The 57,671-nt window shown below is 41.8% G+C and carries 56 protein-coding genes and 2 tRNA genes (2 of these 58 only partly in view); 34 read left to right on the top strand and 24 right to left on the bottom strand.

Translation table 11 applies throughout. The annotated features are described in order from the left end of the window. From accC to BacF7301_RS25990, 4 genes are all read left to right on the top strand, one after another. Positions 1-910, top strand: the 3' portion of a protein-coding gene (gene accC / locus BacF7301_RS22090) for an acetyl-CoA carboxylase biotin carboxylase subunit (protein ID WP_167966199.1). 602 nt of this gene lie to the left of the window's left edge; 910 of the gene's 1,512 nt are visible here — the last part of the coding sequence; the start codon falls outside the window, past its left edge; the stop codon is at positions 908-910. A 61-nt stretch (positions 911-971) separates the two neighbouring features. Next, positions 972-1,496: a biotin/lipoyl-containing protein gene (locus tag BacF7301_RS22085; RefSeq protein WP_167966198.1), complete on the top strand. Its 525-nt coding sequence runs from the start codon at positions 972-974 to the stop codon at positions 1,494-1,496. A gap of 87 nt (positions 1,497-1,583) precedes the next feature. Beyond that, entirely contained in the window at positions 1,584-3,944 is a 2,361-nt protein-coding gene (locus BacF7301_RS22080; protein ID WP_167967282.1) for a PAS domain-containing protein, read from the top strand. A 229-nt stretch (positions 3,945-4,173) separates the two neighbouring features. Then, a complete protein-coding gene (locus BacF7301_RS25990) occupies positions 4,174-4,392 on the top strand; it encodes a hypothetical protein (RefSeq protein WP_245208281.1) in 219 nt (72 codons plus the stop codon). Between the two features lie 14 nt (positions 4,393-4,406). Here the strand turns inward: BacF7301_RS25990 and bioD are convergent, their stop codons facing one another. The 6 genes from bioD to BacF7301_RS22045 form a co-directional block, all read right to left on the bottom strand. Next, the gene (bioD, locus tag BacF7301_RS22070) at positions 4,407-5,054 is read right to left on the bottom strand and encodes a dethiobiotin synthase (RefSeq protein WP_167966194.1); all 648 of its coding nucleotides are present in this window, start codon (positions 5,052-5,054) and stop codon (positions 4,407-4,409) included. Then, positions 5,051-5,818 carry a malonyl-ACP O-methyltransferase BioC gene (bioC, locus tag BacF7301_RS22065; protein ID WP_167966192.1) on the bottom strand — a complete coding sequence of 256 codons (768 nt, stop codon included), beginning with the start codon at positions 5,816-5,818 and terminating at the stop codon, positions 5,051-5,053. Before bioC ends, bioD begins: the two co-directional genes overlap by 4 nt. A 10-nt stretch (positions 5,819-5,828) precedes the next feature. Further along, positions 5,829-6,488 carry a DUF452 family protein gene (locus tag BacF7301_RS22060; protein WP_167966190.1) on the bottom strand — a complete coding sequence of 220 codons (660 nt, stop codon included), beginning with the start codon at positions 6,486-6,488 and terminating at the stop codon, positions 5,829-5,831. After that, on the bottom strand, positions 6,485-7,639 hold the full coding sequence (locus BacF7301_RS22055; protein WP_167966188.1) for an 8-amino-7-oxononanoate synthase: 1,155 nt from the start codon (positions 7,637-7,639) through the stop codon (positions 6,485-6,487). Before BacF7301_RS22055 ends, BacF7301_RS22060 begins: the two co-directional genes overlap by 4 nt. A 222-nt stretch (positions 7,640-7,861) precedes the next feature. Next, on the bottom strand, positions 7,862-10,276 hold the full coding sequence (gene bioA, locus BacF7301_RS22050; protein WP_167966186.1) for an adenosylmethionine--8-amino-7-oxononanoate transaminase: 2,415 nt from the start codon (positions 10,274-10,276) through the stop codon (positions 7,862-7,864). 84 nt (positions 10,277-10,360) lie between these two features. Then, a complete protein-coding gene (locus BacF7301_RS22045; RefSeq protein WP_167967281.1) occupies positions 10,361-11,476 on the bottom strand; it encodes a DUF4421 domain-containing protein in 1,116 nt (371 codons plus the stop codon). Positions 11,477-11,635: 159 nt separating this feature from the next. Here BacF7301_RS22045 and BacF7301_RS22040 point away from each other — a divergent pair, with 159 nt between their 5' ends. From BacF7301_RS22040 to BacF7301_RS22025, 4 genes are all read left to right on the top strand, one after another. Further along, positions 11,636-14,764 (top strand): SusC/RagA family TonB-linked outer membrane protein, encoded by a 3,129-nt coding sequence (locus BacF7301_RS22040; protein ID WP_167966184.1) that lies wholly within the window; start codon positions 11,636-11,638, stop codon positions 14,762-14,764. Between the two features lie 14 nt (positions 14,765-14,778). Further along, complete coding sequence (locus BacF7301_RS22035; RefSeq protein WP_167966182.1) at positions 14,779-16,260, top strand: RagB/SusD family nutrient uptake outer membrane protein; 1,482 nt, start codon at positions 14,779-14,781, stop codon at positions 16,258-16,260. Between the two features lie 183 nt (positions 16,261-16,443). Continuing rightward, on the top strand, positions 16,444-16,701 hold the full coding sequence (locus tag BacF7301_RS22030) for a hypothetical protein (RefSeq protein ID WP_167966180.1): 258 nt from the start codon (positions 16,444-16,446) through the stop codon (positions 16,699-16,701). After that, positions 16,692-17,018 (top strand): type II toxin-antitoxin system RelE/ParE family toxin, encoded by a 327-nt coding sequence (locus BacF7301_RS22025; RefSeq protein WP_167966178.1) that lies wholly within the window; start codon positions 16,692-16,694, stop codon positions 17,016-17,018. The genes BacF7301_RS22030 and BacF7301_RS22025 overlap by 10 nt, the downstream gene beginning before the upstream one ends. A gap of 63 nt (positions 17,019-17,081) precedes the next feature. Here the strand turns inward: BacF7301_RS22025 and BacF7301_RS22020 are convergent, their stop codons facing one another. Beyond that, on the bottom strand, positions 17,082-18,287 hold the full coding sequence (locus tag BacF7301_RS22020) for an MFS transporter (protein WP_167966176.1): 1,206 nt from the start codon (positions 18,285-18,287) through the stop codon (positions 17,082-17,084). A 161-nt stretch (positions 18,288-18,448) separates the two neighbouring features. Here BacF7301_RS22020 and BacF7301_RS22015 point away from each other — a divergent pair, with 161 nt between their 5' ends. From BacF7301_RS22015 to uxuA, 5 genes are all read left to right on the top strand, one after another. Then, positions 18,449-18,694 carry a GlsB/YeaQ/YmgE family stress response membrane protein gene (locus BacF7301_RS22015; protein WP_167966174.1) on the top strand — a complete coding sequence of 82 codons (246 nt, stop codon included), beginning with the start codon at positions 18,449-18,451 and terminating at the stop codon, positions 18,692-18,694. 46 nt (positions 18,695-18,740) lie between these two features. Continuing rightward, complete coding sequence (locus tag BacF7301_RS22010; RefSeq protein WP_167966172.1) at positions 18,741-19,028, top strand: YtxH domain-containing protein; 288 nt, start codon at positions 18,741-18,743, stop codon at positions 19,026-19,028. Positions 19,029-19,406: 378 nt separating this feature from the next. After that, positions 19,407-20,477, top strand: coding sequence for a LacI family DNA-binding transcriptional regulator (locus BacF7301_RS22005; RefSeq protein WP_167966170.1), 1,071 nt, complete (start codon positions 19,407-19,409; stop codon positions 20,475-20,477). Between the two features lie 21 nt (positions 20,478-20,498). Continuing rightward, the gene (locus BacF7301_RS22000; protein ID WP_167966168.1) at positions 20,499-21,311 is read left to right on the top strand and encodes an SDR family oxidoreductase; all 813 of its coding nucleotides are present in this window, start codon (positions 20,499-20,501) and stop codon (positions 21,309-21,311) included. Between the two features lie 126 nt (positions 21,312-21,437). Beyond that, positions 21,438-22,607, top strand: a complete 1,170-nt coding sequence (gene uxuA / locus BacF7301_RS21995; RefSeq protein WP_167966166.1) for a mannonate dehydratase — start codon at positions 21,438-21,440, stop codon at positions 22,605-22,607. A gap of 118 nt (positions 22,608-22,725) precedes the next feature. Here the strand turns inward: uxuA and BacF7301_RS21990 are convergent, their stop codons facing one another. After that, complete coding sequence (locus BacF7301_RS21990; protein ID WP_167966164.1) at positions 22,726-23,289, bottom strand: 3'-5' exonuclease; 564 nt, start codon at positions 23,287-23,289, stop codon at positions 22,726-22,728. Positions 23,290-23,476: 187 nt separating this feature from the next. Between BacF7301_RS21990 and BacF7301_RS21985 the strand changes: the two genes are divergently transcribed. From BacF7301_RS21985 to BacF7301_RS21975, 3 genes are read left to right on the top strand one after another with little or no spacing between them, the layout of a single operon-like run. Next, on the top strand, positions 23,477-25,837 hold the full coding sequence (locus tag BacF7301_RS21985; RefSeq protein ID WP_167966162.1) for a sensor histidine kinase: 2,361 nt from the start codon (positions 23,477-23,479) through the stop codon (positions 25,835-25,837). Between the two features lie 34 nt (positions 25,838-25,871). After that, on the top strand, positions 25,872-27,338 hold the full coding sequence (nrfA, locus tag BacF7301_RS21980; protein ID WP_167966160.1) for an ammonia-forming cytochrome c nitrite reductase: 1,467 nt from the start codon (positions 25,872-25,874) through the stop codon (positions 27,336-27,338). 46 nt (positions 27,339-27,384) lie between these two features. After that, positions 27,385-27,801 (top strand): pyridoxamine 5'-phosphate oxidase family protein, encoded by a 417-nt coding sequence (locus tag BacF7301_RS21975; protein WP_167966158.1) that lies wholly within the window; start codon positions 27,385-27,387, stop codon positions 27,799-27,801. A 133-nt stretch (positions 27,802-27,934) separates the two neighbouring features. On the opposite strand, the gene BacF7301_RS21970 is transcribed toward BacF7301_RS21975, so the two are convergent. Then, positions 27,935-28,210 carry a putative quinol monooxygenase gene (locus tag BacF7301_RS21970; protein ID WP_167966156.1) on the bottom strand — a complete coding sequence of 92 codons (276 nt, stop codon included), beginning with the start codon at positions 28,208-28,210 and terminating at the stop codon, positions 27,935-27,937. Between the two features lie 330 nt (positions 28,211-28,540). Between BacF7301_RS21970 and BacF7301_RS21965 the strand changes: the two genes are divergently transcribed. From BacF7301_RS21965 to rsgA, 4 genes are all read left to right on the top strand, one after another. Further along, complete coding sequence (locus BacF7301_RS21965) at positions 28,541-29,380, top strand: RteC domain-containing protein (protein WP_167966154.1); 840 nt, start codon at positions 28,541-28,543, stop codon at positions 29,378-29,380. A 108-nt stretch (positions 29,381-29,488) separates the two neighbouring features. Then, positions 29,489-30,091, top strand: a complete 603-nt coding sequence (locus BacF7301_RS21960; RefSeq protein ID WP_167966152.1) for a DUF1062 domain-containing protein — start codon at positions 29,489-29,491, stop codon at positions 30,089-30,091. A 79-nt stretch (positions 30,092-30,170) separates the two neighbouring features. Further along, complete coding sequence (locus BacF7301_RS21955) at positions 30,171-30,872, top strand: SIMPL domain-containing protein (protein ID WP_167966150.1); 702 nt, start codon at positions 30,171-30,173, stop codon at positions 30,870-30,872. Positions 30,873-31,089: 217 nt separating this feature from the next. Continuing rightward, complete coding sequence (gene rsgA, locus BacF7301_RS21950; protein ID WP_167966148.1) at positions 31,090-32,181, top strand: ribosome small subunit-dependent GTPase A; 1,092 nt, start codon at positions 31,090-31,092, stop codon at positions 32,179-32,181. Between the two features lie 148 nt (positions 32,182-32,329). On the opposite strand, the gene BacF7301_RS21945 is transcribed toward rsgA, so the two are convergent. From BacF7301_RS21945 to BacF7301_RS21910, 8 genes are all read right to left on the bottom strand, one after another. After that, positions 32,330-33,460 (bottom strand): PDDEXK nuclease domain-containing protein, encoded by a 1,131-nt coding sequence (locus tag BacF7301_RS21945; protein ID WP_167966146.1) that lies wholly within the window; start codon positions 33,458-33,460, stop codon positions 32,330-32,332. Between the two features lie 319 nt (positions 33,461-33,779). Then, positions 33,780-34,352 carry a GrpB family protein gene (locus BacF7301_RS21940; protein WP_167966144.1) on the bottom strand — a complete coding sequence of 191 codons (573 nt, stop codon included), beginning with the start codon at positions 34,350-34,352 and terminating at the stop codon, positions 33,780-33,782. Between the two features lie 185 nt (positions 34,353-34,537). Next, the gene (locus BacF7301_RS21935) at positions 34,538-34,939 is read right to left on the bottom strand and encodes a DUF5071 domain-containing protein (protein ID WP_167966143.1); all 402 of its coding nucleotides are present in this window, start codon (positions 34,937-34,939) and stop codon (positions 34,538-34,540) included. Between the two features lie 61 nt (positions 34,940-35,000). Next, on the bottom strand, positions 35,001-35,492 hold the full coding sequence (locus BacF7301_RS21930; protein ID WP_245208280.1) for a YfbM family protein: 492 nt from the start codon (positions 35,490-35,492) through the stop codon (positions 35,001-35,003). 78 nt (positions 35,493-35,570) lie between these two features. Then, positions 35,571-36,182, bottom strand: a complete 612-nt coding sequence (locus BacF7301_RS21925; RefSeq protein ID WP_167966142.1) for a hypothetical protein — start codon at positions 36,180-36,182, stop codon at positions 35,571-35,573. A gap of 69 nt (positions 36,183-36,251) precedes the next feature. Beyond that, the gene (locus BacF7301_RS21920) at positions 36,252-37,205 is read right to left on the bottom strand and encodes a hypothetical protein (RefSeq protein WP_167966141.1); all 954 of its coding nucleotides are present in this window, start codon (positions 37,203-37,205) and stop codon (positions 36,252-36,254) included. 290 nt (positions 37,206-37,495) lie between these two features. After that, a complete protein-coding gene (locus tag BacF7301_RS21915) occupies positions 37,496-38,716 on the bottom strand; it encodes an IS91 family transposase (protein WP_167966140.1) in 1,221 nt (406 codons plus the stop codon). A 157-nt stretch (positions 38,717-38,873) separates the two neighbouring features. After that, positions 38,874-39,593 (bottom strand): WGR domain-containing protein, encoded by a 720-nt coding sequence (locus tag BacF7301_RS21910; RefSeq protein ID WP_167966139.1) that lies wholly within the window; start codon positions 39,591-39,593, stop codon positions 38,874-38,876. Between the two features lie 307 nt (positions 39,594-39,900). Between BacF7301_RS21910 and BacF7301_RS21905 the strand changes: the two genes are divergently transcribed. The 3 genes from BacF7301_RS21905 to BacF7301_RS21895 all read left to right on the top strand — a co-directional run bounded on the left by BacF7301_RS21905 (position 39,901) and on the right by BacF7301_RS21895 (position 41,420). Then, a tRNA-OTHER gene (locus BacF7301_RS21905) sits at positions 39,901-40,019 on the top strand. 462 nt (positions 40,020-40,481) lie between these two features. Next, entirely contained in the window at positions 40,482-40,868 is a 387-nt protein-coding gene (locus tag BacF7301_RS21900) for a hypothetical protein (RefSeq protein WP_167966138.1), read from the top strand. A gap of 6 nt (positions 40,869-40,874) precedes the next feature. Then, positions 40,875-41,420, top strand: a complete 546-nt coding sequence (locus BacF7301_RS21895; protein ID WP_167966137.1) for a hypothetical protein — start codon at positions 40,875-40,877, stop codon at positions 41,418-41,420. 288 nt (positions 41,421-41,708) lie between these two features. Here the strand turns inward: BacF7301_RS21895 and BacF7301_RS21890 are convergent, their stop codons facing one another. From BacF7301_RS21890 to BacF7301_RS21865, 6 genes are all read right to left on the bottom strand, one after another. After that, positions 41,709-42,113: a hypothetical protein gene (locus BacF7301_RS21890; RefSeq protein WP_167966136.1), complete on the bottom strand. Its 405-nt coding sequence runs from the start codon at positions 42,111-42,113 to the stop codon at positions 41,709-41,711. Between the two features lie 82 nt (positions 42,114-42,195). After that, a complete protein-coding gene (locus BacF7301_RS21885; protein WP_167966135.1) occupies positions 42,196-42,531 on the bottom strand; it encodes a hypothetical protein in 336 nt (111 codons plus the stop codon). A 70-nt stretch (positions 42,532-42,601) separates the two neighbouring features. Continuing rightward, a complete protein-coding gene (locus BacF7301_RS21880) occupies positions 42,602-42,904 on the bottom strand; it encodes a DUF7957 family protein (protein WP_167966134.1) in 303 nt (100 codons plus the stop codon). A gap of 67 nt (positions 42,905-42,971) precedes the next feature. Further along, positions 42,972-43,919, bottom strand: a complete 948-nt coding sequence (locus BacF7301_RS21875) for a leucine-rich repeat domain-containing protein (protein WP_167966133.1) — start codon at positions 43,917-43,919, stop codon at positions 42,972-42,974. Positions 43,920-43,990: 71 nt separating this feature from the next. After that, positions 43,991-44,263, bottom strand: coding sequence for a hypothetical protein (locus BacF7301_RS21870; RefSeq protein WP_167966131.1), 273 nt, complete (start codon positions 44,261-44,263; stop codon positions 43,991-43,993). A gap of 109 nt (positions 44,264-44,372) precedes the next feature. Then, complete coding sequence (locus BacF7301_RS21865; RefSeq protein WP_167966129.1) at positions 44,373-45,092, bottom strand: WGR domain-containing protein; 720 nt, start codon at positions 45,090-45,092, stop codon at positions 44,373-44,375. Positions 45,093-45,411: 319 nt separating this feature from the next. On the opposite strand from BacF7301_RS21865, the gene BacF7301_RS21860 reads away from it, so the two are divergent. The 3 genes from BacF7301_RS21860 to BacF7301_RS21850 all read left to right on the top strand — a co-directional run bounded on the left by BacF7301_RS21860 (position 45,412) and on the right by BacF7301_RS21850 (position 48,813). Continuing rightward, a tRNA-OTHER gene (locus BacF7301_RS21860) sits at positions 45,412-45,466 on the top strand. A 213-nt stretch (positions 45,467-45,679) separates the two neighbouring features. Then, a complete protein-coding gene (locus tag BacF7301_RS21855; protein WP_167966127.1) occupies positions 45,680-47,926 on the top strand; it encodes a hypothetical protein in 2,247 nt (748 codons plus the stop codon). A gap of 269 nt (positions 47,927-48,195) precedes the next feature. After that, positions 48,196-48,813 (top strand): HU family DNA-binding protein, encoded by a 618-nt coding sequence (locus tag BacF7301_RS21850; protein ID WP_167966125.1) that lies wholly within the window; start codon positions 48,196-48,198, stop codon positions 48,811-48,813. Positions 48,814-48,986: 173 nt separating this feature from the next. Here BacF7301_RS21850 and BacF7301_RS21845 read toward each other — a convergent pair whose 3' ends face one another. After that, positions 48,987-49,259: a DsrE family protein gene (locus BacF7301_RS21845; RefSeq protein WP_245208279.1), complete on the bottom strand. Its 273-nt coding sequence runs from the start codon at positions 49,257-49,259 to the stop codon at positions 48,987-48,989. Positions 49,260-49,499: 240 nt separating this feature from the next. On the opposite strand from BacF7301_RS21845, the gene BacF7301_RS21840 reads away from it, so the two are divergent. The 8 genes from BacF7301_RS21840 to BacF7301_RS21805 all read left to right on the top strand — a co-directional run. After that, positions 49,500-49,814, top strand: coding sequence for a hypothetical protein (locus BacF7301_RS21840; RefSeq protein ID WP_167966123.1), 315 nt, complete (start codon positions 49,500-49,502; stop codon positions 49,812-49,814). Between the two features lie 85 nt (positions 49,815-49,899). Beyond that, on the top strand, positions 49,900-52,059 hold the full coding sequence (locus tag BacF7301_RS21835; protein ID WP_167966121.1) for a TonB-dependent receptor: 2,160 nt from the start codon (positions 49,900-49,902) through the stop codon (positions 52,057-52,059). Next, a complete protein-coding gene (locus BacF7301_RS21830; RefSeq protein ID WP_167966119.1) occupies positions 52,056-52,547 on the top strand; it encodes a DUF4625 domain-containing protein in 492 nt (163 codons plus the stop codon). The genes BacF7301_RS21835 and BacF7301_RS21830 overlap by 4 nt, the downstream gene beginning before the upstream one ends. A gap of 161 nt (positions 52,548-52,708) precedes the next feature. After that, positions 52,709-53,305, top strand: a complete 597-nt coding sequence (nrfH, locus tag BacF7301_RS21825; protein ID WP_167966117.1) for a cytochrome c nitrite reductase small subunit — start codon at positions 52,709-52,711, stop codon at positions 53,303-53,305. A gap of 42 nt (positions 53,306-53,347) precedes the next feature. After that, a complete protein-coding gene (nrfA, locus tag BacF7301_RS21820) occupies positions 53,348-54,829 on the top strand; it encodes an ammonia-forming cytochrome c nitrite reductase (protein ID WP_167966116.1) in 1,482 nt (493 codons plus the stop codon). A gap of 22 nt (positions 54,830-54,851) precedes the next feature. Beyond that, positions 54,852-56,096, top strand: a complete 1,245-nt coding sequence (locus BacF7301_RS21815) for a cytochrome c biogenesis ResB family protein (protein WP_167966115.1) — start codon at positions 54,852-54,854, stop codon at positions 56,094-56,096. Then, positions 56,093-56,884: a cytochrome c biogenesis protein gene (locus tag BacF7301_RS21810; protein WP_167966114.1), complete on the top strand. Its 792-nt coding sequence runs from the start codon at positions 56,093-56,095 to the stop codon at positions 56,882-56,884. Before BacF7301_RS21815 ends, BacF7301_RS21810 begins: the two co-directional genes overlap by 4 nt. A gap of 29 nt (positions 56,885-56,913) precedes the next feature. Further along, positions 56,914-57,671, top strand: partial view of an alginate export family protein gene (locus BacF7301_RS21805; protein ID WP_167966112.1) — the 5' portion only. Its footprint extends 520 nt past the window's final position; the window shows 758 of its 1,278 coding nt (coding positions 1-758); the start codon lies at positions 56,914-56,916; its stop codon lies off the right edge, out of view.

The following is a 57,671-nucleotide window of genomic DNA, read 5'->3' as shown; positions in this document are numbered from 1 at the left end:
CATAGAGAATCCGCATCATATCGAGGTGCAGATAATGGGAGATAAGTATGGGAATGTAGTCCATTTGTACGAACGCGAATGTTCTATCCAGCGTCGTAATCAGAAGGTGATAGAGGAAAGTCCTTCGCCTTTTGTGAAAGAAGAGACTCGGAAGAAGATGCTGAAAGTGGCGGTGGAAGCCTGCAAGAGAATCGGTTATTATAGTGCCGGGACGCTGGAGTTTATGATGGACAAAGACCAGAACTTCTACTTCCTTGAGATGAATACCCGTTTGCAGGTGGAGCATCCGGTGACGGAAGAGTGTACGGGAGTTGACTTGGTGCGCGATATGATAACCGTTGCCGCCGGAAATCCGTTGCCTTACAAGCAGGATGATATCCAGTTCAGCGGAGCGGCTATCGAATGCCGTATCTATGCGGAAGACCCGGAGAATAACTTTATGCCTTCTCCCGGTGTGATTACGGTTCGCGAAGCTCCCGAAGGGCGTAACCTTCGCCTTGACAGTGCCGCTTATGCCGGATTCGAGGTTTCTTTGCATTATGACCCGATGATTGCCAAACTTTGTTGCTGGGGACGTACCCGTGCTTCGGCCATCTCTAATATGGCTCGTGCATTGCGTGAATATAAGATACTGGGAATCAAAACGACGATTCCTTTCCATCAGCGTGTGTTGAAGAATGTCGCTTTCCTGAAAGGCGAATATGATACTACGTTCATTGATACGCGCTTTGACAAGGAAGACTTGAAACGCCGTCAGAATACAGACCCGACAGTGGCTGTCATCGCTGCCGCGGTGCGGCATTACGAACGGGAGAAGGAAGCGGCATCACGTGCCACGACTTTGCCGGTGGTAGGAGAATCGCTCTGGAAATACTACGGTAAGTTGCAGATGACTGCCAACAATTATTAAATTGAGAATCTTATTAAATTGAGTATTGAGAATTAAAAATTAAAAAATAATAGTGCAGGTTATGGGTACAACGTTAGCTACATATTATGCCAGACTTCAGGATATGCCGGATAGTGAATATAAGGTGGAAATTCTGGAAGACGGGCCAATCAAGAAGATTGCGGTCAATGGCAAAGTATATGAGGTCGATTATAATATGGGGGGTGACTCCATTCATTCGATTATTATCGACCATCATTCGCATGGAGTGCAGATTTCTCCTTCTTCTAATAATTCTTATACAATAATGAATAAGGGGGAATTGTATCAGATTGAGTTGCAGGGAGAGATGGAGAAGATACACAATGCACGTTCTGCTGCCGAGTCGGTGGGACGGCAGGTGGTGCAGGCGCCGATGCCGGGTGTCATACTGAAAACGTATGTGAAGAAGGGGGACAGCGTGAAGCGCGGTGACCCGCTTTGTGTATTGGTGGCTATGAAGATGGAAAACGAGATACGTTCGGTGGCGGACGGTGTCGTGAAAGACGTTTTTGTGGAAGATGGAATGAAAGTCGGATTGAATGACCGAATCATGGTGATTGAATGATTCTTTGAAAATAAATGGATAAATACGTACTTATCTGCAAGAAAATATTTACTTTTGGCAGATAAGTACGTATTTATCCGTTATATCATGGACAACAGTAAACAAACAGAAGCGGCATTAGTAGAACAGTTGGAGAGGCTTAGAAAAGAAAATGAGCAGCTCAGGAAAGAACTTTTATCCCTCAGGCAGGAGAAAGGGAATGACAATTCCGTTAGTTTTAAGGAGAGGTATGCTGTAAAGATACTGGATTCCCTGCCGGATATGCTGACGGTCTTCAACCACAAGGAAGTGGGGATTGAAGTCGTATCCAATGAAGAAACCAATCATGTAGGAGTGACAAACAAAGATTTCGTGGGGATGCATATGTGTGATATGGTTCCGCCGGAAGCTTATCAGAACATACACTCCAATATGCGTCATGCAATCACTACCAGAACTGTTTCGGCTGCGCACCACGAGCTTGATTTCAATGGTAAACATCATTATTACGAAAACCGTATTTTTCCGTTGGACGAAGAGTACGTGTTGATTATGTGCCGTGACATAACGGAAGGGGGGGCTACGCAAAGGCAACTGGAAGTTTTCAAGAGTGTGCTTGACAAGGTGAGTGACAGTATCCTCGCCGTGGCGGAAGACGGAACATTAGTTTATGCTAACAAACAATTTATTGAGGAATATGGAGTTACCCAGGAATTGGGTACGCAGAAAATATATGATTTGCCTGTCTCTATGAAAACAAAAGAGGCATGGGAGAAACGGCTTCAAGAAGTACGTGACAACGATGGCAGTTTTGCTTACCGTGCCGCGTATGTGCGTAAGGGGGAAAATAAGAAGAGGATTCATCAGGTTTCTACTTTCCTGATTCGTGAGAATGACCAGGAATTGACTTGGTTCTTTACGCAGGATATTACCGATGTGATAAAGAAACGGGATGAACTTCGCGAATTGAACTTGTTGCTGGATGGTATCTTGAATAATATTCCGGTTTATCTGTTCGTGAAAGACCCGGAAGATGAATTCAGATATTTGTATTGGAACAAGGCGTTTGCCGACCATTCGGGTATTCCTGCTTCTAAAGCGATAGGGCATACGGATTTTGAAATATTTCCGTCACATGAGGATGCGGAGAAGTTCCACAAGGATGATTTGGAGTTGCTCCGGACTCATAAGCGTATTGATATGCAGGAAACTTATCTGACGGTTTCCGGAGAGGCGCGTATCGTACAGACGTTGAAAGCGCTTGTCCCGATGGAAGGGCGTGAGCCGCTACTGATAGGAATAGCTTGGGATGTCACTAATCTTCAGAGTATTGAGCAGGAACTTATTAAGGCAAGGCTTAAAGCGGAGCAGTCCGACCGGTTGAAGAGTGCTTTTCTGGCAAATATGAGCCATGAAATTCGTACGCCGCTCAATGCGATTGTCGGATTCTCACAATTACTGCCTGCTGCCGAGACTGCCGAAGAGAAGAAACTTTATTCGGATATTATCAACCAGAATTCGGATATATTGTTGCAGCTCATTAATGATATATTGGATTTGTCGAAGATAGAGGCGGGTACATTGGAATATGTAAAACGTCCGATGAATCTCGGTGAAGCTTGCCGGACTATTTATGCCATCCATAAGGACCGGGTGAAAGAGGATGTGACTCTTATTCTTGATAACGGAGAGGAAGATTTGCTGATAGAGGGTGACCCGAACCGTATTATGCAGGTGATAACGAATTTTATCACCAATGCAGGTAAGTTTACTTACACAGGCGAGATTCGTTTTGGCTTTGAGAGGTTGGAAAAGAAAATTCGTGTGTATGTGAAAGATACGGGGATAGGGATAGAACCGGAAAAGGTAGACCATATCTTTGACCGTTTTGTCAAGTTGAACAGCTTCGCACAAGGCACAGGCTTGGGGCTTTCTATCTGCCGGATGATTGTTGAGAAAATCGGCGGGGAAATTGGTGTGACTTCCGAACTGGGGAAAGGCTCGACTTTCTATTTTACGATTCCTTGCGAAAAGATTGGAGAATCGGGCAAGCTTTTTAAAGTCATCAATACGGAGTCCAAAAGCAATCCGACGAGTCGTTCGCAGCAGGTGAAAAGGATTTTGGTTGCCGAAGATGTAGAAAGTAATTTCATCCTGCTAAAGAATTTAATAGGAAAGGACTATACCTTGCTTTGGGCTAAAGATGGATTTGAAGCTGTAGAAATGTATAAGCAGTATCATCCGGATTTAATTTTGATGGATATTAAAATGCCTCGCATGGACGGTTTGGAAGCAACTCATATTATCCGTTCTTATTCTAAAGAAATACCTATTATCGCTTTGACGGCATATGCTTTCGATGCGGATAAGGAACTGGCTTTGGAAGCCGGCTGCAATGATTTTGTGACGAAACCGATTTCGGACAAGGCATTGAGAAGAGCGTTGGATAAACATTCGGCTGCTGATTGATGGGTTTATGCGACAGAAGAGGAAGCGAAAGATAATAAAAAAGCCCCCGAAGAAGAAATATATTCAGAAACCTGAACGTAAGGAGTCTTTTTGGTCTGGATATTCTATTGGCATAATTGTTTTCTCTGTTGTGTTGTTGATGTTTGTCTTGTTAAATAATTCTTCGTCTCCGCAAAACTATGATAAGGAGACTGTGGGAAATATCGTAAGTCATGAGTCTAAATATAATATGACACAAGGAAGAACAGGTGGTAGTGTTTCCTATTACCTTGTTATTCATTTTCAGTATATGGTTGAAGACAAACACTATTCTAATAAGGTTTCTTTAGGCTATACAAGAGAGAATATCCCTTTTATACAAAAGATAAAGGATTATGGCTCTATGTATCCCGTAAAGGTTACATATGACAGCCATAATCCACAAATAAGTACGATTGTTGTTGAGTGAAATAACTTATGCGGCTACTCTTTTATTTCCGGAACCAATATAAACTTCGTATCCGGGAAATGCTTTTTCAACCAGTTTTGAATAAAATTCATCGTATCATTCTGAATCGTTTTATCCTTTACGGTAGGATACATATTATAAAGTACCGTATCCAGTACAATACCGCGCTTTTGTATGGCTTCGAGACTAAGCAGGGTATGATTGATGCTTCCCAATTTGCCGGAAGTAACAAAGATAAGCGGATAATTTTCTTGGGCAATATAGTCTATTGTCAGAAGTTCCGTAGTTAATGGAACCATTAAACCGCCTGCGCCTTCGAGCAGGACACAGTCGTAGCGTTTACTCAATTCTTCCGTAGCACGTTTGATTTTGTCGAAGTCAATGGGACGGTTATCCAGTTGGGAAGCGAGATGCGGAGAGGCAGGATAAGAGAAAATTTCCGGCATAGTCAGTCCTTCCTTGTCTTCTTCTGTAAAAGGGATTCCCATAATACGACGATGCAGGTCTATATCTTCGGAATGACCGACGTTTCCTGTTTGGATGAATTTTTGAGTAATGGTACGTTGTCCGTTCTTGTTCCATTCACGGGCTAAAAAACCGGTGGCATAGCTTTTCCCGGCATCTGTGTCGATACCGCTTACAAAATATACATTCTGTTTCATATTTCTTTCTTTTTTGCGATGATATAAATAGGGTGATAAGTCAGGGACACTGAAGTGCCCTGGGTAAATTCTTGTGTGTAACGTTCACTGAATAACTGCAAGTCACGACGTGTCCGCAGTTGTTGGGAAGATGAGCTGGATATTCCGGTTACTCCTGTCTGCTTCAAATGATAAAGTACTTTTAGTGGGTTATCAAATGAAAGAGGAATCAGTTCTTCTTCCGAATGGAGTATGTCGAAGTGAGTCGACAAGGCTGCTACAAGCTCTTCCCGTGAACGATAAGTGAGTCCGCTTCCTGTTAGCTCTCGTATTTCTTTCATATTCTCTTTCCCGAAAGTGCTGAAAGCGAAATAGCCTTGGTTGTTGAGCAAAGCATTGCATCTTTTGAAGAAGTTCTCGGGAGATTCAAACCATTGCAGAGCCGAGCAGGAAGTTATCAATGTGCTTTCAGCAGGGAAAGGAACGGTTTCTGCATCACCCGGAAGAAAGGAAACCTGTTCCTTTCTTAATATATCCTCACAGCAGTACTTCATTTCCGGGCAAAGGTCGTTTAGTAATAGTTCTTCCGGTCGTAGAGCCTGAAGCAGCATACGGGAATAAATGCCCGTACCGCATCCGAATTCAATTACTTTAGAACAGGGAAAGGATATGTGTTCTGTAAGCAGGTGAATCATTTTATCTGCAATCTGCTGCTGTACGTTTGCTTCCTGCGGATAGGTGGGAATGGCTTTAGAGAAACGTTCGGCAATTAGTTGTTTATCCATAAATCAATAATTAGTTGATTTGCATGATTACGTTATCAAAAAGTTCCACTTGATAGTGGGCGGCTTCTGCATATTCAAGGGAATCCACTTTGTTTCTCCATGCCAGCCATTGGTTATCCGGCAGGAAGATACGATCGTTCTTTCCTATGATGGCTTTTTGCCATGTAAAGTCCGAAGGTGGTAATGATAAGTATTGCTTTTGTATGGCGGCAAGTTCTTCTTTGAGTTCCTCGACGGGACGTTGGGGAACTACTGTCTGAAAAGCTTTGTAATCGGCTATTGAACCACACATTCGTCTTTGAAACTTTTGCAGGGATTGGTCGTTCAATCCTTGCAGGGTTCCTTCGAAAATGGCAGGGGTAATTCCTTTCGTTTCGTGTATAGGATAAAGAGTGCCGTTGATAGCGATACTTTGAGAGAGGGGCAGGGCAGGATATTGTTTCATTATCTGAGAAGCTGCCCACACTCCCATTGACCAGGCGATGAGGGTGATTTCGGAATACTCTTGCAAGATGCCGGCATCGAACTCTAATGAACGATAGTCATAGCAAATCATCCAATCCTTATCGGTCAGTCGGATTTGCAGGAATGGAGTTTCATCCATTCCCCAGCCTGCGAAGAAAAGCAATAGATGCTTTTGATTATTCTTTATGATAAAATGCTGTTTCATCCGTTTATCAGATTTATGAGTTGGTCGATTTCATGTTCGGTGATGTCTGCTGTCAATGAGAAGCGGATACGTGATGTCCCTTCGGGAACCGTAGGCGGACGTACAGGCAATGCGTAGAATCCTTTGCGTTGGATTTCTTCTGCTTTACGTATGGTATCTTCGCTTGCTCCGACAATCATGGGGACAATATGGCTTACCGAAGGGCAGTTATATCCTTTGTCGGAAAGCGCAGTCTTTAGTTTTTTACTGATTCGCAGTAAATGAGTTCTCTTCTGTTGGAGAGAGGGCAGGTGCTTTAATATCCACGAAGTCCATTGAATATTAATGGGCGGAAGGGCTGTTGTGAATATAAACGTGCGCATCTTGTTGATTAGATATTCCCGGATAACTTGTCGGCAGACAATGTATGCGCCTGTTGAGGCTATCGCTTTCCCGAATGTACCTACCAGAAAGTCTATATCATTGATGCAGCCCTGTTCTTCAGCGCATCCTAATCCATTCTCTCCCCGTACACCGAAAGCATGGGCTTCGTCCACATAAAGAAGAATATTGGAATAATTCTTTTTTAATTGGACAAGAGCACGAAGGTCGGCTTCATCGCCGTCCATGCTGAAGATGCTTTCGGTAACAATAATGATTTGCTCATACGCATTGTGATTCTCAGAAATCAATCGTTGTAACTGGGATAAATCATTGTGACGATACCGGATACATTTCGCAGATGACAATCTGATTCCGTCTATCAGGCTGGCATGTACCAGTTTATCCGCAAAAATCAATGTTTGCGCATTACTGACGGCAGGAAGAATCCCTGTATTGGCATGATAACCGCTATTGAATATAAGTGCGCTCTCTGCTCCGAATATAGCTGACAGTTGTTGTTCCAACGCTTGATAATCGGAAAAATTACCTGTCAGCAGCCGGGAAGAAGAGGAAGTAGGCAGAAAGTTTTCGGGAGTCATTGTCTTTAAGAACTCCTCTCTTAATGATACATCATTAGCCAGTCCGAGATAATCGTTGGAAGACAGGTTCAACATCCGTTGTCCGTCCAGAATAACATCCCGTCCATCGTGGATAAGTGGTGGGAGAGAGCGATAGTTCTTCTTTTCTTTTAGAATAAGAAGCTCCTGATTTATAAAGTCTAATGTCATTATTTATGATTTTTGATAACAGGTATTGATTATAGGATGAATAGAAATCATAATTTATTGTTTATGAGATACTTATTGTATATACGGAATATCCTGTAAGTTCCTCACCGATGAAGGCAGTCTTCCTCACCGGGGAACCACCCTTTCCTCACCGAGGAACAGCCCGTTGCTCACCGAGGAACGAACTGTAGGGAGAAGATGAGGAAAACTTGCTTTTGTATGTCATCTTTTTTGAATAACTTTGAGTAATCCGGAAGTCAATTTACTTAGTTGTTCGGGAGTAATAATGAAAGGCGGCATCAGATAAACCAGTTTGCCGAATGGACGTACCCAAATACCTTCTTCCACAAACCGACGTTGCATAAATGCCATATTTACCGGACGCTTCATCTCGATTACTCCGATTGCCCCTAGTATCCTTACATCAGCTACTTGCGGCAACTCCCGTGCAGGTGCCAATTCTTCTTTTAATTGGGCTTCGATTCGTTTTACATTCTCCTGCCAACCGGATTCAATCAGCAAGCGAACGGATGCGCGAGCCACCGCACAAGCGAGTGGATTTCCCATGAAAGTCGGCCCGTGCATGAAAGCTCCCGGTGCATGATTGGAGATAGTATCTGCCACATGATTACTAGCCAATACGGCAGAAAGCGTCATATATCCACCGGTCAATGCTTTTCCGATGCACATAATATCCGGTTCTACTTCGGCATGTTCCCAGGCAAACAATTTGCCTGTCCGTCCGAATCCCGTTGCTATTTCATCGAAGATGAGAAGAAGTCCATGCTTCTTGCAGAGTTTTTCCGCTTCGCGAAGATATTGCGGATGATAAAACCACATACCACCTGCTCCCTGCACAATCGGTTCAAGAATCAGTGCCGCCAGTTCTCCCGAATGTTTTTCTATTGTTTCCCGTAGCGGTTCGATGTCCTGAGGATTCCATTCACCGTCGAAGCGGGACGAAGGAGCCGGAACAAAATGGCGGACAGGAAGTGCCGAACCGAAGAGACTATGCATTCCCGTTACGGGGTCGCATACGGACATGGCATTCCAGGTATCACCATGATAACCGGAGCGGATAGTTACAAAATTATTCTTATCCGGCTTTCCGGCGGCATACCAATATTGTACAGCCATCTTCAAAGCTACTTCCACAGCTACCGAACCGGAATCCGCATAGAATATTTTCTGCATGGACGGTGGAACCAACGGCAATAATAATTTTCCCAGTTCAATGGCAGGGTCGTGTGTCAGCCCGCCGAACATGACATGAGACATTTTATCCAGTTGGTCTTTTGCCGCCTGGTTCAATGCCGGATGATTGTATCCATGCACGGCACACCACCAGGATGACATTCCTTCAATAAGTGTCCGCCCGTCTTCAAGGGTAATGGTAGCACCATCCGCCCGTTTCACTTTATAAACAGGAAGCGGGTCAGTAGTAGAAGTATAAGGATGCCACAAATGTTCCCGGTCGAACTGGGAACCTGCGAAATGATACCCCTCTTCTTGAATCATTTGCTTGTCTTCTGAAACTTTAGAACCGAGCGTTGTCAGTAAATCGCCTACAATGGCGGAATTGATACCTATATACAATGCCTTGCGCATAGCTTCGGAAGAGAGTTGTGAGCGTCCGCCGGCAAAACGCAGAAAAGCTGTCGGATTGATGAAACGGAACAAGGCAATCGTCCTGAGAATCTCTTCTTCACTCAGGGGCTTTTCGTTTTCCAACGGCGTTCCGGGTATCGGGCTTAATAGGTTGATAGGAATAGACTGGACATTCAGTTCTTCCAGAGTGAAAGCGAATTCAATCCGTTGTTCCATTGTTTCTCCCATACCGATGATGCCACCGCAGCAAATATCCATCCCTACACGGCGCGCAGCGTCGAGAGTGGCAAGTTTCTGCTCCTGTGTATGAGTAGAGCAGAGTGTTGAAAAGTAGGAAGGAGCAGTTTCCAGATTGCAGTGATAGCGGGTTACGCCAGCTTCATGCAGAGAACGCAGTTCTTCTTCGTCGAGCAAACCCAGCGAAGCGCAAAGTTGAATCGACGAATGCCGCCGCATATGGCGGACAGTATCACAAAGTTGGGTAATCTGTTTGGGAGAAGGTTTCCGGCCGCTGGTGACGAGGGAGAAACGGTTGACGTCTTGGGCTTCATTGTATTTTGCCTGTCGGAGACATTCTTCAGCGGGTAGGAGATTGTAGACTTCGGCTTGCGTCTTGTAGTGAGAGGATTGTGCGCACCATTTACAGTTCTCCGGGCATCTGCCGGACTTGGCGTTGATGATGGAACACATGTCGAATTCGTGCGAAGCACGTGCGACGGTAATCTCATGCGCGGCGGCATAAAGCGCCTCGCTGTCGGCCATGTTGGCCAGCCATGCGGCCTGGTCGGGCGATATATCCACGCCTGCCAACACTTGGTCTTTAATTTCTTGAAGTGTCATAAATGTATGATAAGGGATAGTTTGTGCAGCATTCTGCTTGCGAAGGGCAACGTCCACTACATTGATATGCAGATGACCGATTTGGAATTCACGTCCCATACTCGCAAAGGCGGCGTAATTCTTCCTGCCCCAATAGCGGAAGCGGGAAAGAAGGGAGCGTGTGGTCTGTATGTGGCGTTGTTGCTTCATCTCATTCTTGTTTTTAAGAAAAGAACGCGGCAAATGTACAAAGATTCTTTGGATAAGCAAACAGTTTGGCGGTTTCTGATATTTCTACTTCGATTTCTTTTTCCTGTATTCCTTGCGCAGATTGAAGTTGAATCCGGCATATACCTGGAGAGTTCCGAAGCCATTATCCAAAGAGAAATTATTGCGGTGATAATTGTAGTTTTTCCCAACGAAAGAAGAACCTACGAAATACTTTCCGTTATTATAGACCACGCCTGCACGAAGCAGGAAATCGAGATTCAGCTTGCCGTACCATGTTTTTCCTTCATGAGTTTCCGCGTCTACATCGGAAGCTTTATAGGCAATAGCGGGAGTCAGAGACAGGCAAGCCAGGCAGTTGCGTGCAAATACCCAGTTGTACGCATAGCCGAAGCTGATATTGGCATTGGTATATTTTATCTTATTGACTTTCATTCCGGGATTCATATTCGCTTGTATATGTTCCGGTAATTGCAGATAGTCAAAATCGAGATTGTGTTTTGATATGGAAAAACCTGCAATAAATGTCCCCGCATTGCGCCGTTGATTGGTGGACTGACTGAAAGCAGCCGGATAAGAGAATTTCCGGTTATTGAAGATGTAGTATAAATTCAATCCTTTTATATCTACTTTCAGGCCATTGAAGTTCTCTGAATAATTGGACGGAATCTCATCCGAGAATCCCCTGATTTTATGAATCTTATAATTATTACCCGTGCGGCGGTAGAAGATGTCCACCCCTAACTTGGAGCTATAAAGGCTTAAATCAAATTCTGTCCCTCTGTTCTTCCGGTTTGTCTTCCGATAAATATCATCGACATCGACAGACCATCCCAGGAAAATCCATCTCCAACCGAAGTACAATCCAATCTTGTTGTGCGGATTAGGCGAGAAGCTAAGTTTCTGAGGTTGGGGAAGTTCGCTGGTGACCGAGTAATATTCAAAGTTGCTGAAATGGGTGACCATCAGCGCATAATTATATCGGTTGGGACTGATGTAAAGCGTATCGAAATCACTGAAATTCATGAATTTCTTGATGGCTCTCTTGAAAGCACCGGGTTTGGCGATATTTGCCGAATCTCCCTGCACACTGTCGGCTACGGAAATATTCTCCTTTCCAGGTTGTGCCTGTAAGGAGAGCGACAATAACAGGGAAATATATAAAACAATCTGTCTTACCATGCGATTCTTCGTAGCCGTTATGAATGTCTTTGGTTTCACGAATGTACTACCTTTCGTTGATTTATACTAGCAATCTTCTAAAAAATGTTTCGTTTCCTAAACAAAAAACTTCTATATACTGTTAGTACAGCTAGCAAATAAATATTAAGCCACAAAATTATGAGAATCTATTTACGTTTATTAGCAGCGTCTCTTTTGCTTCTTGCAGGGAATATATTGTATGCGGAAGCACAGCAGGAGAAACGCGTGACGGGTACGGTGACCTCTGAAGGAGAGCCCTTGCCTGGTGTATCTGTACAATTGAAAGGAGCATCTTCAGGCACAATCACCGATATTGATGGAAATTACTCTGTCGAAGCTCCGGCTACCGGCACTTTGGTATTCCGTTTTGTAGGGATGCGCACAGTAGAACAACCGGTAAACAACCGAAATGTGATAAATGTTGCCTTGGAATCAGAAAGTAAAGAACTGGACGAGGTGATGGTAGTAGCATATGCCACTGCCAAGAAATATAGTTTTACCGGAGCTGCTTCGACTATGAAGGCAGGGGAAATTGAAAAGTTGCAGACTTCCAGCGTATCGCGTGTATTGGAAGGTACCGTGTCCGGTGTGCAGGCAAGTGCGGCAAGCGGCCAGCCGGGTACGGATGCTGAAATCCGTATTCGTGGTATCGGTTCTATCAACGCTTCCAGTGCTCCGCTTTATGTGGTGGACGGTGTCCCGTTTGATGGGAGTGTGAACTCCATCAATCCCGATGATATATCTTCGATGACTGTTCTGAAAGATGCCGCGTCTGCCGCCCTATACGGTTCCCGTGGCGCGAATGGTGTGATTATTATCACTACCAAGCAAGGCGAACAGAACTCGAAAGCAACGGTAAAAGTGAAAGCGTCTTTAGGAGGTTCCAACCGCGCAGTCCGCGACTACGACCGTGTCAGCACGAACCAATATTTTGAATTATATTGGGAAGCGCTTCGCAATCAGTATGCCAAAAGCTCTGACTACACACCGGCAACTGCCGCGGCACAGGCTTCCAAAGATTTGGTTACGAAATTAATGGGTGGAGGGCCTAATCCTTACGGCCCGCAATATGCACAACCGGTCGGCACGGACGGTAAACTGATAGAAGGTGCCTACCCATTATGGGATTCTAATTGGAGCGACGCTATGGAGCAACAGGCACTTCGCACAGAACTGAACCTGAGTGTTTCCGGTGGTGGAAAGGCCAATCAGTATTTCTTCTCCGCCGGATATCTGAATGACAAAGGTATCGCCCTCGAATCCGGTTATCAACGTTTCAACCTGCGTTCCAACATCACCAGTGAAATAACTTCCTGGTTGAAAGGCGGTGTCAACTTGAGTTTTGCCCATTCCATGCAGAATTATCCGGTTTCTTCCGACTCCAAAACGAGTAACGTGATTACAGCCGGACGTACCATGCCGGGTTTTTATCCGATTTATGAAATGAATACCGACGGTAGTTACAAACTGGATGAAAGCGGAGACCGTATTTATGATTTCGGTTCGTATCGTCCTTCCGGTTCTATGGCTAACTGGAACTTGCCCGCTACTTTGCCTCTGGATAAGTCGGAACGTATGAAAGATGAAGTTTCCGGCCGTACTTTCCTGGAAGCTACGATTATCGAAGGATTGAAATTCAAGACAAGTTTCAACTTCGATTTGATTAACTATAATACATTGGACTATACAAATCCCAAACTGGGCCCGGCTAAGGAAAACGGTGGCGGCGTCAGCCGGATGAATACCCGTACTTTCTCCTGGACATGGAATAATATTGCCACTTATGACAAGACGATTGGTGAACATCATTTCAATGTCCTTGCCGGTATGGAAGCGTATTCTTATCGTTATGATGAACTGACTGCGTCACGTTCTAAAATGGCGCAGCCCGATATGCCGGAACTGGTAGTCGGCTCACAGTTGACCGGTGGTTCGGGGTATCGCATAGACTATGCGCTGGTCGGCTATCTTACCCAACTGCTCTACGACTATCAGAATAAATATTTCTTCTCAGCGTCTTACCGTCGCGACGGTTCTTCACGCTTTGCGCCGGAGACTCGTTGGGGTAATTTCTGGTCATTGGGTACTTCCTGGCGTATCGACCGTGAAGAGTTTATGGCAAGCACTTCCGACTGGCTGTCTGCCTTGACTCTGAAAATGAGCTACGGTGCACAGGGAAATGATAACCTCGGTACTTACTATGCAAGTAAGGGACTTTATAGTATCGTCTCCAATTTGGGCGAGAATGCATTAGTCTCCGACCGTATGGCAACTCCGAACCTGAAATGGGAAACGAACCTGAACTTTAACGTCGGTATTGACTTCTCTCTGTTTAACAATCGCTTCTCCGGTTCGTTCGACTTCTTTACACGTCGTTCGAAAGACTTGCTTTATTCCCGTCCGATAGCTCCCTCTTTGGGATATGGTTCTATTGACGAGAATGTAGGAGCTTTGAAGAATACGGGTATAGAACTGGTACTTAACGGAACGATTATCAATCAGAACGGTTGGGTATGGAAACTGGGTATGAACCTCACTCACTATAAGAATAAGGTGACAGACCTTCCATTGAAAGATATGCCGCAAAGCGGTGTGAACAAGCTCCAGGTAGGTCGCTCTGTTTATGATTTCTATATGAAAGAATGGGCAGGCGTAGACCCTGAGAATGGAGACCCATTGTGGTATATGGACGAGGAAGATGCCAACCACAACCCGACAGGAAAACGTATCACCACGAATGATTACGCTTCGGCTGATTATTATTATGTCAACAAATCGTCTCTTCCGAAAGTATATGGCGGATTCAATACGTCACTTTCCTGGAAAGGATTCGACCTCTCTGCTATCTTTGCTTACAGCATTGGCGGATATATCTACAACCGTGATATTACAATGATTCTGCACAACGGTAGTTTGGAAGGACGTGATTGGTCGACAGAAATTCTGCGACGTTGGACACCGGAAAACCGGGATACCGATGTTCCTGCTTTGAGTACAACCTCTAACAATTGGAACTCGGCATCCACCCGCTTCTTACAAAACAACTCCTATATGCGATTGAAGAACCTGACGCTCTCTTACAACTTACCCAAGCAATGGATTAGTAAATTGTCATTGAGCAGTGTGCAAGTATATGTGCAGGGAGATAACTTATTTACTATCCACCGGAATCAGGGATTAGACCCTGAGCAGGGAATTACAGGTATTACTTATTATCGCTATCCGGCTATGCGAACCATCTCCGGAGGTATTAACGTTGCTTTCTAAATTCAGACTAAATTATGAGAAAAATAAAAATACAATCTATTCTGGCAGCCGTTGCCACTCTCTTTTTGGCAACGAGCTGTAATAGCAGCTTTTTGGATACAGACCCGACAGATGCAGTAAGTTCCGAAAAAGTGCCTGTGCCCGAAAATGCGGAAGCACTTGTGAACGGTGCCTGGTATAATCTGTTCGATTATTCAAGTACTTATGCCAATATCGGTTATCGTGCACTTCAGTGCCAGGATGATATGATGGCAAGTGATGTTGTTTCCCGTCCGAAATATGGGTTCAATTCTTCCTATCAGTTCAACGATGTAGCTATTTCTTCAAACAATAGAACGGAGTTTGCCTGGTATCTGATATATAAAACGATAGATAACTGTAATACTGCTATTTCCATCAAGGGGGATTCGGAAAAACTCCGTCAGGCGCAGGGACAGGCATTAGCTTTACGTGCTTTCTGCTACCTGCACCTGGTACAGCATTATCAGTTTACTTATTTGAAGGATAAAGATGCGCCTTGTGTTCCTATTTATACTGAACCGAGTAATAGCTCAACGGTGCCGAAAGGAAAATCAACAGTGGCGCAGGTTTACCAGCTTATTTTCGATGATTTGACTTTGGCACAGGATTATTTGAAAAACTATGTCCGTAGCGGTGATAATCAGAAGTTCAAACCGAATGTAGCAGTAGTCAACGGACTTTTGGCTCGTGCTTACTTGCTGACCGGACAATGGGAAGAAGCGGCAAAAGCAGCAGAAGCCGCCCGTGAAGGATATTCTCTGATGACAACCACTGCCGAATACGAAGGATTCAATAATGTCTCCAATAAGGAATGGATATGGGGATTCCCTCAAATACCTTCCCAATCGGATGCAAGTTATAATTTCTACTATTTGGATGCCACATACGTTGGAGCTTACAGTAGTTTCATGGCCGACCCTCATTTGAAAGATACTTTTACCGAAGGCGATATTCGTATCCCTCTGTTTCAGTGGATGCGCGAAGGATATTTAGGATACAAAAAGTTTCATATGCGTGCGGACGATACGGCTGATTTGGTCTTGATGCGTTCTGCTGAAATGTATCTGATTGAAGCTGAAGCGAAAGCCCGTGATGGCGTAGCATTGAATCAGGCTGTAGCGCCTTTGAATACATTGCGCAATGCCCGTGGAGTAGGGGATTATGATGTGACGGGAAAATCACAGGATGATGTAGTCAACGAAATTCTGATGGAACGCCGCCGTGAACTTTGGGGAGAAGGATTCGGTATTACCGATGTACTCCGTACCCAAAGAGCCGTAGAACGTACTGCTTTGTCGGATGAAATACAGAAAACGGAAGTGGATTGCTGGCAAGAAGACGGTAGCTTTGCCAAACGGAATCCATTAGGACATTGGTTCCTTCGTTTCCCGGATGGCAAACCGTTTACAGTGAACAGCACTTATTATCTGTATGCTATCCCACAAAAAGAAATTAACGCTAACCCTAACCTATAAATAGATAACTCTCTTAATTTTTTGACTTTGACCTTAACTTGTAGACCGGTATACGTCGTGACGACGCATACCGGTCGTTTTTTATCTCCAATTAAATATGTTAATATAATGAGCTTTGTAGGTTATGTAACTGTTTTATTGTAACTTTGTATCACGAAGAAAGGAGATAATAATATGTCTACAATGGAACTTAGAACTTCACTTCTCAAAGAAGTGGCTGCTATTATTGCTGATGACGATTTGACCGCCGAGGCTTTAAAAGCTTTGAAAGCTTTGCGTCGTAAATCGCGTATTATGCGTAAAGAGCAGGAAGTGAAATCTCCCTGTAATTATGAGACAGAGACTATGACAAAACGTGCAGAAAGTGCTTTGGTCCGTTATAAACAAGGAGAATATGCTTCACAGGATGATATGCTGAAGCGTACAGAACGATGGGAATAATATGGGATTATGAAGCATTGGATGATTTAGAAGATATTCTTTGCTATATTGAAGTCCAGTTTTCAATGAAAGAAGCCCGCCTTTTCAGACAACAAATTGTACATGTTACCCGGAATCTATGTGAGTTTCCATTTCTTGGAAAAGTAGAGCCTTTGCTGGAAGATTTTAAAGAGATGGAATTGCGCTCTATTCCTGTTGATAGACTATGCAAACTTATATATGCAGTAATGAATGATAATGTATTCATCATAGCCCTTTGGGATACCCGCCGTAATCCCAAGACTTTGGAACAGGAATCTAAAGGAAGGCTTCGCTAATATTAGAATAAATAAATCGCCCTGCTATTATCATTCATATAGCGGGGCGATTTATATAGATTTCTATCCAATCTTTTTCTTCTTCAAATTCGGTAAAAAGAATGTGACCAATCCCAGCAGTGGCATATACGCACAGATATTATATACATATTCAATACTCGTTTTATCCGCTAAATTACCGAGTACGGCAGATGCTACACCAGCCACCCCGAATGCAAATCCAAAGAATAACCCTGATATCAATCCGAGCTTGGTAGGAAGCAATTCCTGTGCATAAAGCAATATGGCGGGAAAAGCGGAAGAAAGCATCAATCCCACACAGAAGCTAAGGATAATAGTCCACATCAAATTAGCATGTGGCATTAGTAAACTGAACGGGGCAGCTCCCAAAATTGAAGCCCAAATGACATACTTCCGACCAATACGGTCACCTACCGGACCACCAATCAGTGTTCCGATAGCAGTAGCAACTAAGAAAATAAATAAATATAGCTGCGAATCCTGTACCGTAACATTGAATTTATGAATCAGATAGAATGTATAATAACTGGTCAGACTCGCCATATAGATATATTTCGAGAAAATCAATATTAATAATATACCGATAGTAATAGCCGTCTTATCCATAGGCAGGGGAAGATGAACCGGAGTTTTTACACTGACGGTTTGAGCCTTCATCCGGTTCAGATAAGATTTATACCATTTGCAAATCGGATACATGACTCCGATAGCTGCAACCGCTACAAATGCAAATATGAAAAGATGCTGTCTTCCATAAGGGGCAACCAACAAAGCCACCAATAAAGGTCCTAACGAACCACCGAAATTGCCGCCTACCTGAAAAAGTGATTGTGCCAATCCCCGCTTGCCACCTGAAGCAAGGAACGTGATGCGGGAAGCTTCCGGGTGAAGCACCGAAGAACCGATTCCGATTAAGAACACAGATAGCAATATCCAATACAGATTATCGGAAAATGCCAAACTCACCAAACCTACCATTGTAAAGCTCATTCCGATAGGCAACGACCATGCGACGGGATATTTATCAAAGATAATTCCGGTAATCGGTTGAAAGACCGAAGCCGATAGCTGATAAACCAGTGTGATAAGACCGATTTGCGCGAAACTCAATCCTAAATCATCTTTGAATAGCGGATAAGCTGCTGAAACAACGGACTGTAAAAGGTCATTGAGGCAGTGTGAAAGACTTAATGCGATTAAGATGGAAAATGTAATTTTTCCTACGGGTTGTTCCTGATTTTGTACCATGATACCTATTTCTTTAGAAGTGTTCCTGAAAAATTGGCTGCAAAGGTACGCAAACTTTCCTGTTTCTCTAAAACTAAGGATTGTAAATTGTCGTTAATTCAGTTTTGGGTTACTGAACTATTCTCCATACCTGCTGTTGTTAAATTAAAAAGGAGGATAATATGAGCTTTATTTGGTATATCATTATTGGTATTGTGGCTGGATTCCTCGCAGGTAAAATAATGCGCGGCGGAGGTTTTGGCCTTATAATTAATTTATTACTTGGTATTCTTGGAGGTGTACTGGGCGGTTGGGTGTTTGCCCTTTTCGGACTCGCAGCTTCAGGATTGATAGGAAGTTTGATTACTTCCACGGTGGGAGCTATCCTGGTTTTATGGATTGCTTCTTTGTTCTCAAAATCTAAATAGGTATTTTTATATAATTTATTTTTAATCTAAAAAACGGAATTTAATTATGGAATGTAGACATGGTAATTTTTGGATTGGACTCGGAATCGGGTCAATTTTGGGTGCGGTAGCTTACCGCCTTTCACGCACTGCGAAAGCTAAACAGTTGGAAAGCGAAATTTATGATGCTATCCACCGCATTGGTCGTGACGCAGAGGCCGCAGCAGCTTGCGCCGAAAAAAAAGCGATGAACCTCGGGCTTAAAGCAGTAGAAACCGGAGCCGAAATTGCTGATAAAGTAGCAGCCGAAGCAGATAAAGTGGCTGGCAAAGCAAAAGATAAATGGGATAAATAAAAATCCCAGAATTGGTAGTCAGCTTGGATATAGTTGATTACCAATTTCTATTTAGTAACTATCTGTCATTTATATCACTTAAAACCTCTATGTGTGCTCGTACACACTTTACGCGTTTTACCATTCTTTTTCATTCTTTTCCGAAATAAAGGTACTCCGTTTCTTATCTTTTTCTGTTCTATAAATGTACTTTTTATGATTCTTTCTGCCGTTTTTCTTATGTTTAACAACATGGATGCAATATCCTGTTTATTGATAAGCTTCTGATTATTAATAGTATATCTTCTCTTGTGTGTGAATGTGTGTGCGCACACACTATTGCTTAATTCAATAATTCATTTTACTTTTGTCAGCGAGAAACAAGATACTTATTAAAATATGGATAAAGAATTCTCAAATATTCGTATTGTAGACATCGCTAAAATGGCGGGTGTCTCTGTTGGTACGGTGGATAGGGTTATTCATAACCGTGGACGGGTATCTGAGGAAAACAGGAAAAAGGTGCAGACTATTTTGGAGATGGTGCATTACCAACCGAATCTTATGGCGCGGTCTTTAGCTTCCAAGAAACAGTATCACTTTGTCGCAATCACCCCGTCTTTTGCTCAGGGAGAGTATTGGGAAGCTATTTCAGAAGGCATTGATAAAGCAGCTTCCGAAATGGAGTCTTATAATATAACTATCACGAAACTCTTCTTCGACCAGTATAATAACAAAACTTTTGATGATATAGTCCGTAATCTGTTGGACGAAAAGGTAGACGGAGTGTTAATTGCTACATTGTTTACCGATTCCGTTATCCGGCTTTCGCGGGAACTCGACCGGTTCGAGATTCCTTATATTTATGTCGATTCCAACATTGAGGGACAGCATCAGCTAGCCTATTTCGGTACGGAATCTTATGATGCCGGAGTTATTGCTGCCAGATTGCTGACAGACAGGATTTCTCCTGCTTCCGATATTCTCACGGCACGGATTATCCATAGCGGAAAGAATGACTCTAACCAAGGAAGAAACCGCAGAGAAGGTTTTTGCCGTTATCTGAAAGAAATGGGATTCACCGGAAATCTGCATGAAGTGGAGTTGAAAATCAATGACTCGGTGTACAATTTCACTAAACTGGATGAAATATTCGAATCAAATCCGAATATCGAAGGAGCTGTTATTTTCAATTCTACCTGCTATATTTTGGGAAACTATCTGAAAGCAAGAGCCATGCAATCGGTGAAACTGGTGGGCTATGACCTTATCGAGAGGAATACGCAGTTACTTTCGGAAGGCGTGATTACCGCATTGGTTGCGCAGCGTCCCGAAAGACAGGGCTATGAAGGCATCAAATCCTTATGCAGCCATCTGCTGTTCAAACAAAACTCTGAAAAGGTGAACCTGATGCCGATAGATATTCTGCTGAAAGAAAACTTGAAATATTATCTGAACAATAAACTATAAACATATAAATTTTTAGAAACCATGAATGAATTATTTAACGTAAAAGACAAAGTTGTTGTAATCACCGGTGGAGCCGGAATTTTAGGTAAAGGAATTGCTGCATACCTCGCTAAAGAAGGTGCAAAAGTAGTTGTACTCGATAGAAGCGAAGAAGCAGGAAAAGCATTGGTAGACAGCATCAAAGCTGAAGGAAACGAAGCTATGTTCCTTTATACCGATGTAATGGACAAAGAAGTATTGGAAGGCAATAAAGCAGAAATCATGAAAGCTTATGGTCGCATTGACGTATTGCTGAACGCTGCCGGAGGTAATATGGCAGGTGCTACAATCGCACCGGACAAAACTTTCTTCGACTTGCAGATTGACGCATTCAAGAAAGTGGTAGACCTGAACCTGTTTGGTACAGTATTGCCTACAATGGTATTTGCTGAAATTATGGTTGAACAGAAGAAAGGCTCTATCGTAAACTTCTGCTCTGAATCAGCTCTCCGTCCGTTGACTCGCGTAGTAGGTTATGGTGCGGCAAAAGCAGCTATCGCTAACTTTACTAAATACATGGCTGGTGAACTGGCTCTGAAATTCGGTAACGGTCTGCGTGTAAACGCTATCGCCCCGGGATTCTTCCTGACAGACCAGAATCGTGCATTATTGACTAATCCGGACGGCTCTCTGACAGACCGTTCAAAAACGATTCTCGCTCATACCCCGTTCAACCGTTTCGGCGAACCGGAAGACCTTTACGGAACGATCCACTATCTGATTAGTGATGCTTCTAACTTCGTAACGGGTACAGTAGCTGTTATCGACGGTGGCTTCGACGCATTCTCTATTTAATAAATGGAGAATTGAAAATTAAAAATAGAGAATTGGCTGCGCAGCATCCGCATGTCGGCTCTCAACTTTTAATTTTCAACTTTTATTTCTTAATTCTCAATTTTCAATTCTTAATTTAACAATAGTATGTATTTATGCGAACAAACTTGGCGCTGGTACGGTCCTAACGACCCAGTAAGCTTGTGGGATATTAAACAAGCGGGCGCTACCGGTATAGTAAATGCTCTTCATCACATTCCGAATGGCGAAGTATGGACAGTAGAAGAAATTATGAAGCGCAAGCAAATGATTGAAGAAGTAGGTCTGACATGGTCTGTTGTAGAAAGTGTACCCGTACACGAGCATATCAAGACACAGACGGGGGACTATCTGAAATATATCGAAAACTATAAAGAAAGCATCCGTAACTTGGCAAAATGCGGCGTAATGGTAGTTACCTACAACTTCATGCCTGTATTGGACTGGACACGTACCGACCTTGCCTATACAATGCCCGACGGCTCTAAAGCTCTCCGTTTTGAGAAAGCGGCTTTCGTTGCTTTCGACCTTTTCATCCTGAAACGTCCGAACGCAGAAAAAGATTATACTCCTGAAGAAATAGCCAAAGCTAAAGCTCGTTTCGCACAAATGAGCGAGGATGACAAGAAACTGTTAGTTCGTAATATGATTGCCGGACTTCCAGGTTCTGAAGAAAGCTTCACCGTAGAACAGTTCCAAGAAGCCTTAGACCGTTATGACGATATTGATGCTGAAAAACTTCGTTCCAACTTGATTTTCTTCTTGAAAGAAATTGCTCCTGTTGCCGATGAGGTAGGAGTAAAGTTGGTGATTCATCCGGACGACCCCCCTTATAAAATCTTGGGTCTGCCGCGTATCTTGAGTACGGAAGAAGACTTCAAGAAACTGATTGAAGCCGTACCTAACGAATCCAACGGGCTTTGCCTGTGCACAGGTTCTTTCGGTGTACGTGCAGATAATGACCTTGCCGGCATGATGGAACGTTTTGGCGACCGTGTGAACTTTGTGCATTTGCGCAGTACACAGCGTGACGAAGAGGGTAACTTCTACGAAGCTAACCATTTGGAAGGAAACGTAGATATGTATAATGTAATGAAGGCTCTTATCCTTCTGCAACAACGTCGTAAATGTTCTATTGCTATGCGTCCCGACCACGGACATCAGATGATTGATGACTTGAAGAAGAAAACAAACCCCGGATATTCTTGTTTAGGCCGCCTTCGCGGATTAGCGGAACTTCGCGGTTTGGAAATGGGTATCGCTAAGTCTATCCTCTAATCAGAGTACATAATTAGCATTATTATAATAAGAAACACTATGGCTATTATTGATTGATAATAGTTGTAGTGTTTTTTATTTGGTCTTTTTCGTCGCCGCTGGTTGAGGAATAATTGAATCAATCGAATAAATCTCCGACGTGCGTATCTTTATCAGCTTTTTTTGCCGGTTTCGTTTTCTTCGGTTCGGGGATAATTTGCATTGCAATTTGGGCACAGGCTTCGGCATCAGCAAGTGCGTGGTGGTGATTTTCCAAGTTATATCCGCATTGTTCTGCTACCGTATGTAGTTGATGATTGGGTAGCTCCTTTCCGAAAACTTTCCTCGAAGTACGGCAAGTACAATAAAACTTATAATTGGGATAAGTCATATCATACAATTCGTGAACCGCACGGAGACAACCTTCATCAAAAGGACTGTTGTGGGCGACAAGCGGCAATCCATCTATCAACGGCTTGATTTCCGCCCATACATCGGGGAAATCTTCGGCTTCTATCGTATCGTCATAAGTTAATCCGTGAATAGCTGTCGTCCATTGTGTGTAGTAATTGGGGGCGGGACGAATCAGGCGATAGATTTTATTCACAATCTTACCGCCCCTAACAATGACAACACCGATACTGCATACACTGGTACGCTTGCCATTGGCTGTCTCAAAGTCGATTGCTGCAAAGTTCTTCATCGCTTCCGTTGCTTTTTGTCTGCAAAGATAGATAAAAAATGAGGTTGGGAAAAATATAATCACAGGATTGATAAACAGAAACTTCCTGCCGATAATTGAATTACTATATACCTCAGGACTTTTTTTGAAGAAAACCTCTCTTGATTAAGGAATTTATATTATTTTTGCTCAACATAAACAAAAAGGCATGGACAAAACATACTTTAAGTCTAAATACGTTTTAATTTTTATTCTTTCGTTGTTTATTTTTATAAGCGGATTGAATTACAAACATTGGTGTGTCACTAATAATTTGACTCCCAAGCGTATTTCCCTTATCTATTCCGTATCTGCAAACGATATTGGCAATAAAAACTTAGAGAAACTGCTGTCTCGGGAGTTCCGGCAACAGGGTATAGAGCCTATATTTGACAGGTTCTATCTTGATTGCAATAAATTAAATGAAAAAGAAGAAATAGAGCATGTAAGAAAATATCTGGAACTGCTTGAAAATAAATCCACAGACCTTATTCTGACTATCGGTGACCAGTCGGTTTATGCTCTTTTATCCACTCACCACCGACTGTTGTCTTCGGTTCCTGTGGTAGCTTGCAATGTACGTTTCCCTAATGAAAAACTGATAGAAGAATATGATTCGCGTAAAGTGTATGTATTGCGTGACAGCCCTGACTTGAAACGCAACATTGACTTTATAAAGACATTGTACCCCCACAACGATATGGAAATCATTTATAACATAGACCTCACCTTTCTTGGACATAAATCTTTCGATAAACTTTCCCGGGTGGTTGACAGAAAAAGTGTAAGAGTTCTAGGTTATCAGAAGGCATTTGTACAGGAGTGTGATTATAAACATTTGACGGAAATGATTGAATATTTCAATTTGACTCCCGGCTTGGTAAATGATAGTCTTAAAAAGAGCGGTTTGACTGTAAGCCTTTGTCCTTTTCGCTATATAAGAGGAGCCGCTTTGCTGGTTATGCTGGAACAATCGAAGAGAGCTCGTAAAAACCAGGCGTTCTTGCTGGACAAATTAGATATGATGGCTATTCCGATAGTAACAGCTTTGAATATTCCTTCTTTTAGTTGTGTTCGCGAGGGTTTTGGTGAAAACGCCAAAGTGGTAGGGGGCTATATGGCTACCGAAGATATTTCGGCAAAGGCGGCTGCTAGTCTTGCTGTACGCCTTTTGAAGAAAGAGAAGATAGGAATGCCTAAAATAAGGGATTTGGAGAAAGAATATGTACTGGACTGGACGTATTTTACCGAATATGCAGGTGATATCAGCAATGTTCCGAAAGATGTACGTATTATCAACTATCCGTTTTATGACCGTTATCGGAAAGAACTTTATATATTGGGTGGATTATTCGTTCTCTCATTTATTCTGGTTACCATCAGTCTGTTGCGCACGCACCGCCGTTCGTTGATAGAACGCAGAAATCTTCAAATACTGGAAGAAGTCCACAAACGATTGACCCTTTCAATGGATGGGGGTAAAATCTCACTATGGAATATTCAGGACGGTGTTCTTGAATTCGATGACAATTTTGCGCAGTTGGTCGGCCTTGAACAGCGTAGGTTCACGAGAGAGGATATTATGAAATATACTCATTCTGAAGATAAGCAGTTGCTGAATTCATTCTATGAAACGCCTCATCAAGCTATCGGTATGCAGATACAGCGGATACGTTTCTGTTTTGAAAAAGAAGGAGCCGATTACGAATGGTATGAAATCCGGTGCAGCAGCTTGAAAGATGCTAAAGGGGAGATAATGCTGGCAGGTATCATGCAGAATATCCAGAAAGTGGTAGAGCATGAACAACAACTGATTCTGGCGAAACAGATAGCCGAAAATGCTGAATTGAAGCAATCATTCCTGAACAACATGAGCCATGAAATCCGTACACCGCTCAATGCCATTGTAGGTTTCACCAACCTGTTGGTGGGCGAAGGAGCCGACGAAATAGAACCGGAAGAAAAGGCCGCCATGCTTGAGATTGTCAATAACAATAATGAATTGCTTTTAAAACTGGTGAATGACGTTTTGGAAATCTCCCGTTTGGATTCGGGGAACTTGTCCTTTGATATAAAGGAGCATAACATCACGAGAATAGTGAGGGAGATTTATATGACTTACCAATCAATGATTCAGCCTTCATTGCAATTTGTTCTCGAACTGGACGAAGCAATCGACTTGCCGGTTCATATCGACTGTTACCGTTTTACGCAGGTCATCTCCAACTTCCTGAACAATGCGAACAAGTTTACCAGGGCGGGAACGATTACTTTGGGATGTGAAATATACAAGGAACACAAAGAAGTCCGCATCTATGTGAAGGATACCGGCAAAGGCATTGATGATAAAGAACTTATGCTGATTTTTGACCGTTTTTACAAGACGGACGAATTTGAACAGGGTAGTGGCTTGGGACTCTCCATTTGTAAAGTGATTATCGAACGGCTGGCAGGTCGTATAGAGGTACATTCGGAAGTAGGTAAAGGCAGTTGCTTTTCTGTTATTTTATCTTTGGCAGATACAATTTGAAACAATAAACGACATCTAAAAGGAACAACGAATAATGAAAGATAAACTAAAATCCTGGCAGGGATGGTTACTGTTCACTCTCGCAATGGCTGTTATATTTGCATTAGGGGTAATCATCTCATATCTGATGGAACGCAGGACGGAAGTTGTGAATGTAGTTTACAACAAAAAAACTGAGATAACCGGAATAGAAGCGCGTAGCTCTGTTTTTGCCGAAAACTATCTGCGTGAATATAAGACGTGGGTTGATACGGTATCCACTGGTTTAAATGGAAGAATCTCTGTCGACATGTTGGCTCAACGTCCGGAGATGGTCGTTTTATGGGCCGGATATGCTTTTTCCAAGGATTATTCTACGCCGCGAGGACATATGTACGCTTTGCAGGATATAACCCGCTCGCTTCGTTCCGGTGCGCCCATGAGTGCTGATGACGGTTTTCAGCCTGCCAGTTGCTGGATGTGTAAAAGCTCCGATGTTCCTCGCATGGTGGCGACTATCGGGGTGGATTCTTTCTATAATAATAAATGGGCTGCATGGGGATCTGAAATAGTGAATCCCATAGGATGTGCCGATTGCCATGAGCCCAAGAATATGGAATTGCATATCAGCCGCCCGTCTCTTGTAGAAGCTTTCCAACGCCAGGGCAGGGACATTACCCAAGCTACTCCGCAAGAGATGCGTTCATTGGTGTGCGCACAGTGTCATTCGGAATATTATTTCAAAGGCGATATAAAATATCCGACTTTTCCCTGGGATAAAGGCTTCACGGTTGAGGATATGGAGAAATATTATGATGAAACGGGATTTACGGACTATATTCATAAACTGAGTCGTGCCCCTATATTGAAGGCTCAGCATCCCGATTACGAAATTTTTCAGATGGGCATACACGGTCAACGTGGTGTGTCATGCGCTGATTGCCATATGCCTTACGATGATGAAGGCGGGGTGAAGTATAGCGACCATCATATTCAGAATCCGTTGGCTGTGACTGAACGTACTTGTCAGGCTTGCCACCGTGACAGCAAGGAAACACTCTGCAAGAATGTGTATGACCGTCAGCAAAAGGCGAACGAACTGCGCTCCCTTTTGGAAAAGGAATTGGCGAAAGCGCACATTGAAGCCAAATTTGCCTGGGATACAGGGGCTACAGAGAACGAAATGCAGGAAGTACTGCTTTTGATTCGCCAGGCACAATGGAGATGGGATTTCGGTGTAGCCTCGCATGGCGGTTCCTTTCATGCTCCGCAGGAAACAATGCGTATTTTGGGACACGGGTTGAACAAAGCATTCCAAGCCCGAATGGCAATCAATAAAATCCTTGTATCACACGGATATACGGATGAAGTTCCATTCCCGGATATTTCAACAAAAGAAAAGGCGCAACAATATATCGGTTTGGATATGCCTGCTGAAAGGGCAGCAAAAGATAAGTTTTTGAAAGAAGTGGTTCCTAAGTGGCTTCAAAAGGCAAAGGCAAACGGGCGTATTGTGAATTAGAATTTATTTTCACTATATTTGTCTGCAATATAAATCCAATAAGATTATGTCAACAAAAACAATGAAAGAGAAAGCAACCGAGTTGTTGCAGAGATGTGAAGTTGTAGTGCTTGCTTCTGTAAATGAAGAGGGGTATCCCCGTCCTGTGCCGATGAGCAAGATTGCAACAGAGGGAATTTCTACTATTTGGATGTCTACCGGAGCGGACTCATTAAAGACCATCGACTTTCGTAAGAACCCGAAAGCCGGATTATGCTTTCAGGATAAGGGAGACAGCGTAGCCTTAACGGGAACTGTGGAAGTGGTGACGGACGAGAAAATGAAAAAGGAACTTTGGCAGGACTGGTTTATCGAGCATTTCCCCGGTGGCCCTACCGACCCCGGTTATGTACTGCTGAAATTTGAATCGAATCACGCGACTTATTGGATTGAAGGGACATTTATTCATAAGAAACTGGACTAGTCCTTCATACATTCCTATTCCTGTGGGATAGGGAAATATAAAAAGAGAGAAACATTCTTTCCTTCCGAAGAAGAATGTCTCTCTCTTTCTGATGATAGTTGGATAGATGGTATATCTATTCTCCGTGTTTCATTTAGAATTCGAACTTCTCCAGTTTCATTTCAGCTAATTCCTGAATGATACCTACATATTTGCCGAAGTGTGGAGACTTCTCGTGAGCTGCCAATACTTCAGCATTCTGCCATGTTTCACAAATCATGAAAACGTCGTGACGGGTACTGCTTTCGAAAGTATCATAAGCAATGCATCCTTCTTCCTTCAAAGAACAAGCAGTCAGTTCCTTAGCTGCTTCAATCGCTTTCTCGCGGTTTGTCTCGCTTACGCGGACAAAAACATTTAATCTTATCATAGTCTTTTTATTAAATGATTAAAAATGGTTTTATCACATCTTCGTGATTAAATCGCAGGCAAAGATACTATTTTTGTGCTTTCCCGGATAGCTTGTTCTTTAAATTTCACCAAAACGTCATATAATCATAAAAAACGATTATATTTGCCCTTGAAATCAAAAAGCAACTATTTTGGGAGCAACTCTTAAATTTATTCTGGCTTAATATTAGCCTCACGAACCACAGGCTAATTTCTTTCGTTTGAGTAATTCCACTCGAACCGGTTTTTCATTTTGTTATTTTTATTATTTACTGCATGGTTTTTCGAAACATATGCGATATGAAAACGAATGGAAAATTTCGTAAGAAATAGTAAGCTGAACATAGAAAAAGAGATTGAAAGAATTGAGCGACAGTCGGTTGCCCCACTTGATAAGATAAAGCAGATTATTGATGTCATACAGACGTCTCTTATCCTGTTGAAGTCCGCCGTTGCCGAATACCAATTCACGAATCCGGAAGAAGAAATCTTGTTCTTCAAGACCTGGAAACCTCAAATTTCCGGGCTGTTGATGTTTTATGTCCGCTTGTATCAGATTGAAAAGAAACGTATCGGCGAATCTCCGTCTACCCAATGCAAATATCTGAAGTCGGAATTGGAGAACTTGAAAAAGTATTTCTTGAATAATCCCTTTTATGATTATTACCGTACTGGCAGGACGGAACTCGACGAACAATATTTTGTCAGAAGAAACTATGACATTCTAGCAGATACCTGTTTCGGGCTGTTGGACAGGGATTCTTCTTTCACTACCCTGCATGATTCAAGTGTGGCGGAAATCATAGCCAACAATCGTTTAACGGAATATCTGTCTGCTGAAATAGAGATATTATCAGACGAACTTCATCTGAAACTCACTTCAATAGTAGAAAGCCGGCTATTGCAGTGGACGGATAGCAAAGTCGCTTTGGTTGAGTTTATCTATGCCCTGTATGCGGGCAAATGCTTCAACAATGGAAATACCAGCTTAAAAGACATAGCTTTCTGTTGCGAAACTCTTTTTAATATTGAGATAGGAGACTTTTATCGTATCTTCCTGGAAATCAGAAATCGGAAGAAGAGCAGGACGCAGTTTCTTGATAAGTTGAAAGATAAAATTATAAAGATGATGGATGAGCTGGATAGATAAATTTCATGCCGTCTTGTGACATCTTGTGAATTATACAAATGGCTAATATCCAACTTTGCGAAGAAAAAGATTTGATTCATAAAGAAAGATAACAGCTTTTGTATAATTATGGAAACAACATTTACATGGGAGATTAGGGTGAAGAATTGCCCTTTATTGATTAAGAAATGTAGCCACTGCGACAGTGACCGCTTTTATTGCAGTGATAAGTTCAGAATGAATGCACAGAAAAAGAACATTGATGTCTGGCTGATTTACAGATGCGTGAAGTGCGATAACACTTGTAATATGACTTTGTTTTCGCGAACCAAACCCGACCTGATTGATAAGAAACTGTTTCATAGCTTTTCGATGAACGATAGGGAAACGGCCTGGCAATATGCTTTCTCGGTCGGAATGGCAAGCAAGAACAATCTTCAATTAGACTATGATAGCGTTGAATATGAGGTAACGAGTGACATTTCATCGGAAGCCATTATGGATATGACCGATGAAGCGATAAGTGTCCGAATCAAATGTGATTTTGACTTGAACCTGAAATTATCATCATTGATAAAGAGATGTCTTCCGCTTTCCAGTACCCGGTTAAAGTGTATGTTTGAGAAGGGAGAGATTTCTCTTCTTTCGGGCAAACAGCCTTATAAGTATAAAGTAAAGAAAGGAGATATTATTTTGATACATAGAAAGTGCTTGCTTGATATTTTAGGATAAAGTCCGTAATATAGATTTTTTTTATAGCTTTGTAAAATGATGGCATATAAAAAGTAATATCACCCTAATAATCGAAGATATGAAAAAAGTATTTTTATTGGCTTTTGCCTTGTTCGCATGGAATATCCTTGCCAATGCTCAAGAAAGTGACGAAAGATATGTTGAAGTGACCGGTTCTTCGGAGATAGAAGTCGTCCCGGACGAAATACACTTTCTGATTCAGATAAAGGAATATTGGGAAGAAGAATATACGGGTAAATCGAAGAAAGAGGAAGACTTTCGGACGAAAGTGCCGTTGGCTATGATAGAGAAAGATTTGCGTAAAAGTTTGCGTAAAATAGGAATATCGGATGAGGCTATCCGTACGCAGGAAGTAGGGGACTATTGGCGTCAGAGAGGAAAGGAATTCCTGATTGGCAAACAACTGGATATCCGTCTTACGGATTTCGAGCAAATCAATTCTATTATCCGGTCTGTCAATACATGGGGAATTGAGTCCATGCGTATCGGGGAACTGAAACATAAGGACTTGCCGATGTACAGGAAGCAGGGAAAGATTGAAGCATTGAAAGCAGCCCGTGAGAAGGCATCCTATCTGGTGGAAGCAATGGGACAGCAATTGGGTGAAGTCATTCGTATCGTTGAACCTGCCGATAACAACATAAGCCGTTATATTCCTTTCCAGGCACAGAGCAATGTCAGCATGGGGACGGCAGCTACCGAACAGTACCGTGTCATCAAGCTGAGATATGAAATGACTGCCCGTTTTGCCATAAAATAAAAAAAATGCCTATCTTTGCCGCATGACTAAAAATAATAAATCGGATTTGGTTTAGTAAACAGTCTGTGTCTCTGACACAGATTGTCCTTTCGTTTGCTCTCGGATGATTCCTTTCGGGAGTAATTCTTGTGTCTTTATAATTTCAATTTTAAACTGCGTACAATGACAGAAAAAGCATTGTTATGCTTTCAATACGTACGCTCTATACATTAAGATAATGAATAACGAAAATAATACCAATCCTCAATCCGGCATTAACCTGAATATGTATGGCTGGAATGAGATGCTAAACCAACTTAAAGAAGAATCATTATATAGTACCCTTGCCCACGGTCGTGTATCCATTGTGCATCGGACGTGTTATGAGATAGTTTCTGAAAATGGCTTGTTTCAGTGCGAACTGACAGGTAACATGATGTACGGGAAATCAGATTTTGAATTACCTTGTACGGGTGATTGGGTAATCTTTCAGCCGTTTGATGAAAATAAAGGGATTATAGTTGATATGCTGCCCCGTGAACGGACATTGTATCGCAAGAAAAGCGGGACAGTTGCTGATAAACAAGCCATTGCTTCTTATGTCGATAAGGCATTTATAGTACAAAGCCTTGATGATAATTTCAATGTCCGCAGGGTAGAACGTTTTATGGCTCAGATATTGGAAGAAAATATCAGTTCCGTATTGGTACTCAACAAAGCCGATTTGGATTTTGACAGGCAGAGTGTTGAAGGACAAATAAAGCATATCGCCTGTCAGATACCTGTCTTTTTTACGAGTATCCGTCAACCGGAGACTATTCTCCGGCTACGCGAATCCATATCAGAAGGCGAAACGGTTGTATTTGTCGGTTCTTCGGGTGTGGGGAAAAGCTCTTTGGTGAATGCGCTTTGTGAAAAGTCGGTATTGCTCACATCTGATATAAGCCTGTCCACAGGAAAAGGTCGTCATACTTCGACCCGCCGTGAAATGGTATTGATGAACAGTTCGGGTGTTTTAATCGACACTCCGGGCGTCCGTGAATTTGGCTTGGCCATTGACAATCCCGATTCTCTTGCCGAAGTACTGGAAATCTCCGACTATGCGGAGTCGTGCCGTTTCAAGGATTGCAAACATATCAATGAACCGGGCTGTGCTGTTATAGAAGCAGTCAATAGTGGCGCATTAGATTCAAAAGTTTATGAGAGCTATCTGAAACTTCGTCGGGAAGCGTGGCATTTCTCTGCTTCCGAACATGAGAAACGTAAAAAGGAGAAATCCTTTACCAAACTGGTGGAAGAAGTGAAGAACCGCAAGGATGCAAGCCGCTGATTTCTACTCAAAATGCGATGCAGGTATCACTGGATGCCTGCATCGTTTTACGCTTATTTATAGACATGAATAATGAAAGTATGTTCATCTTCCAACTAACTCTGCACGTGTGCTGTATATTCATTTATTTTTGGGGACTTCTTTCACATTATTGCCGGATGGTTTTTAAGATTAAATCTTTGAGTTGTTGCTCTGTTGGAAGTTGTAATTTATATTTAGAAACGAATATTTGTTCATCCATTCCAGCAGTAGCATATTGCACCAATGCGTCGTTCTTGTTTGTCACTAATAAAATGCCAATAGGTGGATTATCATCGGGTTCCATCACTTCAGCTTTGTAGTAATTTAAATAAGAATAAAGTTGTGACACATGGGCATGGTCGAATGGAGATATTTTGACTTCCAACAAAATATGAGCTTTAAGGATTCGGTGATAAAAGACCATATCAATGAAAAAATATTCGTCGCCAATCAAAATGCGTTTCTGCCTTGCCTCGAAACAAAAGCCATTCCCAAGTTCGATGATAAAGTCACGCAAATGGTCAAGTAATAAGGTTTCAAGTTCGCTCTCTTTGAGAAGTGGAACGTGTTGCTGCGGGATATTCAAGAACTCGAAAAAATAATCATCCTTAACTGTATCGGTTACGGTTTGCGGATGTATTTTTTTTTGTATGGTAGTAAGCGCATGTTCCATATCACCCGATAGTCCGATACGCTCGTAACTCAATGCGTTTATCTGTCGTTTGAGTTCCCGGACAGAAAGTCCAGTTTGGATAGTCAGCATTTCGTAATACAACCGTTTAACGAGATTATCTATCTTCATCAGTTCGATGAAATGAGAAAATGAGATAGAAGATAATAACTTTTCAGCAGGTATGTTTTCATCATTATCTTCATTTTCAATGTTTTGTAATTTATGAGACAGTGTCTCATAAATCTGTTTTTCTCCATTGACAATTAATTTATGAGACGCTGTCTCATATATTAGCATGAATGAATGTTTTATTAGTAGATTAAATTGTGGATATAACAAGTAGAATTTTCTAGACCACTGAAATAGAGTGACACTTAAAGCCTTTTGATTTATTCTTTGTTCCAAATTCTTTAATAACTGTTCACCATAAGTGGCACGGTCTTCACCATTTTGTTCAAACTCTATGATATAAAATCCTATAAGCCAATTACGTACTGTCAGTCGTTGGTTTACAGCTTTGACCGCACTCTGTTGTAATTGTTGGTGTGTATCAGTTATAATGGTTGCTAATTGTTCAAAATTCATATTATACTACTTTTATGGGGCAGTAAAGGTAATGATAATAATGGGATTGCATTACTTTATATTATAAAAAGGTATACGACATACTTTGAAATACAAGATATGTGTCCCATATCTTGTATTGTTCATTGCTTACCCAGCCACATACACAATCCAATAAGTCGGCAACATAATTCATTTTAGTTTCATCTACTTCTTGTTCTGCATATTTTTGATAAAGTACATGATATTATATGCTTCTTGTTGTTCTCCACCTTCTTTTTTATATTGTGTTACAATCATAAATTTATGTTTTGTGCTGATTTATAAAAGAGCCTTTTTATTACTTATTGTCATATCTGCCTGCAAAAAGCTGTTTTCCTTTCTGGGTGTATTGTTTTATGAAATCTCCTTTTTGAAAAGTGTACATATTCCTGTCATGCTCATATTGTTTCCACAAACCAAGTTTAAGTCGTTCATATTCTTTGGCAATGGCAACATTCGTTTGAAGATAATCTCTGAAATATAATTCGTCATTATCTCCCTCGTAACACAAATGCAGATGAAATACCCGTTCGGCGAATCCTTGTAGGGTGTAACCTTTATTGAAATCAATTCGACTGTCGTTCTCTGCCATGCAGATATAGCCGCATTTTTCAATTGTACTTTTCAAATTGACGAGTTTTTCTTCTCTTGGAATTTCCACAAGTATATCTATGATAGGCTTTGCCCAAATTCCTTTAATTGCCGTACTGCCTATATGACTAATACGTTCAATGCTGGGAACTCTCTCTTTCAGCAACTCCGCTTCTTCCTTATACCAGTCTGCCCAGCATTCTTGGTGTGCAGTCAGGGTTATGGGGAATAATTGCCAAAGTTCGTCTAAAGACAATTCAGTTAATTTCTTTTGTTCCATGTCATGAGCTAATTGTTACTAACCTTACTTGCAACCTTCTTCATACCATTTCAAGAACTCATCAATTAAAGGTCGGGGATTCAAATATAGTGTTCTTATCCATATTATATTGTTTTAATTAGTTGTAAATGTCCAGTGGACAATCGGTTGTTAGGGTGATTTATCTGTTTATTATTGATGAAAGTTCATTCTCTTTTGTTATACCAAGCCAAGGAATCTAAAGATACTTCCTTCAAATCTTCTTCATTTTCATTATGCGGGATAAGGTCGGCATATTCCTGTATAATAGGAAGTAGTGTCAATAGGTTTTCTTTGGGAAATTGAATTAAAAGTTGACTAATAATCCAATATTTCCAAATGATGTCATTTTCCCGATTTAACAGTATTGGCTCAATGCTTGGTAAAAGTTCTTTGTGAAACTTGGGTAAGACATGAATAATCTCTAATGCTACAGGCCAATTCATGTCAGCAATCCATTCCAAAAGAGGGGTTGCCACAGCCGATACTTGTTCAGGGGTAGCCAACGACAGACGCTTGGCTGCATCTAAATCAAATTTATCTTTAGGTATCAATTTTTGTTCATTCATATTCATCAATGGAATGCAGCTTACCGCCGTTAGACGGTACAGGTGCTTGTTATCAATCTATTTAGTAAATACTTACTAAAACTCCTGTTTGAGAGTTCAATGCTTTTTCATAAAAGGTTTTCAGATTGAAGAACTCTTGTTTCAACTCTTTTTTTAGTTGTTCCTCATTCTTCTTTACCCAAATATTGGGATATATTTTAGCTTTTCTGAATTTAGACAAATTCATTTTCGTAATAAGCGTATCTATATCCACTTCATTCAGTGCTTTTATGATAGTATGAATTTCATATGGAGCAGTATATGCTATAAAACTCTCACAATCAAGAACGTGTACACCAACAACAGCTTCGCTTAAAGGTTCTCCTTCAATAGGCTCTTGTGAAGACTTATCGGTTAATAAAAAGTGAAGTCCATCCCATAACTTGTCAATACCATAAGATATGGTTGTTTTCTCCTCTCCGTAATTTTCCACTGCTTCAAATAAATTATCGTTATCAGATAATATATTCATTGTGTTTTCATCTGTCAGCATGTAAACTCCTAACATTCCCATAATTATTTTCTATTTTATTGTTATTAATGGTTTGGAAAGGAACACCGTTTAGGGGGTGCCTTTCTTGTTAATGGTATATTATCCCCCCCAATGTTTTAGATATTCCTCTTTCACATTCAATAGCTTTGTGATACGTTCTTTTCCGCTATCGTGTGTCATAGAGATTACTCCATCATCGGTTAAATATTTTTGCTCCTCAAATGGTGCAGGAAAAGGAAAACTATTTATATATTCATAATCTAAACCAGCTTTCAGATTATCCAGCTCCTCTTTTTTTACTTTTTTGTATAAGATAATAAGTAGAGAACAGAACATATCATAAACAAGACTGGCATATAATGCCGGAATTATATTTTCGTCTATACATTCAGCAGTTAAACTAATTGTTAGCCATTTATCCGTAACATTTACGGTTCTGAATTTAGGTTCAGGCCAAAAGAAACACTTCTCATGATTGTATGCCGAATTGAACATAAACTTATGAATGTCAGGATTGTATTTATTAAATGAAAGGAAAATATGATAATTATATTTCTCTTCCGACATCAACCGAAGTTTGAGGAGATATTTTTCATAAATATACTTCCAAACATATTCACTTATCATAAATGACACACGAGGACGATGTATCAATGCTTGATAATTTGAATTGAAATCCATTGCTCCATTTGTTAATCTTGATAATTTCATATACGTTGTATTGTTACCATTAATGGGTTTCAGCTAACTGCGTTTAGCAGTTTAGGTGATTGTTACCTGCTATTCGTATTTCCAACAGGTTATTTTTTTAGGATTTTCTATGTTGTAGCTTAAAGCAACTCCTTTATCATCAAAGAGTTCTATAATTTGTTCTCCCTTGTTTATAGTCAACGTATCAATAATTTTCTTTTCTTTTAGTGAGTAAATTGATATTTGATTTCTATTTATAAAATTAATATTATTAAGATACATTAATTCCTCATTTTCAGAAATCCAAAATTTACGATATTCGGCGTCAAGTATGATCTCATTCGTGATATTCGGTTGATTCGCTGAAATTGTAATAATCTTATTTGTTGGCACAATGTGTTCATGCGTATTTGACGTTGCTTCTACAATTTTGCCCAAATGAAAATAAAATGTACCGGAGTTACCTTTCCATGCTGAATAATATATATCTGTTCTGATAATTTCCTCTAATTTATTTTCCATCAAATAATACTTCAAGACCGTTCCCGTTTTGGGACAAAAAATCAGGAAAGTATCGGGAGTTTCTCCTTGAATGATACCTTTACAGGATTTAAGTTTTTTCTTTATTCCTTTTTCTGTCAGATAATTATACACACATAGATAATCACTATTGTAATTCATCAACAAAAGAGAATCTTTATTATTTGAGGAAATATAATCACTGTACCGCTGTATGCCTTTGTCAAACTTTTTTATAATGGATAAGTTTATTCTGTCTATTTGAAATATTTTGTTGTCGGATACGGCAAACATATTTCTTCCATCAGAATTAAAATACAGACACCTTACAATATTTTTTATTGATACAGAATTTAATTCTTTTCCGTCAGAGAAAGAGAGTTGGCGCAATTTTATGGAAGGGAAAGCCGATCCCCAGCCATCGGAAAGATAAAATCTATTTTTGTCAAAAGGATCAATAATAGGCTTTAATCCACCATAGGCTCCATTTTTCAGTTCAATCGTCCAAGCTTCTTTTATTTTCATTTCTTCTAATATTTTTAATTGCAGGTAATGGCACGGAAATATGCACCGTTTAGGTGCTTAATTTTCATGTTCAAGACAGTTTTACCCGCCTTGCCTTGTTACATATTATATAGAACTTCAATTTTTAACTGCTGTTTCCGACAGAAAGAGGTGTGAAGTTCACGCTTACACCTTGCTTGTTTTATTACTGCTCTTATCTGTATTTCATTCATTTTTTGTTCTCCTTTCTTCTGTTTTATGGGATTTTTCTGTATTTGTTCACGGCAGGGCATAGCTATCCCATGTTACTATCATGCCACTTTTCGTCTGTGTATGTCGCAATGCTCCAATACAACCGTATATGTTGTGCTGCCACTTGCTACCGTTGTGTGGCTGTAAACTCTCATTTGTCCGCAGCACTCGCAGAAATACGGGTTTTCATACTCGCTTTCTTCCTGCTGCAACTTGGTTTCCTCAATCTCGCTTTTATCCCGTCCGAAGTATTCTTCCGGCAAATTACCTTTGTTGGAGTAGAAGCCGTAATACCTCACGATGCGGAAGTAACGCAGGGGAACGTGTTGCAACAATCGGGGGAAGAACTCACGATAGTGCAATGTCAGTTCCTTTTCTACCGGATTTCTTCTGTCGGGCGAGTTCAGGTAGTCACGATAGCGGAATGAAATGTTTTCACCATCCATTGCCGTAATCTTATACTCACTCAAACACGCTCTTTTGGAATATCTGCCTACATATTGTATCACCTGCTCCGGCATTTGTATCGGCGGCTCCAAATGCACAATCCAATCCTTTTTGTTCGCCACCTTTTTGATGAAGCCCATAAACTCCATGCGGTCACGAAAATCATGTTCCAGTCTGCCCGCATCGAACAGTTCTATCAACGCATTTTCAAACTTGTAGCAGAACACCTTACAGATAGAGGGGATATGTACATAGTCACGTTCGGGAATGACAATCTTTCCTTTGCTGTCAATACCACCCCACGACATAATCATGTGCGTGTGTACATGAAACTGCTTCGTTTCCCCGTAGGTATGTAACACGGCAATCACTCCGGTTTTCAAGCCGAACTTGTGCTGCATCCAGTCCTTAACAGTTTCAGCCGATGTGCGCATCAAGATATTCAATATTTCTTTCTTATTGTGCTTCACCAAATCCAGTAATATATGCGGCAAGGTCATAACCACATGGCGGTGTGGCACTCGCAGCAACTTGTCTTTCATGCGTCCCGCCCATTTCAGCGTATCACGCCAACCGCATGACGGGCAGAAACGGTTCTTGCAGCTATGGTAGATTTCCCGTACTTCGCCACATTCGGGACAAGCATATGTATCTATGCCTAAAGCTGCTGTACGGCATACACGGATAGCGTTCACCGCCTTGTACTGTTCGGGGGTGATATACTCCGCCGGGTGCTGTGCATACTCGTCCCACCACCGATTGAAGAAATCCGATAAACGGTACTTCTTTGTATTGTAACTGGCTGTATATATGCTATTTAACAAATCTACCATATTAGTGAGTTTATTTTTGTTCGTCTTTAACTTGCTGATGTAAGTCGTTGATTTATAGTTGCTTTAGTTGTCTTGAATGCGTTAATAACCACACCTCATGGTGTAGTTCCTAATCTCTATTATCCTCATATATTTACTACCTATTAGTTTCATATTATCAGTCCTTACCGATAGGAAATGAAAGCAAGTCATCAATCATTCTGTTTTGAATCTCGGTCAAACCATTTCCCCAAAGTAAAGCTAATCTTTTGATAGCTTTAACTCCCTGTTCTTGTAATTTGGGTGAGAGACGCCCAGTGATTTTTATTTGTCCAAAGGCAGTAGCGTAAGTCACCATGTCGCTTTGTGTCATATCCATTTCTTTCTTTGAAGCTAGTTTTTTAACCACTTCGGGGTCAAGACTTTCAACAGGAATATATTCCATGCCCCAGTCGTGTTCTATCAGATACTTGGGATAATCAAGAAAGTTGAGTTTGGGATTTTTTCTGATCGTTTCTTCAAGAGAATCTAACGTATCACTTCCCTCATCGCTACCAAAAGGTGCTTCTTCGTCTACGCAATCATAATAGAGTTCTTCCGTGAAGTGTTCGGTAAATCGGGGATGAGAAGTCTTGGGATGCAAACCATATTCTTCGGAATCAATATAAATTCTGTGCATGAAGTCGAAGTTGGCGTCTTCTACATACCCTTTTTTCTCTTTCGAGTGAATAAGTTTCTCTGCTTGTTTCAGGCATTCTTCTTCTGTGTCGAAATCCTTGATTTCAAATTTACCGATACTGTTGAACTTACCATAGTTTACAGCAAAATCACAGCCACTATAATCAATCCACCAAAATTTATGAGATTTCTCATCTTTATAAATAAATGCTCTTTTCATAATATTGTGTGTTTATTGTTGGGAGAGAGTAATGTCTCTACTATAGACAAAAGTAGGAAAACTGTTGAGTTATCACCTATATGTCTTCGTATTTCTTCTGTATTTTTACAAAATAAGTCTTGTTTATTCATTTTTTACTGTTTTTTCGAGAAAACAGCAAAAAAGTTTGAGTTACGCAAAAAGGTTGCGCACCACTACGCCTATCTTTGTCGAAGAAATAAGAAAACAGGTCAAGTACGGGTTACTTCAACACACTCTTTAAGGTAGAACATTACCAGTACGATTATCCGTTTTCCTGTTTCGTAAAGGGGCAGTAGCTCAGTGGGTAGAGCATCATCTTTAATCTTGAGATCATCTTGATAAAAAGGTCAATTAAGATTTACTTCTATCCCGTGACGGTCGTCGGTTCGACTCCGGCCTGCTCCACCTCTTTTTTATCAACTAAGGTCAAGGAAGACTTACTTCAAAACCGCAGGAATGCTCCATTGACTCACAGTCTTCCGATTACCTTACTTAAAACACAACGTATGAAAAAAGATTAGTTGAAAGTATCTATCAGGCAAATTGTTGATCTCTATTGAAACGATACAGGCATCTCCGGATGCTTGCTTTGCAGATTGAAGTGCTGTTCGTTATTGTTATCAATATCGTATATCCGCGTGTTTATTATCTTTTCTTGATTTAAATTTGCCTTTTTCCTGTCATATCCGTAACTTTGTAAATCAAAGAATCCGATATGAATCAGGAGTTATTAGTAACAAAGCCGATACAATTCTACTCTCCGTAGATGCGCTTCCGGTGGTAAGAATTAGGATAGCCGGAAACGAATTGTCAGGCTATTGAGAAAGAATGTACGATTAAGAATACAAACTAAAAATAGTGGCATAAATGATAACTTCCTGTATAGCAGTAATATTCGGTTTCCGCTTTTTCGGCAGAGGATTGCATGAAATCTCCGGGGAAGAAATGGCGATTATTGCATTTTTCATGTTGTTTCTGTTTGTTCCGTGCCTGTGGCTTGTCAGGTATTTAAAAGATGACGAAATAGATTCAAATAGACAGGATAAGCTGGTGGAGATACATATTGCCCTGGCTATCGTCCTGACTGTTGCGGGTGGTGTCCTTTCCCGGATGTCCGTACTTGTCAATAAGTGGATAGACGAACAACCGTTCATTGTTGCAGCTTACATAGCGTTGGCACTTAGTGTTTTTGGTGTCGTTATCGGCAAGGCTATTGATTTTTGGGTATATTATTTGAAGAAAAGAATATTCTAAGACAGTATGATAGAGTACATGAATATTCCGGTTTTGGTTTGTGTCTCCCTGTTAGGGGTGGGGGCTTTTGTTATGATAGTAGGCTCGCTATTGAAAAAGCAGTGGGCTACGGATGGGAAAAAGACTTCGTTATCCATTTACCTTTTATATCTTTTCGCAATGTCAGGTTCCGGCTGGACATGGTATAATAATATACATAAAGCCCGTGCGTTGGCAGAAGGCAACCGATACACTTTAGCCACTTATGAAAAAGTGTCGGGTGTCATTAAAGGGGGACATAAGGTACGCCAGTTCGGTTTTTATGTGGATGGGGTGAAATATAATACTACAACGACATATCCCAAATTTTTGGGTGTCAGCAATCCTTTGCGCATCATAGTGAGGTATGCCGTCAGCAACCCAGAATACAATAAGGCTTTCGGGGACGAGTTTGTCCCCACATGGGTACTGTCCCCACCGGAAAGAGGTTGGAAACAATACCCGCCTGCTGTTCATTGGGAAGGTGCTGTTCTGGATTCTGTTTATATGCAATCATTACAGGGTGATAATTAATCCTATGATGGTAAGTGCCGTACATACGCAGTTGATATAAGATGCTTTTCCAATGCAATATACACTTCTTTTCGATAACTGACCAAAATAGTTTTATCTGTTCGGGACGAATCTTTCTATATCTGGTACAGGTTTTATATTTTGAGTCCTTAGCCAAAGAATACCCGTAGTACACAATAGACTAATACATAATATTTCAAACCATATTTTCAATAAGAGTTTGATTATATAGTATTTCTGTTTCATTTTTCGTTTATTAATTTCCAAATTAAGTTCGGTGGCAGCATTTTAATTCAAGCTATCTTTCATCATTATTCGTAGTTGTTTTTGTGTAGGTAATGTTTTCCATCCTTTATCTGGTGCTTTTAGAGTAAACCAGGATGGTACGCTGTCTAATATAAGATGTTGGTCGGGGGCTTTTGCTAAGAATGTTACAAAGTAACGGGTTCCGATTGGAGTGTTTTTACTCTCGGCAAATGATATAAAAAAACTTCCTTTATATAAAGTCTTATTATATACAAATTCATATTTTGCACTTTGCCCTTTATAAGCAGAACCGTATTTAACAAGAGTTACTATAGAATATATGCCATCCTTTCTTACATTATTGTTTCTAATTGTTGAGACAGCATACAATAGAATGAATACTACAATAGGGATTATAAATTTAAAAATTTTGGTTTGCTTAATCATATTTATTGCTATTCTATAATGCTTTCATTTTTTTTCTCTGTTGATAATGGGTTGTAGATAGCTGACCGTTAGGGCTGCTTATCTACTTGTTAGTAACTTTGTTTTGTTGTGAGTTATTGAGACGTTGAACTAACATTTCTCTGAACTCAACACTATTACATTCATTTATAAGTTCTTTGTATTCAACAAATTCTGTTTCCGGATACACAGACTCTATCAAATGTAGCAATGTCCATTCTATCCCATATAAAGCAGTAGGTGGAAAGAGCTTGATTAAAATATGCGCTTCATCCAAAGTGATAGGCTTAGTTATCTTACCTAATAAGTCTGCATATTTATCAATCAATACATCTGTTGGTTCGTCTGTTTCATCGGGCATTGCACCCATTAAAGCTAATTGTTCAACTTCTTTTCTCATAATTCTATTATTACCAATGGTTAGAAAGGAGCATCGTCAGATGCTATCTTTCGTTGTTACCGATATTTTATTACCACAACCTTTGCTTTGGAAGTAGTATAATTTTTCCGTCTAATATATTTATGTAATAATAAGCTCCGAGCCAATTATATGCCTTTATTTTTTCATTATCGAATGGCATTATATGGGTAAAAGGAGCATCTAAATTAGGGTTCACATCTGCAACTTGCCACACAACTTCTCCTTGCAGATTTTCCCCAAAGATATTTCTATTACATCTATATTTGACCGGAACATTATATAATTTGACTACAATATCTTTGTAGCCTAATTGTTCTTTTACTTCCAAATCTTTTATATTCAACTTATTCATTATTTCGTTTCTTATCGCTAATGGCTAAGCGGAGAACGCTGTAAGCGTTAGCCCGGTTTGTTAGTAGCTATTTATTATTCATTTCCAGTATTAGGTTCACTTCCTTTTCTGTATGAGAATATTTCTTTTTTGAAACCATACTTACAGACTCTAAAGAGTGCGAGCCCAATAATGGAGATATATCTCCGTTAATCACATCATCAAAACACAAGGATTTGAGTTGCTTCATGCCTTCCAAAAATAACAAGTCTTTTAAACTTGAAATATTGATATGCTCAATAGTATTGTTGGGTACTAATTGGGCTAAATCTTGAAGTTGTTTACAGTTAAGCAACCTAAGTGTTTTAAGTCCTGATATATGGCTCAACACACTAATGTCTGTTATGTTATTGCAATAAGACAATGTTAATTCTTCAAGTCTATTTGAATTACACAAACCTCTAATATCTATCATTTTTCGAGAACGAACAATATCTAACATTCTTATATTAGTTAATTGACATAAACCATTCAAATTTATATTTTTGGCATCCCATAGTGTCAGTTCTTCTAATAAATTCATGCTTTTCAGTTCTTCCAACTCTTCAGATTTGAGATTATAAATATGTAGTCGTTTCAGGTTTATTAAAGTATCTACATTTTCTGTTTGTTTGGTATAATAATACTCTAATTCTTCAAGTTTTGAGAATAGACTGAAATCAATAGTAAAGACCTTATCAGCCCAAAGTCCCAGTTTATTTAAGCGTGGTAAAACACTTAGTTGATTTAAATTGCATGGCTCTATTGTATAGTCGTACCCTTGAACAATCAAGGTTTCAATAAAATCATATTCACATATTAGACTTACATTTAATGTGTGTTTACAGGAAATACCATAGATGTCAGTCGTTGTTGTATGGGCATCTATTAAAATATTATTATAGCCTTGATTTTTGGCAAACTCTAATCCTTCTCTTAAATAAAGAGGAGATATTATTAACCGATTTATATCTGGTACTTCTTGGAAATGTTCCATACTATTTATTTGTTTCTAATTGCTACTAATGGTTTGTGAATAACTGACCGTTAGGGCAGTTAATTCGCTTGTTAGTAACCTCTATTTTGAAGTTTGTAAAGTAAAAAATCCTGCAATCTCTTCAATTTTGGATTATGTTTATCTTCAATGTACTTTAAAATTTTTTCATTACCATTTTCTGTAATCCATAGACTTATGCTATCAGATAAATCGTGAAAATATGTGCCATTCAAATTTTCATATAAATCAACCATTTGGCACATCGTTTTCATTGGGTCATCATCAAAATTTGTTTCTAACTCATCTAATAGAGTTTTATATTTGCTATAAATATTTTCAGTCACTTTTATTTTTTCTATTTACAGGTTACTAATGTATTAATAACCACACCTCATAGTGTGGTTCCTAACCTCTATTATCCTCATATATTTACTACCTATCAGTTTCATATTATCAATCCTTACCGATAGGAAATGAAAGCAAGTCATCAATCATTCTGCTTTGAATCTCGGTCAAATCATTTCCCCAAAGCAAGGCTAGTCTTTTGATAGCCTTTACTCCCCGTTCCTGTAATTCGGGTGAGAGATGACCGGTGATTTTTATTTGTCCAAAAGCGGTAGCGTAAGTCACCATGTCGCTTTGTGTCATGTCCATTTCTTTTTTCGAAGCCAGTTCCTTAATTGATTCCGGGTCGAGAGTTTCAACAGGGATATATTCCATGCCCCAGTCATGTTCTATTAAATATTGGGGATAATCCGTGAAGTTGAGATTAGGATTTTTTCTGATAGCTTCTTCAAGCGAATCCAAAGTATCACTTCCCTCATCGCTGCCGAACGGTGTTTCTTCGTCTATACAGTCGTAGTAGAATTCTTCCGTAAAGTGTTCGGTAAATCGGGGGTGGGAAGTTTTGGGATGCAATCCGTATTCTTCGGAATCGATATAGATTCTGTTCATAAAGTCAAATCCGGTGTCTTCCACATATCCTTTTTTCTCTTTCGAGCGAATAAGTTTCTCAGCTTGTTTCATACATTCTTCTTCCGTCTCAAATTCCTTGATTTCAAACTTACCGATGCTGCCGGACTTGCCGTAATTTACGGAGAAATCACAGTCACTATAATCAATACACCAGAACTTGTGAGATTTCTCGCCTTTACAAATAAATGCTCTTTTCATAATATTGTGTGTTTATTGTTGGCAGGGAGATTAATGCGTTGATATCTCCACTATACGCAAAAGTATGAAAACTGTTGAGTTATCACCTATATGTCTTCGTTTTTCTTCTGTATTCTTGCAAAATAAGTTCCGTTCATTCTTTTTTTTACTGTTTTTTTCGAGAAAACAGCAAAAAAGTTTGAGTTACGCAAAAAGGCTGCGCATCACTGCGCCTATCTTTGTCGAAGAAACAAGAAAACAGGTCAAGTACGGGTTACTTCAACACACTCTTTAAGGTAGAACATTACCAGTGCGATTATCCGTTTTCCAGTTTCGCAAAGGAGCAGTAGCTCAGTGGGTAGAGACGGTCACCGGTTCGACTCCGGTCTGCTCCACAAAAACAAATATAGAGGTAGGACAGTAGCTTCGGGATTATCTGAAATGAGGTCAACCGGAGCTTACTTCTTAAAAGTGAATATTACTGGTTTGAATCCAGTCTGTTCTACCTCTTTTTATAAACTAAGGTCAAGGAAGGCTTACTTCAAAAACCGCAGGAATGCTCCATTGATTCACAGTCTCCCGATTACCTTACTTAAAAAACACAACGTATGAAAAAAGATTTGTTGAAAGTAACTATCAGGCAAAATGCAATTTATTTGCCAGTGATAGAAGGAACAGAAAAGCGCGAAGCATTGACTTCGACTACTGTAACATTGGTTGCTCAACTCCGTAAAGTAGGATATACTCTGTCCGAGGAGTTGCTGCATGCTGTCAACCAGTTGTACCCGGCGCAACAAGTGGAGATTCTTCAGGTGATGAAGGAAGTATTGGGCGTGACGCTCAATTGGGCTCCATTGGTGAAAGGCTGGGATACACCTACCGGAGAAACAGGATTAGACCATTTGATAACATGGATTGCCAACATCTTCAATAGCAAGAAAGGCGTGAAGCTGCCCTGCGGACATGTGATTCCCGATAATACCTTCCCTTTGGAGCGATACAACGGCTGCCCGTTCTGCGGAACTCCGTTTGAAACGGCCGCTACGGAATACTTCGGACAGGGAAGCAAGCTAAAAGTCCTTGAACTTTGGCGGGAAGAGGATTTGAATGGTTTCTTCCGCGACCTGCTTGAATCGCGTACGGCTCTTGATGCCACGCAAGTGGATAGCTTGAAGATTTTGCTTGGCGAACTTCCGTTGCCGGCAGTCGGAATCAAGATGAAAGAAACTTTGATGCTGGTGATAGATACATTGGTGGAGCAGGACAGGGCGCAGGAAGCGCAAATCTATTTCTCCACTCCGAACGATATATTGCGTTATCTGTGGTATAAGAAAACCGGATTCCTGCAAATCATCGAACCTAAGACTATCATCCGTAAGGCGGGTAGAAACAATGCGCATATAACTGCTGTTTTGGATAAAAGCCGTTCGGCTGCTCAGACGAAGCGTGAGAAACTGAAGTTGAAATACGTCCGCCGTGAATGTAAAATGGTAGCCCTCTGGCTGAATAACCTGGAGATGAACGCGGAAAAGGCTTGCGAAATCATGCATCCGAAAAGGGAGATGTGGGTACGTATGATACGTGCGCTGCGTTTGGCGGAATATGCCCGTAAGCCGGGATTCGGGAACTTGAAGGAGTTGATGGATGTATTCTACTGTCAGACATATACGGTTTGGCAGGGAGAGGTGGACCGTTACCGTTTGAAGGCGGATGCCGCACAGACTTTCGCCTTGTTGAAGCAGCGGCCGGGTATGTTCGCACGTTCCTTGTTTGCCAATATGCTTTGGTTCGGGCCGGAAGAGACGTTGGCTGCATTCAAGGAAGTCGTTCATTTGTTGCCGGCCCGTCTGGTGGTCACTTTGGGTATGTATGCGGAGAACTACTTTGAGCAAGGACATAAGAGAATGGTGAAACCTTTGGGCGGTAATGCTCATTTGATAGAACCTCACTATTTGGTGAGTCTTTATATGGAAGACCAGTTGAAAGCAATGGTGAAAGATGTGCAGGACTTGTGTAAGGAAGTCGTGACTGCCCGTTTTGCTAACGCGGTGGTCGAGGGAGAGAACAAAAGCATATATATCGACCCTATGTTGTTCCATATCCCGTTGTCTATCGGCGACCGTAGCGAGACGGTTCAGGATACTTCCTGTGCCTTGCAGGGAACACGTTTCCCGGTAGAAGGGGATAAGGTGCGCCTGTTCATGCAGTGGGGAAAAGGGCTTCCGGCACAGCATTTGGATATGGACTTGAGTTGCCACATCACTTTGCCGTCAACGACGGAAGTTTGCTCTTATTTCAACTTGCAGGCTATCGGTGCCAAGCATAGCGGAGATATCCGAAGCATCCCCGACAAGAAAGGTACTGCCGAGTATATCGAACTGGATTTGAATGAGCTGAACCGTGTAGGTGCGCAGTATGTGGTTTTCACTTGCAATGCGTATAGCAATGGTGCTATCTCTCCTAATCTGGTAGTCGGTTGGATGAACTCAGCTTATCCGATGAGGATATCAGAGAAGACCGGAGTGGCATACGACCCTTCTTGCGTTCAGCATCAGGTACGTGTCTCCCAAAGTTTGCAGAAAGGACTTGTTTTCGGGGTATTGAAAGTGAAAGAGAGAGAAATCGTCTGGCTGGAAATACCTTTCGGCGGACAGACTATTCTTTCTTTGGATACACAAGCTGTCGAAAAGTACCTGGATAAATTGGATGCGAAAACCACCGTCGGCGAACTGTTGGCTGTCAAGGCGCAGGTACAGGGATTGAAGTTGGTTGATACACCGGAAGCGGCCGAAGTATATACCCGTGAATGGGCATTGAATACTGCTGCCGTGACTAAGTTGCTGTTGGGTGATTAATTTCTGGCGGTCAACTAAGTCTTTTCTTCCTAATATTTATAAGTTGTATTGCGATAAAGTATATCTTTGCATGCAATAAACTAATCGTCTGACTATAGTTGTTTTTTCGTCTAACTATAGTCAGACGAAAGAGTAACTATAGTCAGATGCAAGTTACACTATAGTCAGACGAATAAATATATACTAATCAAGAACTAATGATTGGTATAAGAGAGATTAAATATCAGGCAAGAAAATGATAAATGGTAATCAATAAAATATAGCTGCTTATGAGTGCGTATTATGATTTGTATGAGACACCGGACGTTCAGAATACCGGCGAGAAGCAACCCCTTCATGCACGGATAGTTCCGAGCGGTACTTATTCCCAAAAAGAGTTTATAGAACGTGTGTCACGTTATCAACATTTTCCCCAGAATATGGTTGACGGGGTGTTGGGGGCTGTAATAGATGAACTTGGTAATCTCTTGGCGCGTGGCTATATTGTGGAGCTTGGAGAGCTGGGACATCTTAGTGTCTCTTTGAAATGCACTCAGAAGGTAATGACTAAAAAAGAAATCCGTTCCGAATCTATCTGCTTTGACAATGTACACCTGCGTACTTCCAAAAATTTTAAATTGAAGGTAAGACGGGAAATGAGACTTGAACGTGTGCCCAAATCGGGACGGACTGTCAGCAAAACGGAGATACCTGTCGAACAACGTCTTCAAATGTTACAGGAGTTTCTGAAAAAGAACGGCGGAATCACCCGCATAGAATACAGCAGGCTGACAGGGGTAGCTCGATTGAAAGCTGTTGATGACTTGAATACTTTTATCCAAGAAGGGAAACTGCGTAAGAGAGGGGCGGGAAGGAATGTGTTTTATGTGTGGAAGCTGGAAGAATGAGATAATAATCGATTTCTCAAAGAAGCTTGATAAACAAAAAGTTTTTGATATGAGATTTTATTATATTACATAACTTTCTTCAATAAAACAATGCGTAATGTTCTATTGTTATAGTTTTGTAATCCTTACTTGGACATTGAAAGAGATGCAGTATCTAGTTTAAAAACAGGTTCTTAAATAGATAGTATTTTTTCTCCATTTTTCAGATATTCTGTTAGTGGAGCTCCCATGTATCTAACGGTAATACCTAAATTGATAATAATTGAAGTTACTCCAAAATTGTTGCAACAATCCTGGCATGCTTCAATTGTAATTCCTGATTGTAGCATTTCCAATACTTCTGTCTGAACTTGTGTATCGTTTGCCACTAATCTTACCGATGCTCCCCAAAGGATTACATTTATATGTTTCCACCAACCTCTGTTTTTAGAGTTTATTGCGTACATTGACAACATATTAAAGATCGTATCTTTATTGTCTGTCCGTTGTCCACAGGATATTTAACTTGTCGTTTTCATTCATTGTTTTAAATTTAAAATGTTCAATACAGCAAAAGTAGTGAATTAAATTTAGATTTCGTTTGTTACAGATTCTTTAAATAACACATATTAAGCCTGATAATTTGTCAGTTCTCTTTCATACCCCTATATTTGTTCCCGCTATTCTATATAACCAATAGAGGGAGAATGTATCACAAGAGAAAAATAAGAGCATACATAGCATGGGTGTTGTTCATGACATTCATTCCTTTCTTTGTAGTGAAGACCTTTCACTATCATGGAAGCGAGGATGAAAAGTCATGTTCTCATGCCGGGCACTCTCACAAGTCATCCGATGATTGTGCGATATGTCAATACTCCCTTTCTTTCTTTACTGAACCTCAACCGGTAGAATTTCATTGTACATTAACGCTCGTGCCTTACGAGCCAATCATTTACCAGGATAAGGTCGTTTGCAAACGGACTTATTCGCATCAACTGCGTGCACCCCCTGTCGCATAATTACATACTTAAATTTACCAAGAAGACAGATTCACAGTAACCTGTCCTCACACTCATTTTACACATTAAATAAAGATTGTAATTGATGCGTATCGGAATTATTTCGGGCGTACTGGGGCTGATTGTAGCCTTACCCGTCCACGCACAGAAGTCCGATTCAATCAAGAGCATGCTTTTGCCTGATGTTGTGGTGACGGAAACGTACCAACAACGTCAAGCCAAGAAGTCTGCGCTCACGGTTGAAGTGATAAATCAGGATTTTCTGCGCAAACATTTTACAGGAAACTTCATGCAGGCAATGGAGAACATACCCGGCGTGCAAGCGATGGATATAGGCTCCGGCTTCTCCAAACCGATGATTCGCGGAATGGGATTCAACCGGATTGCCGTATTGGAGAATGGCGTCAAGCAGGAAGGGCAACAATGGGGAGCCGACCACGGACTGGAACTCGATGCTTTCAATATCGAAGCGGTCAATGTCCTCAAAGGGCCCGCTTCCTTGCTTTACGGCAGCGACGCGATGGGCGGAGTGATTGATATAACCCCGCCACCCGTCCCTGCTGACAACAGTATCTTTGGAGACGTTACTCTCCTGAGCAAATCTGTCAATGGAACAATTGGCGGCTCACTGATGCTGGGAATAAAGAAGAATGCCTGGTACTCCCATATCCGCTACTCGGAACAGCATTTCGGAGATTATCGTATCCCTACGGATACCATCGTTTATCTCACGCAGAAAATGCCCGTCTACGGACGTAAGTTAAAGAACACGGCAGGTATCGAACGCAACGTCGGATTCTTCACCCAATATCAAAGAAAAGGATATAAGGCGAACTACTCCGTAAGCAATGTATATCAAAAGACCGGTTTCTTTCCGGGAGCGCACGGCGTGCCCGACGCGTCCCGAGTAGAAGATGACGGAGACAGCCGCAATATTGAGTTGCCATATAGCAAAGTGAATCATCTGAAAGTGACTACCCATCAGCAATACGCGTGGGAGAAACTAATCCTGTCAGGTGATTTGGGCTTCCAGAACAACCATCGTGAAGAATGGAGTGCCTTCCATACCCACTACGGTTCGCAACCCGCACCGGAGAAAGACCCGGACAAAGAACTGGCTTTTAACCTGAATACTTACAGTGCTTCGGTAAAAGCCCGCTTTGTCGGTTCTTCCTCGTGGGAACATACGCTGGGTTGGGACGGACAGCATCAACGAAACGGCATATCCGGCTATTCGTTCTTACTGCCCGAATACCACCGTTCCACCACCGGACTGCTTTGGCTCACCACCTATCGACCTAACAATGTCCTCTCCATTAGCGGCGGAGCACGATATGACTACGGACATATCAACATCTCTGCCCATGAAGACGCCTATCTTGCCGATTATCTGCAAAAACAAGGATATGAACAGGAGCAGATAGACTTCTATAAGTGGAACAGCCACGCAGTGAAGAAGCATTTCGGTGATTACTCCTTTTCTTTAGGACTTGTGTGGACACCCTCGGTCGCTCATATGATAAAGTTGAATGTCGGACGCAGTTTCCGCCTGCCCGGTGCGAACGAGCTTGCCGCCAACGGTGTGCATCACGGCACTTTCCGCCATGAGCAGGGAGACGCGACGCTGAAGTCCGAACAAGGCTGGCAACTGGACGCCTCTTATAACCTGAACTACCGGGGAATCTCTTTTTCCGTTTCCCCCTTTGTCAGTTGGTTCAGCAATTATATCTTCCTGCGTCCTACCGGAGAATGGTCTGTATTGCCCCATGCCGGGCAAATCTATCGCTACACCGGAGCAGAAGCATTATTCGCGGGAACGGAAGCTACGATAGATGTCCGCTTTCTGCGTAACTTCAATTACCGTATCTCCGCCGAATATGTCTACACCTATAATTGTGACGAACATATTCCGTTGAGTTTCTCTCCGCCGCCCGGTATGCGGAATACATTGACCTGGCAGCATAAACGCTATATGCTTTATGCCGAATGGCAAAGTATCGCCCGTCAGAACCGTGTCGACCGTAACGAAGACCGTACGTCCGGGGCAAACCTGTTCCATCTGGGCGGCTCGTTAAACATTCCGATGGGTGGAAACAGTGAAATAGAAATCACCCTGACCGCCCGTAATATCTTCAATACCCGATATTACAATCATCTTAGCTTTTACAGGAAAGTTGAAATCCCCGAACCGGGACGCAACTTCCAGTTATTAATCAAAATTCCATTTAAAAAAATCCTAAAATGAAAAATAAATTTTATCTCCCGATGATTGCCTTTTTGGCTCTGTTCGCTTTTATATTTATCTCTTGCGATAACGACGACTCCAGTGATACCACCAAACCGCTGATTGAACTTCACGAACCGGAAGAGGGGCAAGCCCTGGAAATCGGAAATGAGCACGGGGTTCATTTGGAAATGGACTTATCGGACGACGTTATGCTGAAATCTTATAAGATTGAAATACACAGTAACTTTGACCATCACTCACATGGCGGCAATAGCAGGGCTACCGGTGAAACCGTAGATTTCAGTTTCAACAAATCCTATGATATCTCGGGACAGAAGATGGCACATATCCATCATCACGATATTGTGATACCCGCCGATGCGACTTCGGGAGATTATCACCTGATGGTTTATTGTACGGATGCCGCAGGCAATGAGTCTTATGTCGCCCGCAATATCAAGTTGAGCAACGAAGTGGAAGATGAAGACCATCATCACGACGAATAAGATAAATCGTTCTCCGTAGATGGAAAACGGAAGATTTTCAGTCTGCGGAACAACGGATTCTTCTTTTTTGCTTAAAGAATATTTTTTCTTTCGAAAGGTGTAATAGATATTACACCTTTTTTGTTTCAAAACCTTTACTTTTGTAAAAAATACTTTTTCATATGATGAAGTTACCAATAATAAATCGACTCTTTCCTTCGTATAAATGGAAGGTAGCGGCTGTCATCATTGGCGGTGTTATTGTGGGCGGGGGAGCGCTCTTTATGTATATGCTCCGCGCGCATACTTACTTGGGAGACGACCCGGCTGCATGTGTGAATTGCCACATCATGACGCCTTATTACGCGACTTGGTTTCATAGTTCGCACGCCCGCGACGCCACTTGCAATGACTGCCATGTGCCGCATGAAAATGCCGTGAAGAAATGGACTTTTAAAGGTATAGACGGTATGAAGCACGTCGCCGCCTTTCTCACCAAAAGCGAACCGCAGGTTATCCAGGCTCACGAAGCCAGTTCCGAAGTGATAATGAATAATTGTATCCGCTGTCATACACAGCTCAATACGGAGTTTGTGAAGACGGGGAAGATAGACTATATGCTGTCGCAAGTAGGAGAGGGGAAGGCTTGCTGGGATTGTCACCGCGATGTTCCACATGGCGGAAAGAATTCCTTGTCCGGCACTCCGGGAGCTATCGTTCCCCTTCCCGAATCGCCCGTCCCCGAATGGCTCCGGAAAATGGTGGATAATAAAGAGTAACAGGAAATGAAATACGTAATAAAATAATAAAACCGATATACAATGGAAAAGAAATTAAAATCATGGCAAGGATGGCTGTTGTTCGGAGGTTCAATGGTCGTTGTGTTTGTTTTGGGATTATGCGTTTCTGCGTTGATGGAGCGCAGGGCGGAAGTCGCCAGCATCTTCAATAACCGTAAGAACGTCATCAAGGGGATTGAAGCACGGAATGAACTCTTCAAGGATGATTTCCCGCGTGAATATCAGACATGGACGGAAACGGCAAAGACCGATTTTGAAAGCGAATTTAATGGAAATATTGCAGTTGACGCACTGGAAAAACGTCCCGAAATGGTTGTCCTTTGGGCAGGCTATGCTTTTTCTAAAGATTATTCCACTCCGCGCGGACATATGCATGCCATTGAAGACATTACCGCTTCACTTCGCACCGGAGCACCCGTGAATCCGACCGACGGCCCTCAACCGTCAACTTGCTGGACTTGCAAGAGTCCGGATGTTCCCCGCATGATGGAAGCGATAGGCGTAGACTCTTTCTATAATAATAAGTGGGGAGCTATGGGCGCTGAGATTGTGAACCCGATAGGCTGTTCCGATTGCCACGACCCGGAGACAATGAATCTTCATATCAGCCGTCCGGCATTGATTGAAGCTTTCCAACGTCAGGGAAAGGACATCACCAAAGCTACTCCGCAGGAAATGCGTTCACTGGTATGTGCGCAATGCCACGTAGAATATTACTTCAAGGGCGACGGCAAATATCTGACTTTCCCTTGGGATAAAGGTTTCACGGTGGAAGACATGGAAGCCTATTATGATGAGGCAGGTTTCTACGATTATATCCATAAACTGAGCCGCACGCCGATTCTGAAAGCGCAGCATCCTGATTATGAAATTTGCCAGATGGGTATCCACGGTCAGAGAGGTGTCTCTTGTGCCGATTGCCACATGCCTTATAAGAGTGAAGGCGGCGTGAAATTCAGTGACCACCATATCCAAAGCCCGTTGGCTATGATTGACCGCACTTGCCAGGTTTGCCATCGTGAGAGCGAAGAGACTTTGCGCAATAACGTTTACGAACGCCAACGCAAAGCGAACGAAATCCGTAACCGCTTGGAACAGGAATTGGCGAAAGCGCATATTGAAGCTAAATTTGCCTGGGATAACGGAGCGACAGAAGCTCAAATGAAAGATGTTCTCGCATTGATTCGTCAGGCACAATGGCGTTGGGATTTCGGAGTAGCTTCACACGGCGGCTCTTTCCATGCACCGCAGGAAATTCAGAGAATCCTTTCTCACGGACTCGACCGCGCTATGCAAGCCCGTCTTATCGTATCCAAAGTATTGGCGAAGAACGGATACACTGGTGATGTTCCGATGCCGGACATCTCGACGAAGGCAAAGGCACAGGAATATATCGGCTTGGATATGGACGCTGAAAGAGCTGCGAAAGAGAAATTCTTGAAAACAACCGTTCCCGCCTGGTTGGAGAAAGCGAAAGAAAACGGACGTTTGGCGCAGATATAAAATAAATATAAGATAGATATATATGTGGAGCAAACCGTGGAGTTATAAAGAAGGGCTGGCGATTGGCGCAGGATTACTGATAATAGGCATATTGCTGCAAATGACAGTGGGTGCTATTAACTGGGACTTGTTTGCCTGTCCGGTCAATGTAGTTGTGTTAGTGGTTTATATCATTGCCTTGATAGCCATGCACCTTCTTCGTAAACGTGTGTATTTATTCAGTTGGTTGAGCCATTATTCCGCTGCCGTCTCCGCTTTGTTGTGGGTGGTCGGCATGACGGTAGTTATGGGACTTATCCGGCAGGCTCCTTCCGGTCATGCTCCAAATGCTTCAACGGATTTGCTGGGATTCTCACAGATGATTGCATCCTGGCCTTTCGTTCTACTTTACTTTTGGATGGTCACTGCATTGGGACTGACGATACTTCGTGCCAGCTTTCCTTTTAAGTGGATACGACTTTCGTTCCTTCTCAATCATATCGGATTGTTCGTCGCGTTGATAGCGGCCACTTTAGGAAACGCCGATATGCAACGGTTGAAAATGACAACCCGCATGGGTAATGCCGAATGGCGGGCTACTGACGACAAAGGACATCTGGTGGAACTTCCGCTGGCTATCGAACTGAAGAATTTTACTATCGACGAGTATCCCCCGAAACTGATGCTGATTGACAATGAAACCGGGCGCACGCTGCCCGAAAAGTCTCCGGTACATTTGCTGCTGGAAGAAGGCGTGTCAACTGGTAATTTGCAGGATTGGCAACTCACTATTGAACAGTCTATCCCAATGGCGGCTTCCGTAGCTACCGAAGATACATTGAAGTTCACAGAATTTCATTCAATGGGGGCAACGTATGCCGTGTATCTGAAAGCTGTCAATCAGAAGAGCCGGTTGGCTAAAGAGGGGTGGGTGAGCTGCGGTAGTTTTCTCTTTCCGTACAGGGCAATGCGTCTGGATTCTCTGACCAGCCTTGTGATGCCGGAACGGGAACCGCAACGGTTTGCGTCGGAAGTGAAGATTTATACACAGGAAGGAACGATAACCGAAGGTACAATCGAAGTAAACCGCCCGATGGAAGTGGAAGGATGGAAAATCTATCAGCTTAGTTATGACGAGACAAAAGGGCGGTGGAGCGATGTCAGCGTTTTCGAACTGGTGCGCGACCCCTGGTTGCCGATAGTTTATGCAGGAATTATAATGATGATGGCAGGAGCTATCTGCCTGTTCGTGAATGCACAAAAGAGAAAAGAGGAGGATAAAGCATGAGTTGGGACTATTTTGTACTGTTTGCCATAGCCGCACTGGTTTGTTGGGCTATCGGAGCTTTTGCAGCCTGGAAGGGAACGAAGCCGGGCTGGGCTTACGGATTCACTTTATTGGGACTGGCTATTTTCTTTAGCTTTATGATTGGAATGTGGATTTCATTGGAACGTCCCCCGATGCGGACAATGGGAGAGACGCGTTTATGGTATTCTTTCTTCCTTCCGTTGGCAGGATTGATTACCTATGTGCGTTGGAAGTACAAATGGATTCTTAGTTTTAGTTGTATCCTCTCGTTGGTATTTATCTGTATCAATATCTTCAAACCGGAGATTCACAATAAGACGTTAATGCCTGCTTTGCAAAGCCCGTGGTTTGCACCTCATGTCATCGTGTACATGTTCGCCTACGCCATGTTGGGAGCGGCAACGGTAATGGCTGTCTATCTGCTTTGGTTCAAAAAGAAAGAAATAGAACGGAAAGAGATGGATTTATGCGACAACCTCACCTATGTAGGTCTGGCATTTATGACATTGGGAATGTTAACGGGCGCTATCTGGGCGAAAGAAGCCTGGGGACATTACTGGGCTTGGGACCCGAAAGAGACATGGGCGGCGGCAACTTGGTTTGCCTATCTGGTATATATCCATTTCCGCTTGGGCAAACCGTTGAAAGCGCGTCCGGCATTAGTTATTTTATTAGTATCGTTTGTTTTATTACAGATGTGCTGGTATGGAATCAATTATCTTCCGTCCGCACAAGGAGTCAGTGTACACACTTATAATTTGAATTGAAATATCAAATCATTAAAATTGCAATATTGATGAAAACATTTTATTGGTCATTAGTGCTTATGATGCTATTGCCAAGCATGGCATACACACAAAACACGGAGAAGGAAAATGAGTTCTCGATGTCGATGCAAATCAGACCTCGGGCGGAGTATCGGAACGGAGCCTGGTTTCCTCGCAATGAAGGGGTGAAAGCCGCATCGTCTATCAACAACCGTGCCCGTTTGTCGATTGACTACAAGCGGTCGGACTTGGAAATCAAGATGTCGGCACAGCATGTCGGAGTTTGGGGACAAGACCCGCAGATTGACAAGAACGGACGTTTTGTCCTGAACGAAGCATGGGCAAAACTTGATTTCGGACACGGCCTTTTTGCCCAGTTGGGGCGTCAGGCATTGGTTTATGACGATGAGCGTATCTTGGGCGGACTGGACTGGAATGTGGCGGGACGTTATCATGACGCATTGAAACTGGGATATGCGAATAAGAATAACGAAGTGCACCTTATTCTTGCTTTCAACCAGAATGACGAGAAGAAGATAGGCGGTACTTATTATGCTTCCGGCGCACAGCCTTATAAGAATATGCAGACTGTATGGTATCACTATAAAGCGGATGCAATCCCATTCGGCGCTTCTCTATTGTTTATGAACCTGGGATTGGAAACCGGGGACGCGGCTACGCAGGATTCGCATACCCGTTATCTGCAAACAATGGGAACGTATCTTACCTATAAGCCCGGTAGCTGGAACCTGGACGGTGCTTTTTACTATCAGACGGGTAAGAATAA

This window comes from Bacteroides faecium (assembly GCF_012113595.1).
GTDB classification, from domain to species: domain Bacteria; phylum Bacteroidota; class Bacteroidia; order Bacteroidales; family Bacteroidaceae; genus Bacteroides; species Bacteroides faecium.
Note: the sequence above shows the minus strand (reverse complement) of the source record. Positions and strands in the feature narration are given on the sequence as shown.

Coding starts and splice junctions, on each gene's coding strand:
- BacF7301_RS25990 (WP_245208281.1), top strand. CDS start 4,174: ATGACACAAGGAAGAACAGGTGGTAGTGTTTCCTATTACCTTGTTATT.
- BacF7301_RS21880 (WP_167966134.1), bottom strand. CDS start 42,904: ATGAATAAGTTGAATATAAAAGATTTGGAAGTAAAAGAACAATTAGGC.
- BacF7301_RS21815 (WP_167966115.1), top strand. CDS start 54,852: ATGTGGAGCAAACCGTGGAGTTATAAAGAAGGGCTGGCGATTGGCGCA.
- BacF7301_RS21990 (WP_167966164.1), bottom strand. CDS start 23,289: ATGAAGAACTTTGCAGCAATCGACTTTGAGACAGCCAATGGCAAGCGT.
- BacF7301_RS21900 (WP_167966138.1), top strand. CDS start 40,482: ATGATAACTTCCTGTATAGCAGTAATATTCGGTTTCCGCTTTTTCGGC.
- BacF7301_RS21875 (WP_167966133.1), bottom strand. CDS start 43,919: ATGGAACATTTCCAAGAAGTACCAGATATAAATCGGTTAATAATATCT.
- BacF7301_RS21865 (WP_167966129.1), bottom strand. CDS start 45,092: ATGAAAAGAGCATTTATTTGTAAAGGCGAGAAATCTCACAAGTTCTGG.
- bioC (WP_167966192.1), bottom strand. CDS start 5,818: ATGGATAAACAACTAATTGCCGAACGTTTCTCTAAAGCCATTCCCACC.
- BacF7301_RS21955 (WP_167966150.1), top strand. CDS start 30,171: ATGAAAAAAGTATTTTTATTGGCTTTTGCCTTGTTCGCATGGAATATC.
- BacF7301_RS21855 (WP_167966127.1), top strand. CDS start 45,680: ATGAAAAAAGATTTGTTGAAAGTAACTATCAGGCAAAATGCAATTTAT.
- BacF7301_RS21940 (WP_167966144.1), bottom strand. CDS start 34,352: ATGGAACAAAAGAAATTAACTGAATTGTCTTTAGACGAACTTTGGCAA.
- BacF7301_RS22060 (WP_167966190.1), bottom strand. CDS start 6,488: ATGAAACAGCATTTTATCATAAAGAATAATCAAAAGCATCTATTGCTT.
- BacF7301_RS21830 (WP_167966119.1), top strand. CDS start 52,056: ATGAAAAATAAATTTTATCTCCCGATGATTGCCTTTTTGGCTCTGTTC.
- BacF7301_RS21840 (WP_167966123.1), top strand. CDS start 49,500: ATGTATCACAAGAGAAAAATAAGAGCATACATAGCATGGGTGTTGTTC.
- BacF7301_RS22025 (WP_167966178.1), top strand. CDS start 16,692: ATGGGAATAATATGGGATTATGAAGCATTGGATGATTTAGAAGATATT.
- BacF7301_RS22010 (WP_167966172.1), top strand. CDS start 18,741: ATGGAATGTAGACATGGTAATTTTTGGATTGGACTCGGAATCGGGTCA.
- BacF7301_RS21920 (WP_167966141.1), bottom strand. CDS start 37,205: ATGAAAATAAAAGAAGCTTGGACGATTGAACTGAAAAATGGAGCCTAT.
- BacF7301_RS22040 (WP_167966184.1), top strand. CDS start 11,636: ATGAGAATCTATTTACGTTTATTAGCAGCGTCTCTTTTGCTTCTTGCA.
- rsgA (WP_167966148.1), top strand. CDS start 31,090: ATGAATAACGAAAATAATACCAATCCTCAATCCGGCATTAACCTGAAT.
- BacF7301_RS21960 (WP_167966152.1), top strand. CDS start 29,489: ATGGAAACAACATTTACATGGGAGATTAGGGTGAAGAATTGCCCTTTA.
- BacF7301_RS21835 (WP_167966121.1), top strand. CDS start 49,900: ATGCGTATCGGAATTATTTCGGGCGTACTGGGGCTGATTGTAGCCTTA.
- BacF7301_RS21935 (WP_167966143.1), bottom strand. CDS start 34,939: ATGAATGAACAAAAATTGATACCTAAAGATAAATTTGATTTAGATGCA.
- BacF7301_RS22085 (WP_167966198.1), top strand. CDS start 972: ATGGGTACAACGTTAGCTACATATTATGCCAGACTTCAGGATATGCCG.
- BacF7301_RS21965 (WP_167966154.1), top strand. CDS start 28,541: ATGGAAAATTTCGTAAGAAATAGTAAGCTGAACATAGAAAAAGAGATT.
- BacF7301_RS22000 (WP_167966168.1), top strand. CDS start 20,499: ATGAATGAATTATTTAACGTAAAAGACAAAGTTGTTGTAATCACCGGT.
- BacF7301_RS22020 (WP_167966176.1), bottom strand. CDS start 18,287: ATGGTACAAAATCAGGAACAACCCGTAGGAAAAATTACATTTTCCATC.
- BacF7301_RS22015 (WP_167966174.1), top strand. CDS start 18,449: ATGAGCTTTATTTGGTATATCATTATTGGTATTGTGGCTGGATTCCTC.
- bioD (WP_167966194.1), bottom strand. CDS start 5,054: ATGAAACAGAATGTATATTTTGTAAGCGGTATCGACACAGATGCCGGG.
- BacF7301_RS21970 (WP_167966156.1), bottom strand. CDS start 28,210: ATGATAAGATTAAATGTTTTTGTCCGCGTAAGCGAGACAAACCGCGAG.
- BacF7301_RS21945 (WP_167966146.1), bottom strand. CDS start 33,460: ATGAATTTTGAACAATTAGCAACCATTATAACTGATACACACCAACAA.
- BacF7301_RS22080 (WP_167967282.1), top strand. CDS start 1,584: ATGGACAACAGTAAACAAACAGAAGCGGCATTAGTAGAACAGTTGGAG.
- BacF7301_RS22055 (WP_167966188.1), bottom strand. CDS start 7,639: ATGACATTAGACTTTATAAATCAGGAGCTTCTTATTCTAAAAGAAAAG.
- BacF7301_RS21910 (WP_167966139.1), bottom strand. CDS start 39,593: ATGAAAAGAGCATTTATTTATAAAGATGAGAAATCTCATAAATTTTGG.
- BacF7301_RS21985 (WP_167966162.1), top strand. CDS start 23,477: ATGGACAAAACATACTTTAAGTCTAAATACGTTTTAATTTTTATTCTT.
- BacF7301_RS21930 (WP_245208280.1), bottom strand. CDS start 35,492: ATGGGAATGTTAGGAGTTTACATGCTGACAGATGAAAACACAATGAAT.
- BacF7301_RS22030 (WP_167966180.1), top strand. CDS start 16,444: ATGGAACTTAGAACTTCACTTCTCAAAGAAGTGGCTGCTATTATTGCT.
- uxuA (WP_167966166.1), top strand. CDS start 21,438: ATGTATTTATGCGAACAAACTTGGCGCTGGTACGGTCCTAACGACCCA.
- nrfA (WP_167966160.1), top strand. CDS start 25,872: ATGAAAGATAAACTAAAATCCTGGCAGGGATGGTTACTGTTCACTCTC.
- nrfH (WP_167966117.1), top strand. CDS start 52,709: ATGATGAAGTTACCAATAATAAATCGACTCTTTCCTTCGTATAAATGG.
- BacF7301_RS22045 (WP_167967281.1), bottom strand. CDS start 11,476: ATGGTAAGACAGATTGTTTTATATATTTCCCTGTTATTGTCGCTCTCC.
- BacF7301_RS21915 (WP_167966140.1), bottom strand. CDS start 38,716: ATGGTAGATTTGTTAAATAGCATATATACAGCCAGTTACAATACAAAG.
- BacF7301_RS21850 (WP_167966125.1), top strand. CDS start 48,196: ATGAGTGCGTATTATGATTTGTATGAGACACCGGACGTTCAGAATACC.
- nrfA (WP_167966116.1), top strand. CDS start 53,348: ATGGAAAAGAAATTAAAATCATGGCAAGGATGGCTGTTGTTCGGAGGT.
- BacF7301_RS21885 (WP_167966135.1), bottom strand. CDS start 42,531: ATGAGAAAAGAAGTTGAACAATTAGCTTTAATGGGTGCAATGCCCGAT.
- BacF7301_RS21890 (WP_167966136.1), bottom strand. CDS start 42,113: ATGATTAAGCAAACCAAAATTTTTAAATTTATAATCCCTATTGTAGTA.
- BacF7301_RS21810 (WP_167966114.1), top strand. CDS start 56,093: ATGAGTTGGGACTATTTTGTACTGTTTGCCATAGCCGCACTGGTTTGT.
- BacF7301_RS21845 (WP_245208279.1), bottom strand. CDS start 49,259: ATGTACGCAATAAACTCTAAAAACAGAGGTTGGTGGAAACATATAAAT.
- BacF7301_RS21895 (WP_167966137.1), top strand. CDS start 40,875: ATGATAGAGTACATGAATATTCCGGTTTTGGTTTGTGTCTCCCTGTTA.
- bioA (WP_167966186.1), bottom strand. CDS start 10,276: ATGAAGCAACAACGCCACATACAGACCACACGCTCCCTTCTTTCCCGC.
- BacF7301_RS21925 (WP_167966142.1), bottom strand. CDS start 36,182: ATGAAATTATCAAGATTAACAAATGGAGCAATGGATTTCAATTCAAAT.
- BacF7301_RS22005 (WP_167966170.1), top strand. CDS start 19,407: ATGGATAAAGAATTCTCAAATATTCGTATTGTAGACATCGCTAAAATG.
- BacF7301_RS22035 (WP_167966182.1), top strand. CDS start 14,779: ATGAGAAAAATAAAAATACAATCTATTCTGGCAGCCGTTGCCACTCTC.
- BacF7301_RS21975 (WP_167966158.1), top strand. CDS start 27,385: ATGTCAACAAAAACAATGAAAGAGAAAGCAACCGAGTTGTTGCAGAGA.